This is a genomic window from Weizmannia sp. CD-2023, from assembly GCF_036225245.1.
Lineage (GTDB): Bacteria > Bacillota > Bacilli > Bacillales > Bacillaceae_C > Weizmannia > Weizmannia faecalis.
This window is the reverse complement of record NZ_JARTJQ010000104.1, coordinates 1-44303: the sequence shown is the minus strand read 5'-3', so window position 1 is coordinate 44303 and position 44303 is coordinate 1. Positions and strand designations below refer to the sequence as shown.

General features: G+C 48.8%; 45 protein-coding genes, 1 other RNA gene, 1 pseudogene and 2 riboswitches. Of the genes and pseudogenes, 41 read left to right on the top strand and 6 right to left on the bottom strand.

From position 1 onward, the window contains the following. The 13 genes from P9687_RS15405 to P9687_RS15345 form a co-directional block, all read left to right on the top strand. Positions 1-299: aminotransferase class I/II-fold pyridoxal phosphate-dependent enzyme (locus P9687_RS15405; RefSeq protein ID WP_328228918.1), on the top strand; the 299-nt coding region annotated here is incomplete at its 5' end. A 63-nt stretch (positions 300-362) separates the two neighbouring features. Next, on the top strand, positions 363-1463 hold the full coding sequence (locus P9687_RS15400; RefSeq protein WP_014098166.1) for a prephenate dehydrogenase: 1101 nt from the start codon (positions 363-365) through the stop codon (positions 1461-1463). Between the two features lie 15 nt (positions 1464-1478). Further along, positions 1479-2762 carry a 3-phosphoshikimate 1-carboxyvinyltransferase gene (aroA, locus tag P9687_RS15395; protein WP_035188072.1) on the top strand — a complete coding sequence of 428 codons (1284 nt, stop codon included), beginning with the start codon at positions 1479-1481 and terminating at the stop codon, positions 2760-2762. Positions 2763-3220: 458 nt separating this feature from the next. Continuing rightward, positions 3221-4486, top strand: a complete 1266-nt coding sequence (locus tag P9687_RS15390) for a tetratricopeptide repeat protein (protein WP_035188073.1) — start codon at positions 3221-3223, stop codon at positions 4484-4486. Positions 4487-4621: 135 nt separating this feature from the next. Next, positions 4622-5167 carry a ReoY family proteolytic degradation factor gene (locus P9687_RS15385; RefSeq protein ID WP_014098169.1) on the top strand — a complete coding sequence of 182 codons (546 nt, stop codon included), beginning with the start codon at positions 4622-4624 and terminating at the stop codon, positions 5165-5167. Between the two features lie 45 nt (positions 5168-5212). Next, positions 5213-5674 carry a YpiF family protein gene (locus tag P9687_RS15380; RefSeq protein WP_328228582.1) on the top strand — a complete coding sequence of 154 codons (462 nt, stop codon included), beginning with the start codon at positions 5213-5215 and terminating at the stop codon, positions 5672-5674. A gap of 162 nt (positions 5675-5836) precedes the next feature. Then, entirely contained in the window at positions 5837-6349 is a 513-nt protein-coding gene (locus P9687_RS15375) for a QcrA and Rieske domain-containing protein (protein WP_013859496.1), read from the top strand. A 10-nt stretch (positions 6350-6359) separates the two neighbouring features. Continuing rightward, entirely contained in the window at positions 6360-7034 is a 675-nt protein-coding gene (qcrB, locus tag P9687_RS15370) for a menaquinol-cytochrome c reductase cytochrome b subunit (protein WP_013859495.1), read from the top strand. A 38-nt stretch (positions 7035-7072) separates the two neighbouring features. Continuing rightward, the gene (locus P9687_RS15365) at positions 7073-7837 is read left to right on the top strand and encodes a menaquinol-cytochrome c reductase cytochrome b/c subunit (protein WP_014098171.1); all 765 of its coding nucleotides are present in this window, start codon (positions 7073-7075) and stop codon (positions 7835-7837) included. 87 nt (positions 7838-7924) lie between these two features. Further along, the gene (locus P9687_RS15360) at positions 7925-8521 is read left to right on the top strand and encodes a DUF1405 domain-containing protein (RefSeq protein WP_035188074.1); all 597 of its coding nucleotides are present in this window, start codon (positions 7925-7927) and stop codon (positions 8519-8521) included. A 115-nt stretch (positions 8522-8636) separates the two neighbouring features. Then, on the top strand, positions 8637-9428 hold the full coding sequence (gene ypjB, locus P9687_RS15355; RefSeq protein ID WP_014098173.1) for a sporulation protein YpjB: 792 nt from the start codon (positions 8637-8639) through the stop codon (positions 9426-9428). Between the two features lie 63 nt (positions 9429-9491). Continuing rightward, entirely contained in the window at positions 9492-10178 is a 687-nt protein-coding gene (locus P9687_RS15350; RefSeq protein ID WP_013859491.1) for a zinc metallopeptidase, read from the top strand. A gap of 101 nt (positions 10179-10279) precedes the next feature. After that, positions 10280-10324: riboswitch (PreQ1 riboswitch) on the top strand. Between the two features lie 6 nt (positions 10325-10330). Then, positions 10331-10813 carry a QueT transporter family protein gene (locus tag P9687_RS15345; protein ID WP_017550459.1) on the top strand — a complete coding sequence of 161 codons (483 nt, stop codon included), beginning with the start codon at positions 10331-10333 and terminating at the stop codon, positions 10811-10813. A 26-nt stretch (positions 10814-10839) separates the two neighbouring features. On the opposite strand, the gene P9687_RS15340 is transcribed toward P9687_RS15345, so the two are convergent. Next, on the bottom strand, positions 10840-11703 hold the full coding sequence (locus P9687_RS15340) for a YitT family protein (RefSeq protein ID WP_014098176.1): 864 nt from the start codon (positions 11701-11703) through the stop codon (positions 10840-10842). A gap of 151 nt (positions 11704-11854) precedes the next feature. Here P9687_RS15340 and P9687_RS15335 point away from each other — a divergent pair, with 151 nt between their 5' ends. The 15 genes from P9687_RS15335 to nth all read left to right on the top strand — a co-directional run bounded on the left by P9687_RS15335 (position 11855) and on the right by nth (position 27075). After that, positions 11855-12199, top strand: a complete 345-nt coding sequence (locus P9687_RS15335; RefSeq protein WP_014098177.1) for a nucleotide pyrophosphohydrolase — start codon at positions 11855-11857, stop codon at positions 12197-12199. A gap of 6 nt (positions 12200-12205) precedes the next feature. After that, positions 12206-13006 carry a 4-hydroxy-tetrahydrodipicolinate reductase gene (dapB, locus tag P9687_RS15330; RefSeq protein WP_013859487.1) on the top strand — a complete coding sequence of 267 codons (801 nt, stop codon included), beginning with the start codon at positions 12206-12208 and terminating at the stop codon, positions 13004-13006. An 18-nt stretch (positions 13007-13024) separates the two neighbouring features. Continuing rightward, positions 13025-13732: a bacillithiol biosynthesis deacetylase BshB1 gene (bshB1, locus tag P9687_RS15325; RefSeq protein ID WP_014098178.1), complete on the top strand. Its 708-nt coding sequence runs from the start codon at positions 13025-13027 to the stop codon at positions 13730-13732. Next, positions 13729-14913: an N-acetyl-alpha-D-glucosaminyl L-malate synthase BshA gene (bshA, locus tag P9687_RS15320; RefSeq protein ID WP_035188077.1), complete on the top strand. Its 1185-nt coding sequence runs from the start codon at positions 13729-13731 to the stop codon at positions 14911-14913. The genes bshB1 and bshA overlap by 4 nt, the downstream gene beginning before the upstream one ends. Next, positions 14867-16069: a CCA tRNA nucleotidyltransferase gene (locus P9687_RS15315; RefSeq protein WP_061577310.1), complete on the top strand. Its 1203-nt coding sequence runs from the start codon at positions 14867-14869 to the stop codon at positions 16067-16069. Before bshA ends, P9687_RS15315 begins: the two co-directional genes overlap by 47 nt. Next, on the top strand, positions 16042-17019 hold the full coding sequence (locus tag P9687_RS15310) for a biotin--[acetyl-CoA-carboxylase] ligase (protein WP_014098181.1): 978 nt from the start codon (positions 16042-16044) through the stop codon (positions 17017-17019). Before P9687_RS15315 ends, P9687_RS15310 begins: the two co-directional genes overlap by 28 nt. A gap of 265 nt (positions 17020-17284) precedes the next feature. Continuing rightward, positions 17285-18124, top strand: coding sequence for a 3-methyl-2-oxobutanoate hydroxymethyltransferase (gene panB, locus P9687_RS15305; protein WP_035188082.1), 840 nt, complete (start codon positions 17285-17287; stop codon positions 18122-18124). A 14-nt stretch (positions 18125-18138) separates the two neighbouring features. Beyond that, a complete protein-coding gene (panC, locus tag P9687_RS15300) occupies positions 18139-18984 on the top strand; it encodes a pantoate--beta-alanine ligase (protein WP_026104511.1) in 846 nt (281 codons plus the stop codon). 26 nt (positions 18985-19010) lie between these two features. After that, positions 19011-19394, top strand: coding sequence for an aspartate 1-decarboxylase (gene panD, locus P9687_RS15295; protein ID WP_014098184.1), 384 nt, complete (start codon positions 19011-19013; stop codon positions 19392-19394). 135 nt (positions 19395-19529) lie between these two features. Beyond that, on the top strand, positions 19530-22322 hold the full coding sequence (dinG, locus tag P9687_RS15290; protein WP_035188085.1) for an ATP-dependent DNA helicase DinG: 2793 nt from the start codon (positions 19530-19532) through the stop codon (positions 22320-22322). 192 nt (positions 22323-22514) lie between these two features. Then, positions 22515-22967: a cell wall elongation regulator TseB-like domain-containing protein gene (locus P9687_RS15285; protein WP_014098186.1), complete on the top strand. Its 453-nt coding sequence runs from the start codon at positions 22515-22517 to the stop codon at positions 22965-22967. A gap of 22 nt (positions 22968-22989) precedes the next feature. Continuing rightward, the gene (locus P9687_RS15280; protein WP_017550453.1) at positions 22990-24177 is read left to right on the top strand and encodes a pyridoxal phosphate-dependent aminotransferase; all 1188 of its coding nucleotides are present in this window, start codon (positions 22990-22992) and stop codon (positions 24175-24177) included. 95 nt (positions 24178-24272) lie between these two features. Then, positions 24273-25565 carry an asparagine--tRNA ligase gene (asnS, locus tag P9687_RS15275; RefSeq protein ID WP_026683352.1) on the top strand — a complete coding sequence of 431 codons (1293 nt, stop codon included), beginning with the start codon at positions 24273-24275 and terminating at the stop codon, positions 25563-25565. 107 nt (positions 25566-25672) lie between these two features. Further along, positions 25673-26368 (top strand): DnaD domain-containing protein, encoded by a 696-nt coding sequence (locus tag P9687_RS15270; RefSeq protein WP_035188089.1) that lies wholly within the window; start codon positions 25673-25675, stop codon positions 26366-26368. Between the two features lie 47 nt (positions 26369-26415). Continuing rightward, entirely contained in the window at positions 26416-27075 is a 660-nt protein-coding gene (nth, locus tag P9687_RS15265) for an endonuclease III (protein WP_014098191.1), read from the top strand. 87 nt (positions 27076-27162) lie between these two features. On the opposite strand, the gene P9687_RS15260 is transcribed toward nth, so the two are convergent. The 3 genes from P9687_RS15260 to P9687_RS15250 form a co-directional block, all read right to left on the bottom strand. Beyond that, the gene (locus P9687_RS15260) at positions 27163-29898 is read right to left on the bottom strand and encodes a PBP1A family penicillin-binding protein (protein ID WP_061577312.1); all 2736 of its coding nucleotides are present in this window, start codon (positions 29896-29898) and stop codon (positions 27163-27165) included. 92 nt (positions 29899-29990) lie between these two features. Next, positions 29991-30596 carry a Holliday junction resolvase RecU gene (recU, locus tag P9687_RS15255; RefSeq protein WP_014098194.1) on the bottom strand — a complete coding sequence of 202 codons (606 nt, stop codon included), beginning with the start codon at positions 30594-30596 and terminating at the stop codon, positions 29991-29993. Positions 30597-30778: 182 nt separating this feature from the next. After that, complete coding sequence (locus P9687_RS15250; RefSeq protein ID WP_014098195.1) at positions 30779-30889, bottom strand: hypothetical protein; 111 nt, start codon at positions 30887-30889, stop codon at positions 30779-30781. Positions 30890-31152: 263 nt separating this feature from the next. On the opposite strand from P9687_RS15250, the gene P9687_RS15245 reads away from it, so the two are divergent. The 3 genes from P9687_RS15245 (at position 31153) to P9687_RS15235 (ending at position 32388) form a co-directional block, all read left to right on the top strand. Beyond that, on the top strand, positions 31153-31392 hold the full coding sequence (locus tag P9687_RS15245) for a hypothetical protein (RefSeq protein ID WP_014098196.1): 240 nt from the start codon (positions 31153-31155) through the stop codon (positions 31390-31392). Between the two features lie 67 nt (positions 31393-31459). Next, on the top strand, positions 31460-31822 hold the full coding sequence (locus P9687_RS15240) for a YppE family protein (protein WP_014098197.1): 363 nt from the start codon (positions 31460-31462) through the stop codon (positions 31820-31822). Between the two features lie 71 nt (positions 31823-31893). Beyond that, positions 31894-32388, top strand: coding sequence for a YppG family protein (locus tag P9687_RS15235; protein ID WP_014098198.1), 495 nt, complete (start codon positions 31894-31896; stop codon positions 32386-32388). A gap of 65 nt (positions 32389-32453) precedes the next feature. Here P9687_RS15235 and P9687_RS15230 read toward each other — a convergent pair whose 3' ends face one another. Further along, complete coding sequence (locus tag P9687_RS15230; RefSeq protein WP_014098199.1) at positions 32454-32897, bottom strand: Hsp20/alpha crystallin family protein; 444 nt, start codon at positions 32895-32897, stop codon at positions 32454-32456. Positions 32898-33046: 149 nt separating this feature from the next. Between P9687_RS15230 and P9687_RS15225 the strand changes: the two genes are divergently transcribed. From P9687_RS15225 to P9687_RS15180, 10 genes are all read left to right on the top strand, one after another. Then, on the top strand, positions 33047-35347 hold the full coding sequence (locus P9687_RS15225; RefSeq protein WP_035188098.1) for a DEAD/DEAH box helicase: 2301 nt from the start codon (positions 33047-33049) through the stop codon (positions 35345-35347). Further along, positions 35328-36626, top strand: a complete 1299-nt coding sequence (locus P9687_RS15220; protein ID WP_035188100.1) for a ribonuclease H-like domain-containing protein — start codon at positions 35328-35330, stop codon at positions 36624-36626. The genes P9687_RS15225 and P9687_RS15220 overlap by 20 nt, the downstream gene beginning before the upstream one ends. A 343-nt stretch (positions 36627-36969) precedes the next feature. After that, positions 36970-37221, top strand: coding sequence for a CotD family spore coat protein (locus tag P9687_RS15215; protein ID WP_014098202.1), 252 nt, complete (start codon positions 36970-36972; stop codon positions 37219-37221). Between the two features lie 69 nt (positions 37222-37290). After that, entirely contained in the window at positions 37291-37842 is a 552-nt protein-coding gene (locus P9687_RS15210) for a DUF1273 domain-containing protein (protein WP_014098203.1), read from the top strand. 80 nt (positions 37843-37922) lie between these two features. Further along, positions 37923-38225, top strand: coding sequence for a cell division regulator GpsB (gene gpsB / locus P9687_RS15205; protein WP_013859462.1), 303 nt, complete (start codon positions 37923-37925; stop codon positions 38223-38225). 184 nt (positions 38226-38409) lie between these two features. Then, positions 38410-38801: RNase P RNA component class B (gene rnpB, locus P9687_RS15200), an RNA gene on the top strand. A 154-nt stretch (positions 38802-38955) separates the two neighbouring features. Next, a complete protein-coding gene (locus P9687_RS15195) occupies positions 38956-40101 on the top strand; it encodes a THUMP domain-containing class I SAM-dependent RNA methyltransferase (protein WP_328228917.1) in 1146 nt (381 codons plus the stop codon). Between the two features lie 81 nt (positions 40102-40182). Beyond that, entirely contained in the window at positions 40183-41703 is a 1521-nt protein-coding gene (locus P9687_RS15190) for a carboxypeptidase M32 (protein ID WP_035188106.1), read from the top strand. A 292-nt stretch (positions 41704-41995) separates the two neighbouring features. Beyond that, positions 41996-42097: riboswitch (purine riboswitch) on the top strand. A gap of 152 nt (positions 42098-42249) precedes the next feature. Next, positions 42250-42837 (top strand): xanthine phosphoribosyltransferase, encoded by a 588-nt coding sequence (locus P9687_RS15185; RefSeq protein WP_035188158.1) that lies wholly within the window; start codon positions 42250-42252, stop codon positions 42835-42837. Next, the gene (locus P9687_RS15180; RefSeq protein WP_061565595.1) at positions 42834-44147 is read left to right on the top strand and encodes a nucleobase:cation symporter-2 family protein; all 1314 of its coding nucleotides are present in this window, start codon (positions 42834-42836) and stop codon (positions 44145-44147) included. The genes P9687_RS15185 and P9687_RS15180 overlap by 4 nt, the downstream gene beginning before the upstream one ends. Positions 44148-44193: 46 nt before the next feature. Here P9687_RS15180 and P9687_RS15175 read toward each other — a convergent pair. Continuing rightward, a pseudogene (locus P9687_RS15175) lies at positions 44194-44303 on the bottom strand (SPFH domain-containing protein); the annotation flags it as partial.

The window sequence follows — 44303 nt, the reverse complement described above, 5'->3', positions numbered from 1 at the left end:
TGGAGGACCCGGCGTTTATCCAGAGCTGCCGCGACAAAAACCGGCAGGGGCTCGCACACTTTTATGCGTTTTGCCGCCGCAACAGCCTTGCATTTTACCCGTCGCAGGCAAATTTTATTGTAATCGATTTTCAATGCGATAGTGAGGAAGTTTGCCGGTTTTTGCTTGGCAGGGGATATATCGTCCGCTCCGGGGAAGCGCTCGGGATGCCGGGGACGGTCCGGGTTACCATCGGGTCGGAAGAACAGAACCGGGGCGTACTCGGGGCGATCGGGGCTTTTCTGGAAAGCCGCAAATGAACTTGACAACGGCGGGCCTTTTGACAGCAAAAGGCCGCCTTTTTACAAAAAGAGGTGGCACCTTTGAAAGGAAATGTGTTTGTGATCGGGCTCGGGTTAATCGGGGGATCCATTGCACTGGCGATTAAAAAGGAACATCCGGAAGCCAAGGTCACAGGGTATGATGCCAAATTGGAAGAAATGAAAATGGCAAAAGCCCTGATGGTCGTGGACGATTACGTGGAAACGATCCAAGACGGCGTGCGTGGCGCGGATTTAATTATATTGGCCACGCCGGTGCTTGTAACGGAAAAATTGATCGGGCAGCTCGGGCAAATGGAATTGAAGGAAAATGTGATCATCACCGATACGGGCAGCACGAAAGAAAGCATCATGGCAAAGGCGCAGCGGCTCGCCGGCAACAACACCGTTTTTATCGGCGGGCATCCGATGGCCGGTTCCCATAAAAGCGGCGTTACGGCCGCCAGCCTGTCCTTGTTTGAAAATGCCTTTTATTTGCTTACGCCTTTCCATGAACAAGATCAGCGGACGGAAGAATTGAAACAGTGGCTGAAAGGAACAAAGGCAAATTTCATCACCGTTTCTCCGGAAATGCATGATGAAATGGTTGCGGTCATCAGCCATTTTCCGCATGTTATCGCAGCGTCACTTGTCCATCTTGTGAAAGACGCTGATGCGGAATATCCCCTTTTAAAAAGGCTTGCTGCCGGAGGTTTCCGTGATATTACACGGATTGCCTCCTCAAGCCCGCAAATGTGGGCGGACATCTCTTGCGGTAACAGGGAAAACCTGATCAGGCTTTTGGATAGATGGGCGAAAAATCTTCAGGAAGTGAAAAAGGCGCTTGCAGACAACAAGTATGAGCTTCTGCACCGCTTTTATGCGGAAGCGAAACAATACCGCGACTGCCTTCCAATCAGCGGATCGGGCGCAATCCCGTCTTTTTACGATTTATTTGTCGATATTCCGGATGTCCCGGGGGTTGTTTCTCAAATTACCAATAAACTGGCGGAAAAAGGAATCTCCATTACGAATATCCGCATCCTTGAGGCGCGGGAAGATATATACGGCGTGCTCCGGATCAGTTTTCGCTCGGAAAATGACCGTGATCTAGCCATGAATCTTTTAAAAAAAGAAACCCCGCATGAAGTCTATATCCAATAGAAGGTGGTGGCTGCAATGGAAAAATTGGCACCCGCGCAAACAGGGTTAAAAGGTACGATTAAAGTTCCGGGGGATAAATCGATTTCCCATCGGTCGGTTATGTTTGCCGCTGTCGCCAGGGGAAAAACGATGGTAGAAAATTTTCTCCCCGGCGCCGACTGTTTGAGCACCATTCATTGTTTTCAGCAAATGGGCGTGCCGATCGAACGGGATGGCACCCGGGTGGTGATTGATGGAAAAGGATGGGACGGTTTGTCGGAGCCGGAAACGGTGCTCGATACCGGAAACTCCGGCACGACGACTCGCCTGATGCTCGGCCTTCTTGCTGGCCGGCCCTTCCATTCGGTCATTGCCGGCGACGAATCGATTGCAAAGCGCCCGATGCAACGCGTCACAAAACCGCTTTGCGAAATGGGCGCGCACATTGACGGAAGAAGGGGCGGCAATTTCACCCCTCTTTCTATAAGGGGCGGGGCGCTTCAGGGAATCGAATACCGGCTGCCTGTTGCAAGCGCGCAAGTAAAATCCGCGCTTCTTTTAGCCGGTCTTCAGGCAGACGGCACTACAATCGTGTATGAGCCGCAGCCCACCCGCGACCATACTGAACGAATGATCCGGGCATTTGGCGGCGAGGTCAGGACGGAAGGGAGAACAATTTCCGTCCGGGGCGGCACGGTTTTCCATGGCACGGAGATCGTTGTGCCCGGCGATATCTCATCCGCCGCCTTTTTTATGGCTGCTGCTTCGCTCGTGCCTGGGAGTGAAATCGTCTTGCCGGATGTCGGGCTCAATCCGACCCGTGCCGGGATCATTGACGTTTTAAAGCAAATGGGCGCGGATATGGAAGTGGTCGAAACACATGCCCCATCTGACGGCGAGCAAACAGGCACGTTGGTGATCCGTCCGGCTGCTTTACAAGGCGTTGAAATCGGCGGCGGGCTGATTCCGCGCCTCATTGATGAAATTCCAATCATTGCCCTTCTTGCTACACAGGCGGAAGGCAGGACAGTCATAAAAGATGCCGCAGAACTGAAAGTGAAAGAGACAAACCGGATTGACACGGTTGTCCGGGAATTAAAGAAACTGGGCGCCCATATTGAAGCGACAGCGGATGGCATGATCATTGAAGGCCCTTGCCGGCTTTCAGGCGGGACGGTGGAAAGCCACGGGGATCATAGAATCGGGATGATGCTTGCCGTTGCATCACTTGTGGCAAAGGATGCTGTCTGCCTGAAAGGGGCGGAAGCAATCGCCGTATCATACCCGCAGTTTTTTGATGATCTGAAATCCGTTCTGTAACGGCTTTAGACGCCTATTGAAAACAGGCACCAGCAAAAGAATGAAAATCAGCCGGTGCCTGTTTTCAGGATAACAGAGAACAGCCTGATCATGATGCCCGTGGAAAAGCGGGGTGCGGAAATTCAAAATCCCGTGCCCCGCTTTATTTTTGCTGTGAAAAAAAGGGATTTTCATGCACGGCGGAGAAATACTTAAACAGGGAACCCGGAAAGGCAAATGATTTGCCCTGGCCTTCAAAATTCATTATGATTTAGCCAAAGGCCACCCGCGGTTTTTCCTGCAGGCAAGTGGGCTCCGGGAAAAGGGCGATTGCCATTTCACCAGGGGACCGGGGGAGCACTTTTAGCGGCAACCGGGGATTTTGGCTTTGCAAGATTCTGGCTTTGCAAAAATCCCGCGGCTAACGTTGCAAAAGGTTCAGCAAAAGGAAACACATCAAAGATTAAAGGAAGATTTTCATGAGCTTAATGGAACAATTGTTGGATCATTTGGAAGAAGGCCGGCTCGAGGAGGCGAAAAAAACATTTGAAGATTTTCTCGCGCTCGGCACGGACGAAGAGAAATATGCGCTTGCCGGGCAGCTTGAGGGCCTCGGTTTTCTGAATGAAGCACAGCAATTATATAAAGATTTGCTTGCGTCTTATCCGGATGACGGCGAGCTTGTGATCTTAATGGCGGAAACGCTTATTGATATGGACAAGGAAGAAGAAGCCATATTATACCTCGACCGCATTCCGGAGACGGACCCCGATTACCCGCGTGCACTGCTTTTGCTTGCGGATTTGTATCAAATGCAGGGCCTGTATGAGGTCAGCGAAAACAAACTGATGGAAGCTGCATCGCTTTTGCCGGAAGAACCTGTCATCCATTTTGCGCTTGCCGAGTTCTACGCTTCCTGTGCCCGATATGCGGAAGCTTCCCGTGAATATGAGTGGCTTTTGGGCAAAGGGATCGATACATTTGCGGATACAAACATCCACGGGCGCCTTGCAGAAGTGCTGAGCGCAGCGGGCGCGTTTGAAGAGGCCTTGCACCAATATGAGCATGCGATGGAAGGCCGCTTTGAGGCGAACACATTATTTGGATATGCCTTAACCGCGTACCAGGCAGGATTTTATGAAAAAGCGATAGAGCTGTTTGAAGAATTGCGGGAAACGGATCCCGGCTACCATCCGCTTTACCTGTATCTTGGCCGTGCATATGAGCACGAACAAATGCCGGAAGAAGCGCTTGCTGCTGCTGAAAAGGGCATAAAAGAAGACGAGTATGATAAAGAACTTTATCATTTTGCTGGAAAAATGGCTACAAAAGCAGGCGATGAGGAAAAAGCGGAAAATTATTTTAAAAAAGCGCTGGAACTGGATCCCGGCTATTTGGATGCGGCCCTTTCCTACAACGAGCTGCTGCTTCAAAAGGAGCGGTACGAAGAAGTCCGTGACCGGGCCCTCAGCATGGAAAAAGAAGGGGATACCGACCCTCGGCTTTACTGGGATCTGGCCATATCGCTTAAGCATTTGGAAGAATATTCTCAGGCATTAAAGTATTATGGATATGCATATAATGATTTACAAAACGACACGGTGTTTCTGGAGGATTACGGTTATTTCCTGATTGAAGAAGGGAGAAGGAAAGAGGCTTACGGCATTTTCCAAAAGCTTTTGCGCGAAGATCCGGCAAATGATGAATGGATTGCACTTCTTGAAAGGCTTGAAGACGGAAATTAATTGCGGCCATCGTTGCCGGACTTTTTCGTAGGCGGTTTAGACGGGAAAAGGTATAATGAAGGTGTAAACCAATGTTTTATCAAAAAAGCTGCCCGCTGTAAACACGGCCATTCAATTTGCAGAGGAGGGATTACGATGGCTCTCACCCCTGTTTCAATCAACGAGAAAAAGGAGTTTATCCGTTGGTTTTTAAATCATTACCAATTAAAAAGACGGGAGTCAGTCTGGATTTTGAATTATTTAATGAGCCACGACCAGCTGATGGAAAAAGTCCATTTCGTCGAGGAAGCGCATCTTTGCCCGCGCGGCATTATCATGTCGACGCATTGCGTGGACAATGTGCCGTTCCGCTTTTATAAAGATAATATTATGACAACGGATGCGGAAAAGTCTTTCCATGATATCCGGCTGAACCGTGAGGAAGACATTTATATCCAGCTCAATTTCAAAAAATCCCATTTATCGTACCAGTATGCGGCTGTGCTTGAAGAAAACCCGTATATGCCGAAAGATCTCCATATAAACGAGACAGACCGGCAAATGGCGGAAAAATTATTGGAAAAAAGCATGAAAGACTTTAAACGGAATAAACTGCGGGAAGAAATCGACAAAGCGCTCGATGAGAAAGATTACGGCCGTTTTGTCGAATTAAGCGGGGAGATGAAAAAACTGGATGATTAATCTTTCCGGTTTTTGCCCGCGGGGAAAATGAAAGGGGTATCATCTGTGCGCTGGCGTGCAAAAGACATGGAATTGTATCAACAGGAACGTTACTTTATTGACACGGCAGTCCTGCCGCTTGTCCCGGTTTCATTCGGAGACCATATCCGACAGCTCGCTTCCGGATATGAATGGATCCAGATGATCGCAGGCTGCCTCGAGTCGCAATTTAAAGGCCGGATTGTTTTGCTGCCCGCTTTCCCTTATTTGCAGCAGACGATCCCGGACAGTGCGGGGCCTGCCATCAAGTCATGGGAAGCCGAATTGACTGAAAGCGGGTTCCGGCATATTTTTTATTTGACCAGCGATCCCGGCTGGCAAAGGCTTCAGGCCGAACTGAACGGAAATGTGGTCTGGCTACCGGCTGTCCCATTTGAACATATGGAACAAAAACAGCAGGATGCCATTGTAGATGAACAGGTAAAACAGCTTATCTCCATTATTGTCCGGTCATGGGGAGAAAACTGAAAAAGTTATATTAAAATATCAGTTTATTTCGAGTAGAAAGATACTTGACATAAAATAGACAATATTCATTGACCGGCAAATATCTTTGTTTTATCATAAGAGTGTATTTGCTACATCTTGAAAATATTAGGAAACCAACAGTTCTGTAAGGGGGGGAACAGGTTGAGCAAAAAAGATCCGGTGTCAAGGAGGCAGTTTTTAAATTACACGCTGATGGGCGTAGGCGGATTTATGGCTGCGGGTGCGCTGATGCCGATGCTCCGTTTTGCCGTCGACCCGGTGCTCGAGGCGGAAGCAGCCGGCGACTTTCATCCAACCAAATTGAAAGTTTCTGATATTAAGAGCGAACCGGTGCGTGTCGATTTTAAATACGAACAGACGGACGGCTGGTATAAGTCGGATGTCACCCAGACGGCCTGGGTGTATAAAGACAGTAAAGGCGATATTGTGGCGCTTTCACCGGTTTGCAAACATCTTGGCTGTACCGTGAACTGGAATACGAACAAAGCGCATCCGAATCAGTTTTTTTGCCCCTGCCACGGCGGACGGTATGAGAAAAACGGGAAAAACATACCGGGAACACCACCTTCCGCGCCTTTGGATGCATACCCTGTCAAAACAAAGGGCGGCTATCTGTACCTGGGCAAACCGCAGAAAAATCCATATGTGAAGTGAGGGGGAAGAGATGCTTAGCAAATTGTATGACTGGGTCGACGAGCGCCTTGATATTACGCCGCTTTGGCGGGATATTGCTGACCATGAAGTGCCGGAGCATGTCAACCCGGCGCACCATTTTTCCGCTTTTGTCTATTGTTTTGGGGGGCTCACTTTTTTTATAACAGCCATCCAGATTCTGTCGGGTATGTTTTTAACGATGTACTATGTTCCGGATATTAAAAATGCCTGGCACTCTGTCTATTATTTGCAGCATGATGTGGCATACGGCCAGATTGTGAGAGGAATGCACCACTGGGGGGCAAGCCTCGTCATCGTCATGATGTTTTTACATACGCTGCGGGTGTTTTTCCAGGGCGCATACAAGAAGCCGCGCGAGCTGAACTGGATTGTCGGCGTGCTCATCTTTTTCGTCATGCTCGGGCTCGGCCTCACCGGTTATTTGCTTCCGTGGGATATGAAAGCGCTTTTTGCGACAAAAGTCAGCCTGCAGATTGCGGATTCGGTGCCGTTTATCGGGCCGTATATTAAAACGCTTTTGGCCGGCCATCCGGATATTGTCGGTGCCCAGACGCTGACGAGATTTTTTGCCATCCATGTCTTTTTCCTGCCAGCGGTGCTGATGCTGCTTTTGGCAGCCCATTTTTTGATGATCCGCAAGCAGGGAATTTCCGGACCGCTGTAATGAATAAGTATCCATAACGGGCAAAAGGAGGGGGAAGGATGCATCGCGGAAAAGGAATGAGATTTGTTGGTGATTCCAGAATTAATGCGGACCGCAAACCGAATATTCCTAAGGATTACTCGGAGTATCCCGGTAAAACGGAAGCTTTTTGGCCGAACTTTTTGCTGAAAGAGTGGCTCGTCGGCGCTGTTTTTCTCGTCGGCTTTTTATGTCTCACTGCCGCACACCCGTCGCCGCTTGAACGAATTGCGGACCCGACGGATACGAGTTATATTCCGATGCCGGACTGGTATTTTCTATTCCTGTATGAACTATTAAAGTATACTTATTCTTCCGGCCCGTACCAGGTGATCGGGCTCGCGATCCCGGGCGTTGCTTTTCTTGCACTGCTGTTGGCACCGTTTATTGACCGCGGCCCTAAGCGGCGGCCGCTTGATAGGCCCCTTGCAACCGGGTTTATGCTGCTCGCGGTTTGTGCAATATTCTACCTGACATGGGAAGCGGCGGCCCACCACGATTGGAAAAAAGCGAAAGAGCAGGGGAAAATCGTGAAACAGGTTGCCATTGACAAAAACGCAGAAGGCTATAAAATATTTGCCAAGCAGACGTGTGTGACGTGCCACGGAGAAAATCTCCAGGGCAGTGCGGCAGCCCCTTCTTTAGTCGGCACAGGCTTAAGTGCGGATGAAATCGCAAAAATCGCCAAAAAAGGCAAGGGGAAAATGCCGCCTAACCAATTTAAAGGCTCGGATCAGGATTTGAAAAAACTGGCGGATTATATCGCCGGGCTAAAATCGAAATAAAAGCAAAAAAAGCCGGCAGAAGCCGGCTTTTTTCGTGCTTTCTGTTTTGTTAAAATGAATCTATCTTTTTTGAAATGGGGGAAGACGATGAATGTACCGGCATTGTATGCGGCGCTGGCAGACAGGCGTGTCCTTTGGATGCTTTTTTTAGCCAATGCTGCAGGGACCATTTATGGTTACATTTGGTACGGGTGGCAGCTTCGCGATACGCCGCCTGCGTTTTGGCTGTTTGTCCCGGACAGCCCGACCGCAAGCCTGTTCTTTCTGTTTGTGCTGCTTGCCTTTTTATGGCGGAAACACTGGCCGTATGTGGAGGCACTTGCAATGGTGACGCTTTTTAAATACGGGATTTGGGCGGTTGCGATGAACCTTCTCGTACTGATCGTAAACGGCTCATTGCCATGGCAGGGATATATGCTGATGGCTTCCCATTTGGCAATGGCGATAGAGGGAATATTGTATGCGCCGTTTTACCAATTCAAATGGAAGCATCTTTTGGTTGCGGCGGTATGGACTTTGCACAATGATATTATTGACTACGTTTTTATGCAGTTTCCCCGGTACGAAGATGTATACCGGTATATCCGTGAAATCGGCTATTTTACCTTTTGGCTGAGCATCCTTTCTCTTTTGCTTGCATACCGGTTTGCCGTGCACAAAAGGCGGCTCCGCCTCGAACTTTAAATCGCTTTTTCCGTCGGCAGAAAGCAGGAATCCCCGAAATGGACGCCGGGCTGTTTTTATGGTCTACTCTTGTCCCTCCCTTCATAAGTTAGTAACAGTATGAGGGGGGACAAGGATGAGGAGAAAAGTAGTGATCCTTCTTTGTGTGTTCATGTTAAGTTTTGCCGGAAAAAGTTTTGCAAAAGGTTCGGATGATGCTTTGGCACATTTAAATGACCTAAGCGACGAGGCATTGCAGCTGGCGAAAAACGGGCAATATGCAGAAGCAAAAAATGTGCTGAATGAATTTTCGAAAACATTTTCCAGGCAATCGTTTAAAAATAAACGTTTAACGATGGATGAATTGAGAGTTTTGACCGTCACCCATGATGAAGCGGTAAAGGCGTTGACGAAAGTAAGCGCAGAGCCTGAGGAGAAAGTGGATGCCTGCACGTCATTCCGGCTCGTGGTGGATGCGATCCAATCGAAGTATCAGCCGCTCTGGACGCAGATGGAAGGGCCGGTGATGTCTTCATTTACAGAGGTGCAAAAAGCAGCCGCAACAGGGAAGCGCGAAACGTACAACGAAAAATTAAACCTGTTCCTCAAACAATATGCAGTGATCGAGCCGAGTTTAAGAGTGGATCTGCCGGTTGAAAAAATACAGCGGCTCGATTCGAAAATCGCTTATATTGATCGTTATCGGGACAAGGTGGCAGGCAGCGGGTCCGGAAAAAAGGAACTGGAGGCGCTCCGGACAGATTTGAAGCAGCTGTTTGAAGCCATGAAGGAAGATGAAGCCGACCCCTCCCTCTGGTGGATTATGATTTCCACCGGCAGCATCATCATTCTTACTTTATCGTATGTCGGATGGAGAAAATACAAAGGGCAAAAAGAAGAGCGTCACGAGACCGATCATATGGATTGACCTTTTGACCTTATTCGGATACAATAAAGGTAAGATTACCATGGAGGGTATGGAGGGTGGCAAATGTCGTTTTTGATTTACTATCTCATTTTGGCAATCATTCCGATCTGGGCCCAGCTGAAGGTAAAAAACACATACAGCAAGTATGAAAAGGTCGCAAATGCATCCGGCATGACAGGCGCCGAGGTGGCAAGGATGATCTTGGACGAAAATGGCTTATACCATGTGAAAGTGCTGGAACACAGCGGCTTTCTAAGCGACCATTACAATCCGATTAACAAAACGGTCAATTTGTCGACTGCCAACTACCACGGGCGTTCGATTGCGGGGGCTGCTGTTGCGGCGCACGAATGCGGACACGCCATTCAGGATAAAGTCAATTACGGGCCGCTCCGTTTCCGTCACCGCCTCGTGCCTGTGGCGAATATCGGCAGCAATGCCTCTTGGATTTTTATTTTGATCGGGATGTTCACGCATGCGACAGGCATGTTCCTGCTCGGGATCATTCTCATGGGGCTTGCCGTGTTGTTTCAGCTTGTGACATTGCCGGTTGAATTCAATGCATCGTCCCGTGCGCTTGCACAAGTCACATCGCTCGGCATTGTCCGCGGCGGGGAAGAAAGGGAAGCGCGCAAAGTGTTATCGGCTGCCGCGCTCACATATGTGGCTGCCGCGGCTGTTGCGGTCATTGAACTGCTGCGTTTAATCCTCATCTTTACCAACTTAAACGGCAATAACAACAATAATTAACAGTACGAAAAGCTTTCCGGGGTGAATCGGCAACCCGGAAAGCTTTTTTTGTCTTGCTGCATGTTCTAGTTTGCATTATAATGAAGAAGTTTGGTTGTTTCCAACCCGTGGTTCGAAACCATCCCACGTAAAAAAACTAAGGAGAGATGCATATGAAACTGAAAACACTCGTCGTCAACGGGATTGTCGCGGCGCTGTATATTGCGGTGACATTTTTTATTCAGCCGCTTGCGTTTATGAACATCCAGTTCCGTGTTTCTGAAATTTTTAACCATCTCGTTGTGTTTAACAAGAAGTATATGATTGGCATTGTATTAGGCGTTTTTCTCTCAAACTTGTTTTTCTCGCCGATCAAGTATGATATGTTCATCGGCACGGGTCAGTCCGTCCTTGCGCTTGCGATTACCATTTTATCCGCACGGTTTATAAAGGGCGTCTGGGGGCAGATGATCCTTAATTCCATTGCTTTTACGGCCTCCATGTTTATTATCGCATGGGAAATGCAATGGTTTAACGGCGTGCCTTTCTTTTTCGGCTGGCTGACGGCAGGGATCGGTGAACTTGCTGTGATGCTGATTGGTATGCCGGTCATCTACCTGATCAACAAACGCCTGCATTTTGAAAAACAGATTTAAAAAAGAGCTGCCGCGGCAGCTCTTTTTTAATCTTCAATCGGCTGTTTGTTCTCATCGAGTGTAAAGCCTTCCCCGAGCACATCATGGACCTCCATCATCGACACAAAGGCATGGGGGTCAACGGAATGGATAATGCCTTTTAAACGGGACACCTCATGTTTTCCGACGACACAGTACAGCACATCCCGGTCCTGTTTCGTGAACATACCGTGCCCGCGAAAAACCGTAACGCCGCGGTCCATCTGCTTCATAATTTTCTCGGCAATTTCATCATGCTTGTCCGAAATGATAAAAGCGCCTCTTGCCGTATAGGCCCCTTCCTGCAGAAAATCGACAACACGCGAGCCGACAAAAACGGCAACGAGCGTGTACATCGCTTCACGGTAATGCAGATAGGTGATAAGCGACAGCGTAATCACGCATGCGTCGAACATGAACATGGTCCTGCCCATCGCCACGCCTTTATATTTAAACACGAGCCTGGCAATGATATCGACGCCTCCAGATGTCCCCCCGTAGCGGAAGATAATGCCGAGACCGACGCCGATAAATACCCCGGCAAACAGCGCCGCAAGAAACATATCATCGCGAAGCGGAATATGGAAATGTTTCTTCTCAAAAATCCATAAAAAAAGAGAGGAGCCGACCGTCCCGACCAGTGTATAGTAAAACGATTTTTTTCCAAGTAGCTTCCATCCCACAAAAAATACGGGAATATTCAAAATCAGATTGGAGTAAGAGGGGTTGATATGAAATAAATAGTAAAGCAGCAGCGTAATTCCGGTAAAACCGCCTTCCGCCAGATGGTTCTGAATATTAAAATGGACAATGCCAAAGGCAAAGATGCAAGAGCCGAGCAGGATAAAAAAGATGTTTTTCATTTTCAGCATAATCCGTATCCTCCTTCCCCGGTATATATCCGGCGTTCCCATTATAGCGAAAGCGGTACAAAAGGGCAATCAGGCAGAGAGAAAAGCAAATATATGATTTGTAAAATCTGCCGTTTTTGGCTAACATGGAAGAGGATTACAGGATTGGGGGATGAAAATGGCAGAAAACAAATCGATCCGGCAAATGCAAAAAGAAGTCGATGATTATATCAGCCAGTTTGAAGAAGGGTACTTCAGTCCGCTTGCGCTTACAGCAAGGCTGACGGAAGAACTTGGGGAGCTGGCGCGCGAAATCAATCATTATTACGGGGAAAAACCGAAAAAACCGGATGAGAAGCCGAAAACCGTAGCAGAAGAGCTCGGCGATTTGCTGTTTGTCGTCATTTGCATGGCAAATGCTTTACATATTGATTTACAGGAAGCCCATACAATGGTTTTGCAGAAATTTAACACGCGTGATAAAGACAGATGGACGCGAAAAGAGCAGGAGGAGTAATGAAACATGGATGATATTCGGATTATTGTTGCCGGGGCCCGCGGGAAAATGGGGAGCGAGGCGGTCCGGCTGATCGAGCGGACGGAACATTTTAAACTCGTTGGCGTAGTGGACAGGACTTTTGATGGCAAACTGTTCAATGATGTATCCGATTATAACGGCGAACCGGTCCGGGTGTATACCGACCCGGAAGCATGCCTTGAAAATTGCCCGGCGGATGTATGGATTGATTTGACGGTGCCGAAAGCAGGGTTCCTCCATGCGAAAACGGCCCTTGCACATGGTGTCCGCCCGGTTGTCGGGACGACCGGGTTTACCGATGCGGAACTGGAAGAACTAAAGGCCGTTTCCGCACAAAAAGGAATCGGCTGTATCATTGCACCAAATTTTGCAATCGGGGCAGTGCTGATGATGAAATTTGCGCAAATGGCGGCGAAATATTTCCCGGATGTGGAAATCATCGAGCTACACCATGACCGGAAAAAAGATGCCCCGTCCGGCACGAGCGTAAAAACGGCGCAAATGATCTCGGAAGCAAGAAGAAAAAAAACACAGGGGCATCCGGATGAAAAAGAAACATTACAAGGTGCAAGAGGCGCGGATTTTGAAGGCATGCATATCCACAGCGTCCGCCTGCCCGGCCTTGTCGCCCACCAGGAAGTGCTGTTCGGCGGGGACGGCCAGCTGCTTACGATCCGCCATGACTCGATGGATCGCGCCTCTTTCATGTCAGGGGTGAAAGTAGCCGTTGAAACGGTGATGAACCTCAATACATTTGTTTATGGGCTCGAAAATATTTTGGATTAACCGGAAGGAGGAAAGGAAATGGCCGGCAAGGTGGATATTCTCGCTTTCGGGGCCCATGCCGACGATGTCGAAATCGGCATGGCGGCATCTATTGCCAAATGGGCATCAATGGGGAAAAAAATTGCGATATGCGATTTGACAGAAGCGGAGCTGTCTTCGAACGGGACGGTTGAAAACCGCAAAAAAGAGGCGCAAAAATCGGCAGCCTGCCTCGGGGTTAGAGAAAGAGTAACGCTGAAATTGCCGGACCGCGGCCTTTTTATGCAAGCGGACGCTATCCGCGCCGTTACCGGTGTCATCCGGAAGTTTCAGCCGGATGTCGTGTTTGCGCCTTTTCATGAAGACCGCCATCCCGATCACGGTAACTGCGGCAGGCTTACAGAGGAAGCCTTTTTTTCGGCCGGCATCGGGAAATACCGTTCTGAACCGGATCTTCCTTCCCATAAACCGAAACATCTTTATTTTTATATGGTAAACGGTTTTCATCCGCCCGATTTTGTCGTCGATGTCACCAATTTTATGGACAAAAAACTTGAGAGCCTCCATGCCTATGAAAGCCAGTTTTCGATACGGGAAAGAAGTGTCCATACACCGCTTACGGATGGCTATATTGAAGCGGTCACCGCGCGTGAGAGGATGTTCGGGAAAGAGCTCGGGGTGAAATATGCAGAAGGGTTTTTAAGCAAAAAACCGGTTCTTGTGAATTTGGATGTGCTCGACTTATGAAAAAGTTAAAAATCGGGATTACGTGCTATCCGACCGTAGGCGGATCCGGCGTCATTGCAACGGAACTCGGCCAGCTGCTTGCCGAAAACGGCCACGAGATCCATTTTATTACCTCGAGTGTCCCGTTTCGGCTCAATAAAATGTACCCGAATATTTATACCCATCAGGTGGAAGTGAACCAGTACGCCGTCTTTCAATATCCGCCTTATGATATTGCGCTTGCCTCTAAGATCGCAGAAGTGGCGGAAAGGGAAAAGCTGGATGTGCTCCATGTCCATTATGCAATTCCACACGCCATCTGCGCCATTCTCGGCAAAATGATGGCCGGCACCCGGATGAAAATCGTGACCACCCTGCATGGCACGGACATCACTGTGCTCGGGTATGACCCGTCGCTTGTTTCCGCCATCCGGTTCGGGATTGAACAGTCGGATGCAGTAACGGCCGTTTCTGAAGCGCTCGTCCGGCAAACGTACGATTTGATCTGGCCGCAGAAAAACATTTCGACGGTTTATAATTTTGTCGATGAACGCGTATACCGGAAAAGGGAGGCAGGCCATTTAAAACAGGATTACGGCATTTCGGAAAAGGAAAAAGTGCTGATTCACGTTTCCAATTTCCGGGCGGTAAAGCGCGTGCCCGATGTCGTCAAGGCTTTTGCGAAAGTGCGGGCACAAATGCCGGCGAAACTGCTTCTTGTCGGCGACGGGCCGGAAATGACCGTCGTCTCCCGGCTCGTTGCCCAATTCGGTATAGAAAAAGATGTCTTGTTTTTAGGAAAGCAGGACCGGCTCGAGGAGCTGTACGCAATCAGCGACCTGATGCTGCTTTTATCGGAAAAGGAAAGTTTCGGCCTTGTTGCGCTTGAAGCGATGGCGTGCGGTGTCCCGTGCATTGGCACCCGGGTTGGCGGCATTCCGGAAGTCATCACAGACGGGGTGAACGGCTATTTGTGCGCGTTGGGTGATGTGAGCGACGTTGCCCGAAAAGCCGTCCGGCTGCTTGAGGATCCAGGCCTTTATGCTGCATTTTCGAAAGCGTGCGAAAAGACGGTAAAAGAGAAATTTTATTCCCGCAACATTTTGAAACAATACGAACAAATATATGAACAAACGGTAAATGAGGTTGATGGACATGCTCCCGCCATTTCAGACGGCGCTTCCCATTATCCGGACGCTTGAAGACGCAGGGTTCCAAGCTTTTTTTGTCGGGGGCTCGATCCGCGATAGCCTGCTCGGGCGGCCGGTGCACGATGTCGATATTGCCACCTCGGCAAAACCGGAAGAGGTAAAGGCGCTTTTTAAACATACTGTTGACATCGGCATTGAACATGGAACAGTGCTTGTATTATATAAAGGAAACCAGTACGAGATCACGACGTTCCGGACCGAGTCGGCCTATAAAGATTACCGGCGCCCGGAATCGGTTGAATATGTAGACTCATTGCTTGAAGATTTAAAACGGCGCGACTTCACGATGAATGCGATGGCGATGGATAAAAACGGGAAACTGATTGATCCGTTTAGAGGCAGTGAAGCCATCCGGATGAAGCGGATTGAAACGGTCGGATCCCCTGAAGAAAGATTCCGGGAAGACGCGCTCCGGATGATGCGGGCCGCCCGGTTTACAAGTCAGCTCGGTTTTGGTATTGAACCCGGGACGAAGCAGGCCATCCGGCGCCATGCACCGCTTATCCGGCATATTGCTGTTGAGCGGATAACCCAGGAATTTATCAAATTGCTGGAAGGAGAGCATCCGTATGAAGCGCTTCAACTGCTTGAGGAAACCGGGCTGCTCGGGTTTCTCCCCGGTCTTTGCGGCAGGGAAGCGCAACTTTTTTCCGCCCTGCACCCGGTGTTAAACGAATTGTCAGAACAGCAGCTTTGGGTGTACCTTGTTGCCGCCGCGAACCCGGAAGATGCCAACGCTTTTTTGCGAAAATGGAAACTGCCGAATGAAAAACGGAAAGCCATCGTGCGTACGCTCAGCTTTTTCAGGATGCGCGCCGGGCGAAAGTGGGATCCGCTTATGCTCTACGATGCCGGCGAACAAACGGCATTGGATGCTGAAGCGGTTTTCTGTGCTTTTCGCCGCGAAAACCCGGCGCCCCGCATTTCCGCTCTCCGGCAGGCTTTCCAGAAATTGCCGGTGAAAAACCGCAGCGAGCTGGCAATCGACGGGAAAAAGCTGATGGCGCTTTTTTCGAAAAAAGGCGGCCCGTGGCTGAAAGAAATGCTCCGTGAGATTGAAAAAGCGCTGATAAACGGCGAAATCGAAAACCAATATGAGGCAATCCGGAGGTGGGTTTTGTGCAAATATCCACAAGAGAAAAAATAATAGAATTGCTGACGGAAGCTGGGGACGGCTTTGTATCGGGAGAAACGCTGGCGAAAAAGCTGAACTGCTCGCGGGCGGCGGTTTGGAAGCATATGGAAGAGCTGCGCAAAGAAGGTTTTGAATTGGAAGCGGTTCGGAAAAAAGGCTACCGGATTAAAGGAACGGGCGACAAAGTGACGGAAAATGAAATCCGGTACGGGCTCGGGACAAAACGGCTTGCAAGAAACATTCATTACCGGGAAACGATCGATTCTACCCAGCGGCTTGCGCACCAGCTCGTACAGGAAGGCTGTCCTGATGGCACGCTTGTGATTGCAGAGCAGCAGACGGGAGGAAGGGGCAGGCTCAGGCGGTCCTGGTATTCCCCTAAATATACCGGTATCTGGATGAGTATTGTCCTGCGGCCGGATCTTCCGCCGCAAATGGCGCCCCCGTTTACGCTCATTGCCGCCGTTGCGGTCGCACAGGCAATCGAAGAAACAGCGGGGATTGTGCCGGAGATCAAATGGCCGAATGACCTGTTAATCGGCGGAAAAAAATGCGCAGGGATCCTGACAGAGCTTGAAGCGGACACGGATCGGATCCAGGCGGTGATCACAGGGATCGGGATCAATGTAAACGAAACCGATTTCCCGGACCCCTTAAAATCGATCGCAACATCCCTTTCCCTTGCTTCTGGTAAAAAAGTAAAACGCGCGCTGCTCATTCAGCGCATCCTTGAGAAATTGGAAAAATACGAGGAAATTTATCTCCAAAACGGTTTTGCGCCGCTTAAAATTTTATGGGAAAGCTATGCCAATGTGGCAGGGAAAAAAATCACGGCGCATACGTTAAAAGGGGATATTTCAGGGCGTGCGGTCGGCATCACGGATGACGGCGTGCTCCAGCTTGAAGGGGAAGACGGACAGATGCATGCCATTTACTCCGCAGATATTGAAATCGAACGTTAAAAAATTGACAAATTTTTTGGCCGGATATAGCGCAATCTGGCCATTCCTGCTATAATCAACTTGGGTAGTATCTATTTCGGAACTATACCAATTCAGCTTTTTATACAAAATAGATTCTGCCTTGATCCTTAAACGGACGGGGACAGAGGGCCAAAATGAACAATTGAAACAACAGGGAGCCCGTCTGTCCAGTGACGGGCTCCTTTTTCCAATTGTTTGTTTCCTCTGCACCGGTCAATCCATGACAGGTGAGGAGTGTTGGAAAATGAAACAAACGACGGATTTTGTGAAGATGAAGGCGCAAGAAGAAAAAATTGCAATGGTGACCGCTTATGATTATCCTTCTGCAAAGCTTGCGGAAGAAGCGGGCGTTGACATGATTCTTGTCGGCGATTCACTCGGCATGGTCGTGCTCGGCTATGATTCGACCATTCCGGTGACCGTGGCGGACATGGTCCACCATACGAAAGCGGTCAAACGCGGGGCGAAAAACACTTTTATCGTCACCGATATGCCGTTTATGTCGTACCATTTGAGCCGCGAAGAAACATTAAAAAACGGCGCCCGCATCATTCAGGACGGCGGTGCCCATGCCGTAAAACTGGAGGGCGGGAAAGAAGTCGCGGCTCAAATTGAAGCGCTTACGGAATCAGGCATCCCGGTGATGGCTCATATCGGGCTGACGCCGCAAAAGGTCGGGATTTTCGGCGGCTATAAAGTCCAAGGGAAAACAGCGGAAGCCGCCAAAAAGCTGCTGGAAGATGCGAAAGCGTGCGAGGAGGCCGGTGCTTTTGCCGTCGTCTTGGAATGCGTCCCGCGGCAGCTTTCGGAAGAAGTGACAGCCGCACTTTCCATTCCAACCATTGGAATCGGGGCCGGCCTTGGCGTAGACGGGCAGGTGCTTGTATTCCACGACCTGGTAAAATACGGAAGCGAAAAAGTGGCAAAATTTGTGAAACAATTTGCCGATGCGGATGCCGTGATGCGCGCGGGGCTCCGCCAATACGTACAGGAAGTAAAAAACCGGACGTTCCCCGAAGAAAAGCATACGTACACGATGAAAGAAGAAGAACTGGCAACACTGTACGGGGGGCATGCAAAATGAAAACCGCACAGGCGATGAGCGTTACAGAAACGAAGCAGGAAATCCGGGCGCTAGTATCCCGGTATAAAAAGGAAGGCAAGTCGATCGGGTTTGTCCCGACGATGGGCTACTTGCATGAAGGCCATCTCGCCCTGGCAAAGCAGGCAAGAAAAGAAAACGATATTGTCATCATGAGTATTTTTGTAAACCCGCTCCAATTCGGTCCGAATGAAGATTTCGACCGGTACCCGCGCGATGCCGAAGGGGACCGGCATAAAGCGGAAGCAGCCGGCGTTGATGTATTGTTTATCCCTTCTGTTAAAGAAATGTATCCGCGCGCTTTATCGGTTCAAATGACAGTGACAAAAGGGACGGATGTCCTTTGCGGAAGAAAGCGGCCGGGCCATTTTGACGGCGTGGCGACGGTTCTTTCGAAATTGTTTCACCTCGTTCAGCCGGACCGCGCTTATTTCGGATTGAAAGATGCCCAGCAGGTGGCCGTTGTCGAAAATTTGGTTCGCGATTTGGATTTTCCCATTGACATTGTCCCGTGCCCGATCGTGCGCGAACCGGACGGCCTTGCAAAAAGTTCGAGAAACGTCTATTTATCGGAGGCGGAGCGGAAAGAAGCACCCGAAATATACAAAAGTTTGCAATTGGCAAACAAAGCGGTTGAACAGGGAGAGAGAAACCCGGAAAAAGTGATTTCCCTTGTGAAAGCGCATCTTTCCGCGCATCTGTCCGGGAAAATCGATTACGTAGAATTGTATTCATATCCTGACCTCGAACCGGTCCATGCCATACATGGGCGCTGTATCCTCGCAGTCGCCGTCCAATTTGAAAAAGCACGGCTCATCGACAATATCATTTTTGCAGAATAAACAACATGAGAATAGGAGAGATTGCTTTGCTGCGGACTGTGATGAACGGAAAAATCCACCGGGCAACCGTGACGGAAGCGAATTTAAACTATGTCGGAAGCATCACGATTGATGCGGATTTGCTGGATGCTGCGGGAATGGCGCCCAATGAGAAAGTGCAAATAGTGAACAATTACAACGGGGCGCGATTTGAAACGTACATTATCCCGGGTGAAAGGGGATCCGGTGTCATCTGCCTGAACGGCGCGGCCGCCCGGCTTGCACAACCCGGTGATATTGTGATTATCATTTCGTACGCCCTTTTGACGGAAGAAGAAATGAAAAACCACCATCCGAAAATTGTCCTGCTTGATGCAAAAAACCGGATTGAAAAAATGTTATCGGAAGAACCGGCTTCCACGATTTTGTAAGGGTAAAACCGCACCTGCTTTTTCCGGCAGGGCGGTTTTTTAATTTCTGCATCTGCTTGTGGCGAATGATCGATTTTATGTTAAAATAGTACAATATGGAAGAAACGGGGCAATTATTTTTAGTCAGGTGATGTTATGCAGCGCTATGTAGTCGTAGATCTTGAAACAACAGGAAATTCAGCAAAAAAAGGCGATCGCATCATCCAGTTTTCCGCTGTTGTGGTTGAAGGCCGGGAGATAAAAACGCAATTTACAAGCTTCGTTAATCCCGAAAAGCCGGTACCGCCGTTTATTTCGGAATTGACCGGGATCGATAACGGCATGCTTGAAGAAGCGCCGGTATTTTCGGAGATCGCCCCGCGCATTATGGAAATTTTGGAAGACAGCATATTTGTCGCCCACAATGTGCTGTTTGACCTGCCGTTTTTGCAGCAGGAATTAAAGGCTGCGGGGTTTCCGCCGTTTCGCGGGCCGAGCCTTGACACCGTTGAATTTTCGAGAATTGCATTTCCAACTTTGAACAGTTATAAACTGGGGGATCTGGCCGATTCTTTGTCTCTTTATCATGAACGGCCGCACCGGGCGGACAGTGATGCTTTTGTGACGGCAAAGCTGCTTCTTGCCTGCATGGAAAAGTGTGCGTCCCTTCCTGTCGTCACACTTGAACAACTCGTGCCGCTTTCTTATTCCTTGAAAAACGACCTTGCCGGCATTTTTGAGGATATACTGGAAGAGAAACGGCGGCATATCGAGCATTTGCCGCCGGATATGGAAGTATACCGTGGTATTGCATTAAAGCGGAAAATCCTCCCGCCGGATAACGGACCGCGTGAGATTGGCCGTTACCCGCAGGATGCAGTTGAAAAAGAATCCTGGTTTGCGGCTTCAGGTACCGGGATGGAAGCGCGCCCCGCCCAATTTGAAATGATGGACCATGTCCGGGAAGCTTTTTCTGCTGAGGAGCATGTCGCATTAGAAGCAGGCACGGGCATCGGCAAATCCCTTGCCTATCTTGTGCCGGCCGCTTTCCAAGCGATTTCGGAACAGAAACCGGTGTTAATCAGCACGTATACTGTTGCGCTTGAGCACCAGCTTTTAAATAAGGAAATCAAAAGGCTTGAACAGATGCTGAAAACCCCGGTCAGGACCGTGTTGCTAAAGGGGAGGAGCCATTACCTGCATTTGTTTAAGTTTGAACAGTCGTTAAAAGAACCGGACCGGCAGTACGACGCCGTATTTGCCAAAATGCAAATCCTGGTCTGGCTTACCGAAACAGAAAGCGGCGATCTTGACGAGCTTCATTTATCTGGCGGCGGAAAACATTTTTGGCAGCGGATTAAACAGGACGGCTGGCATACGGATAAAAAAGATCCGTGGAAATCGCGGGATTTTTATCTTTACGCCAAAGCCTGCGCAGCCTCTGCTGACATCGCCGTCACGAACCATGCGATGCTGTGCGCGGAACTTGAAAGGGACCAGTCGGTGTTTGACGGATTTCAATACGTCATCATTGATGAAGCCCACCGCCTTGAACAAGCGGCCCGGGAAACGATCGGGAAACGCGCAAGTTACAACCAAATGAAATATATGATGGCAAGGCTTGGTCTGTATGAGCAAAAACAACTGTTTTACAAATTGGAAAAAATGATGGAAAAATATGGGCTAAAAGCCAGACTGCACGCGTTTGAATGCGATGCAATCCTGCAGGGCCTTGAGGCTGAGCTCGATGATTTATTCGGTATGCTTGCCCAAAAAGTAATGCGCGTGAACCGGGAAACAAATGGTTACCAGAAAATCAAATTAAGAATTAAAAAAGAAAATTGGAAACAAAAAGCATGGCAGGCAGTTCTGCTCTGTACGGAACGGATCAGGGCGTCCATGAAAGAGATTTCACAGGCTTTGGAAGAAAGACTTTCGCAGTTGCTTTCCGAAAAACAGATGAAAGAACAGGCACTCGCTTTTATCGAAGAAATGTACAGCTTTTTGGAAGATTGGCGCCTTTTGCGCGACAACCTGGCCATTTTCGCCGGCCAAAACGGCGGGGATGAAAATGTCGTCTGGGTGGAAGGGGATTTGCGCGCCCTCCCGAACAGCCTTGTCATCTATTGCCAGCCGGTGCATGCCGGAGAAACATTGCAAAAAGCTTTTTTTTCGCGAAAAAAGAGCGTTGTGCTTACTTCCGCGACATTGACCGTTGGCGGAAGCTTCCGCTATTTTCTGGACGAGACGGGGCTAGCGCACACCACAAAAACGGTCCGCATTCCGTCGCCTTTCCGGTTCGACAGGCAGGTGCAGTTTATTATCCCGAACGACCTTCCCGATATCGGATCCGTCAGTATAGAAGACTTTGCGGAAAAAATGGCAGGTTATCTGCTTGCCGTTGCGGAGGCCACAAAAGGCAGGATGATGATTTTATTTACATCCTTTGATTTGCTGAAAAACGTGTACCACCTGATGAAAGAAAGCGGAATGCTTGAAGATTATATGTTTATCGCCCAGGGAATATCAAGCGGCAGCCGGTCGAGGTTAACGAAAAGCTTTCAAAAATTTGACAAAGCCATTCTTTTCGGTTTAAGCAGCTTTTGGGAAGGGGTCGACATCCCTGGCGATGACCTTTCCTGCCTTGTGATGGCCCGCCTTCCGTTTTTGCCCCCGGATGAACCGGTTACTGAAGCAAAGTCCGATTATTTCAGGGCAAAGGGGAAAAACCCGTTTTCCGCCTATGCCTTGCCTGAAGCCGTGCTCAGGTTCAAACAAGGGTTTGGCAGGCTTATCCGGACGCGTCATGACCGCGGCATTTTTCTTGTCCTGGACCGGAGGATTGAAACGGCCACATACGGGCCGGCGTTCACAAAGTCTCTGCCGCCGGTCCGCATCAGGCACCTGGATCTGAACGAGACGCTTGAGGTCATTGAAAGCTGGCTGTAAAAAAAGTGCTGCGACAATGCAGCACAAAACAGGGTAGACCGGAAAAATGATCAAATGCATCATTTTTTCATTCATTTTTGCTGTATAATGATGAAGGAAATGATTCTAAGCTTAGGATGGCCTGCATGGGAACTGATATGAATGACAATTTCTGCTTAAAAGGATTTACGCCATGGAAAATGAGGGTTCGGAATGAAAAAAGCACTGATCTCGATTTGCATTTTGGTCATCGTGATAGCCGGATTTGCGGCAGAGACTTATTGGAAAGCACGGAAACCGTATCATGAAGCCTACAACAAAGCGGTCGCTGTTGCCAAAAGCGAAGCCGGCATCCGGGCTGCCGATGCATTTTATCTTTACAATGGCAAAAGCACCTATTATGTTGTCGTGGGGAAAGGAAAAGGCGGGAAGAAAAAAGCGGTTTGGATCCCTGAAAAGAAACCGAAACGTGTGACCGTCCTAGACTTGAATACCGGCATCTCAAAACAGGATGCAGTGAAACAAGTGGTGCAGAAAAGGCAGCCGGATAAAATTTTATCTGTGCGGCTCGGCATGGAAAGCCAGGTTCCCATTTGGGAAGTTGCTTATATAAAAGGAAACAGCCTCGGCTATGATGAGGTTCCTTTTTTAAAAAAATCCAATTGATCCGTTTGGAGAGGTGAATCGTATGAAACTAGCATCAAGGGTAAGTGCATTAACGCCGTCATCCACGTTGGCGATTACGGCAAAGGCAAAAGCAATGAAGGCGCAAGGCATCGATGTGATCGGCCTTGGCGCAGGTGAACCCGATTTTAATACACCGAGGGAGATTATCGAAGCCGCGTACCAGTCGATGCTGGACGGCCAGACGAAGTATACCCCGGCCGGCGGAATGGCATCGCTGAAAGAGGCCGTCATTGAAAAATTCCAAAAAGACCAGGGGCTTGGCTTTAAAGCAAATGAAATCATCATTACCAACGGGGCAAAACACGCCTTGTATACATTGTTTCAGGTGCTGCTCGACCAGGGCGATGAAGTGATCATCCCGTCTCCTTACTGGGTAAGCTATCCCGAGCAGGTAAAGCTTGCAGAAGGCGTCCCGGTCTTTGTAGAAGGCAAAGAAGAAAACCAGTATAAAATAACGCCGGAGCAGCTGGAAAAAGCCATATCGCCGCGGACAAAAGCGTTTGTACTCAACTCTCCCGGCAATCCGACCGGCATGATGTATACAAGGGAAGAACTTGAAAAACTCGGTGAAGTCTGCCTGAAACACGATATTTTGATCGTGTCGGACGAAATTTACGAAAAATTGGTGTACGGCGGCAGCCGGCATGTCTCGATCGCCACCATTTCACCGGAACTGAAAGCACAGACGGTGATCATTAACGGCGTCTCAAAATCCCATTCCATGACCGGCTGGCGGATCGGCTATGCGGCCGGAAACGGGGATATCATCAAAGCGATGACAAATCTTGCCAGCCATTCGACTTCCAATCCGGCAACGCCTTCCCAGTTCGCGGCACTCGCCGCATATAGCGGGGATGAACGCACCGTGGAAGAGATGCGCCAGGCTTTCGAGGCACGGCTCAATGCTGTTTTTAACCAGCTGATTGAAATTGACGGGATTACCTGCATCAAACCGCAAGGCGCTTTTTATTTATTCCCGAATGTGAAAGAAGCCGCAAAGCTGACTGGGTTTCAAACGGTTGACGCATTTGTGGAGGCTTTGCTCGAGGAAGCGCGCGTTGCCGTCGTCCCGGGTTCCGGTTTCGGCGCGGAAAACAATATCCGGCTTTCTTATGCCACTTCTTTGGAAAATCTCGAAGAAGCGCTCAAGCGGATCAAACAGTTCGTGGAAACACGGAAAAAAGCGTGAAACTTTGGCTTGTTTCCTTTTTCCGCCTTTGTTTAGTATAATGGATTTCGGTACATATGGGAGACAAGCCGGAAATTGTTTTGGAGGGAAATACCGTGAAAATCACCATTTCAGAAGTACACCAGCATATCGGGGAGGAAGTGACGATCGGGGTCTGGCTGAACAACAAACGTTCAAGCGGCAAAATTGCTTTTCTCGAGCTGCGTGACGGGACAGGCTTTATCCAGGGGGTCGTCGTAAAAAACGAAGCCGGGGAAGAGGTCTTTCAAACGGCGAAATCGATGAGCCAGGAAACTTCTTTTTACGTTACCGGGACAGTCCGGGAAGATGCCCGCTCCCCGTTCGGCTACGAGCTCCAGGTGACCGGCATTCAGATCATTCATGAAGCCGTAGATTACCCGATCACACCAAAAGCGCACGGGACCGAATTTTTAATGGACCACAGGCATCTATGGCTCCGTTCCCGCCGCCAGCACGCCGTCATGAAAATCCGGAACGAGATCATCCGGGCGACGTATGAGTTTTTCAATACGCACGGGTTTACGAAAATCGACCCGCCGATTTTAACCGGCAGTGCGCCGGAAGGAACGACCGAGCTGTTCCATACGAAGTACTTTGACGAAGAGGCCTATCTATCACAAAGTGGGCAGCTTTACATGGAAGCGGCAGCAATGGCATTCGGGAAAGTATTTTCTTTCGGCCCGACGTTCCGCGCCGAAAAATCGAAAACGCGCCGCCATTTGATCGAGTTTTGGATGATCGAGCCGGAAATGGCTTTTTATGAACATGAAGACAGCCTGAAAGTACAGGAACAGTATGTCTCTTATATCGTCCGGTCCGTTTTGGAAAACTGCAAACTCGACCTGCACCGGCTTGGCCGCGATACTTCAAAGCTTGAACAAGTGTCGGCGCCGTTTCCGCGGATTACGTATGATGATGCAATTGAATTGCTCCATGAAAAAGGATTTGATGATATCAAGTGGGGCGAAGATTTTGGTGCGCCGCATGAAACCGCGATTGCCGAAAGTTTCGACAAGCCGGTGTTCATTACGCATTATCCGGCTGCAATCAAACCGTTTTACATGCAGCCGGATGCTAAGCGCCCGGAAGTCGTGCTGTGCGCCGATTTGATTGCGCCGGAAGGGTACGGGGAAATCATCGGCGGCAGCGAGCGGATCAATGACTATGATTTGTTGCTGAAACGGATCAAGGATTTCAATCTGTCGGAAGAAGCTTACAAATGGTATCTTGATTTACGAAAATACGGTTCTGTTCCGCATTCCGGCTTCGGGCTGGGCCTTGAGCGGACGGTTGCCTGGATTTCGGGCGTTGAGCATGTGCGCGAAACGATTCCGTTCCCGAGGCTTTTAAACCGGATCTATCCGTAATTGAAAAAACGGCTGCATTGACGGTGTGCAGCCGTTTTTCTTTTCAGATGTTTTTTTCAATTCCCTTGCCGTTTTTAAACTGCTATACTTACATTGAGGTGTCCGACATGGATAAAGATCTTTTGCTTGCCTGGTGGGAAGAAGGGATATTGACCGTCCCCCAGCTCTTATTGAAAAAATACAAACAGCTTGGCCTGAATGAAACGGAACTTGTGCTTTTGCTGCAAGTTTATTCTTTTTTAAAAGAGGGAAATGCGTTTCCGACGCCTGAAGATCTGGCAGGCAGGCTTACCATTTCGGAAAGTATGTGCGTTTCGATTTTGCGGCGTCTAATCCAGCATCAGTTTTTGTCCATTGAAGAAGGGGAAGGGGAAGGTGGCATCCTGTATGAAAAATATTCGATCATGCCGCTGTGGGCGAAACTCGCCGATGAATTTATCTATGAGAAAAAACAGGACGAGCTTGAAAAAAGCGTAAACGAAGAAACCGATTTATACACCACGTTTGAACAGGAGTTTGGCAGGCCGCTGTCGCCGCTCGAATGCGAAACATTGGCGATGTGGATTGACCAGGACGGGCAATCCCCTGATCTGATCAAAGCCGCCCTGCGCGAAGCCGTCATCTCCGGCAAACTGAATTTCCGCTACATAGACCGCATTTTGTTTGAATGGAAAAAGAACGGCATCCGGACGGTGGATGAAGCACGTGAATATGGAAGGAATTTCCGTAAATCGTCAAAACCGCAAACAGAAAAACCGAAAACGACCAATCCGGTGCCGTTTTATAACTGGCTCGAACAATAAAGGTGACAATAATAATTTTATGTAAACTAGTTACAGGAGTTTAAGAAATGCTGACAAAAAAACAAATCCGGCATTGCCTTGAGACAATGGGGGAAATGTTTCCGGATGCCCGCTGTGAATTGAATCATTCAAATCCTTTTGAGCTGCTGATCGCGGTAACATTATCCGCCCAGTGCACCGATGCGCTCGTCAATAAAGTGACAAAAAATCTGTTTCAAAAGTATAAAACGCCGGATGATTATATTGCCGTGCCGCTTGAAGAACTGCAGCAGGACATCCGGTCGATCGGCCTATACCGCAACAAAGCAAAAAACATCCAAAAACTTTGTCGGATGCTCATCGAGGAATACGGGCGGGAAGTGCCGCAAACACGTGAAGAACTAATGAAACTGCCCGGCGTCGGCAGAAAAACGGCAAACGTTGTCCTGTCGGTTGCTTTTGGCATTCCGGCCATTGCTGTCGATACCCATGTGGAGAGAGTAAGCAAACGGCTCGGTTTTTGCCGCTACAAAGACAGTGTATTGGAAGTGGAACAAACCTTAATGAAAAAAGTGCCGAAAGAAGAATGGTCGATCACGCACCACCGGATGATCTTCTTCGGCCGCTACCATTGTAAGGCCCAGCGCCCGCAATGTGAAATCTGCCCGCTTCTTGACCTGTGCAGGGAAGGGAAGAAACGGATGAAGCAGAAAGAGAACAAGAAATAACAATACAAAAAGCATGGAGAACTGATTCTCCATGCTTTTTTGGTGCGAACCGGCGGGAGCACAGGAAGCCATCAATCACGTGCTTTTTTATTCAGAACCGGTATTGTTATTTGCGGACGTGTTGCCCGAACTGTTTTCGCCTTTATTGGAACTGTTCCCGCCGTTCGTATTGGTCCCTTGGTTTCCGTTTGAACCGCTGTTTCCCTTGCCATGAGTGCCTGCTCCATTGTTTGCCGGTCTGTCATTTCCGCTTGAAGGGCCAGTGCCTGAACTGTTTCCTGGACCGTTGTTGTTATCTTTGTTGCTGTTGCCGTTTCCGCTGTTTTCCGAGCCGGTGCCGTTTGAATTGCCGCTGTTTGTTCCCTTGTCTGAGCCGGTGTTGTCTTTGTTTTCGCCGGACTGATTGGTGTCAGTGCCGGTATTGCTATTCGTATTTGAATTGTTTGCATCCGGTTGTTTTTGGGTATTGTCTTCCGGTTGCTTGTTTTGGTTATCATCCGCCTTCGTGTCCGTGCTATCCCCCGGAACCGTTACACTGGCGGATGCCGCTTTGCTTTTCACGCCATTTACCGTGGCGGTGACATTGAAGACATACGTTGCGCCCGCTTTCGGATTGGCAACGGTGATCGATTTTCCTGAAGTCGAACCGAATGACGCCGCGCTGCCGTTTATTGTGCCGGAGACGTTAAAGGTTGCACCTGATCCTTCATAATCCCAGGTAACCGTAATTTTTTTGCTGTTTGCATCATACGCTGCGTGAACATTTGCCGGCGCATCCTGGGTAACGGATTTTTTATCAATCGCTGTATCGATATGGCCGCGGATATACAATTCGCTTCCCATTCTGACGACACTTTTCGGCATCGTAAAGTCAGGCGTTTCTTTGCCTTCCGATACATAGCGCATCAAGTGGCGGTAAATTTGCTGCGCGACCGTTTGATACGGCCTTGTGACGCCATATTTTTTGCCTTTCTCGCTTTCGTATCCGGTCCATACAGCTAACGAATATCTTGTCGTGTAGCCCGCAAACCAGGAATCCCGCACAGAAGAACTCAAAATCCCGTATTTTGCCAGCTCATCTTTATCAAAATTCGTTGTGCCCGTTTTACCGGCGGCAGGCAATCCTGGAATATGGGCGGTTGTCCCGGTGCCTTTTGTCAGCACATCTTTCAGCACGTCCGTAATCATATAAGCCGTAAAATCACTCATGGCGATTTTGGACTGGACATGCGGTTTGATTTCCGTGACCCCGTCACGCAGGACAATTTTCCGGATGGCATGCGGCTTGTTGTATATGCCTTCATTGCCGAATGCGGCGTAAGCGGAAGCCATCTGCAGCGGTGAAACTTGCACCCCTCCGCCGATGGATGAAGATTCAACGATTTCTTTGCTGTTTAAATCAAGGCCGAGTTTTTTTGCAAAACGGATGGCCCTTTCCTTGCCGACTTCTTTATACGTTTCATAGGCAGGAATATTCCGTGATAAATACAGTGCCTTGCGCATGCTCATCTTGCCAAGGAACCGGTTATCCCAGTCATTAATCGGCGTTCCGTCCGAATAAGTGGTTGCCACATCGTTCAATTGGTGCCCGGTTGACCAGTGCAAGTACTCAATCGCCGGCCCGTAGTCAAGAATCGGTTTGATCGTTGATCCCGGCGAACGCTTCGTATCAACGGCATAGTTGAAGCCACGGTCAAGTTTCATATTGCGCCCGCCGCCGAGCGCACGGATTTCGCCTGTTTTCGTATCGATCAGGGCAATGCCGGCCTGCATTTTTTTATCCGGATAATTGATGATCGAATTGGTGTTTAAGATTTTTTCCGTATATTGCTGTGCGGAAGAATCCAGGGTTGTATAAATGGTTAAACCATCGGCATACACATTATAGTTCCCGAGTTTCTGCACTTCCTTAATGACTTCATTGACAAAGGCAGGATATTTGTTCGCGTTTGTATTCCGCTCTTTTTCTTTGACCAGTCCGGCCGAAACCGGGGTGGCCTGCGCTTTTTCCATTTCTGCCTTTGTAATTTTATTGTTTTTGTACATCATCGAAAGGACAATGTCCCTTCTTTTCTTCGTCAGATCCGGATGGTCAAACGGATTATAATTATTCGGGCTTTGTGGCATGCCGGCCAGTACGGCAATTTCCGGCAGTGATAATTTGCTTAAAGATTTGCCATAATAATGTTCAGCGGCTGTCTCAAAGCCGAAGACACCGTCTGACATATAGACTTTATTGACATACATTTCAAGGATTTCATGCTTTGTATATTTCCGCTCAAGCTGGATCGCCAGCCACGCTTCCTGGGCCTTCCGCTTTAATGTTTTTTCGTTTTTATTATTTAACGCCATGGAAACGACCTGCTGGGTGAGGGTGCTCGCCCCCTCGGATCCGAACCCTTTGGTAAAGTTTGCGACCACCGCACCCCCAAGCCGAATCGGGTCGATCCCGTGGTGCTGATAGAACCGTGCATCTTCTGTCGAAAGAATCGCGTTTTCCATCTGTTTTGGAAGCTCTTCATAATCAATATATTTCCGGTTCTGTGCCCCGAGCGTTGCGACTGTTTTGTTGCTTTTATCCTTAATCACCGATGGAATCGGGTCGGATAACTGCTTCTTCGTCAGTTTCGGGGAGCTGCTTGCGTAATACGCAAAAGTGCTGATTCCCGCAATGACTCCGGCCAGCCCGACAAGAAAGCAGACAAGAATGAGCCGCTTTATAAATGTTAAAAATTTGTTTTTCGGTTTTTTCCTTTTCTTTTTATGTTGATTTGCCTGCATTTGTTTCCGGCGTTCTTCGCGGGATTGGTATTTTTCTGCCATGCTCAGCATTCCTTTCTTCTAAATCTGAAAAAGCCGATTTAGATTCAAAACATATTGTTGCCGGATCCGTCAATCATCCGGCCGGGCAACAACTATAAAGCATACAATTGTTTTAAAACGGCGATGTAATCAATTCTCGGCCGGTATCCAACCGGTATAGGGTGCCCGTTTTCTTCAATTTCTTCTTTTTTTATCGATTTTCTCCCTCCGGCAAGCATTCTATCCCAATAAAAAAATAAATGGCGGGATTCCAGCAAAAAAATTTCTTCTTCCTTCGCAAAACGGAGAATGACAAAGCAAATTCCGCCTTGCGCCACCACCTGTTTCATATGGCTGATTTGATGCTCATGGAAGTTATGAAGCGGAAAAGAAGTATGGTTTTGCGTTTCCTTTGCTTCAAAGTCTATATATTTACCGTTCATCACCCCGTTGTAATCGGTTGTGGACGGCTGTTTAAAATAGGCTTCTTTAATGACGGCTGTGCTCCGTGACTGATAATCGACCTGAACAATCTGGATCGGGGTCGGTTTTTTATGGATAACGGCAATGCCTTCCTGCAAATAATAAGCATTGGTTTCATTCAGATCCTCTTCCAGTGTCATCCCGCGGTTGCCGTATAAAATTTGGTTCGCATTTTTCCGTCCGGCTTTGTTTTTTTTCCCTTTATACTTTTTTCCGTTTGGATAACGCAATTCCATGTTCCCTCACCTCATAAGCTAAATTATATCATAGCAGAACAGACAAAGAATATGTAATAAAAAAAACAGTCTTTCGGCCCCTTTTGCGCCGGCGGGGGACAAGGAACCGGCCTGCCCGGTTTTTTTCGCTAAAAACAGGCAAAACAAAAAGCAAGGAAACATTTCCTTGCTTTTTGCTTTCATTAGGTGGAAGGGCGGTCAGGGCCGTTCAGCTTCTTATCTCCTTTTGCCAAAGACCCTTTCTGTTCCCGTGCTTTTTTCTGTTGTTGTGCTTTGTTGTCATTCGTTTTCATGGAAACCCACCTCCTGAAATTGGTGTCACCGGATTTTCCGGCATATTTATTGTTTGCAGTTCCGCCTTTTGCATACATGCCGGCACGAAAGTTGGCGCAGCCGGGAAAAATGCGCCCAAAATGGAGGCACGCTGTCGAAAGAAAACGCAAAATGAAGAAACCCGTTTTCTTTGCCGAATTGCTTCTAGTTTTGTCAGGCATGAAGGGACCGGGCCGCCTGGCAGAGAATGAATAGGCATGATGAAATTCAAGGGGGAAAACAAATGATACCGAAAGCCGCATTTTTAAACGGGCTGGAAAAAATGGAAGAGGCACTCGAAAATATTGGGACAGAGATCCGGCATAAGGCGGAGAAGGAAGCAAGAAAGCAGTCGATAAAGCAGTGGTACCATTTGAAAAAAGCAGAAATGAAGCTGGATCATTTGGAAAAAAGGGCGGAAGCATTCAGAAAAACATACAGGGCGGAAAGCTTGCGGATTGATGAAAACAAAAAAACTTCCTAAAATGAAAGAAGTCTCCCGTAAAAAAACCCGGCGAAGGGAGAATATCCGGTTAGAAGGGTGAACAGAAATGGAAGAAGGGCAATTACAAGCGTTAAACGAGCAGCTGATTGCGTACACGCTTGAGCTTTACGACCTGTACCAGGAAGTAAAGGAAACAGGGGTGGAAAAGGATTTTTTCAGCGAAGTCAAGCCTTTTTGCGATACGTTGCAGGATGCCATTGACAGGTGGCTCCCGGCCGCAAAAGCATGGGTGGAAGCCCGGAGGCCGGCGCATCTTTTTCCGTCCCAGCTTGAACATACGGCCGAAAATTTGCAAATGGTTGCGGTGCGTGCTTTTTACCCGTCATCGAGCCGCAAAATGATGCTCGACCATTTTCAGTCGGTGAAATATATTCTCCAATGCTTGCAGGAAGCATTGGAGAAATCGTAAAGGATATGGACACATCACCAATTGCCAGATGCCACATACATTATTGGTGAAGCAGGCAGGAGGCGATGGCAATGCGCGTTTTTCAAGATCCTTACAGCAGCCGGCGCACAAGAAACATAGGACGGTATCCTGTAATGCCGGGGGCCGGTCCGTATTACCCGCAATTTCCATATCCCGGGCAGCATTCCCCGCATGTTTATGGATACCCCCCAGCGCCGTATCCGTACGGCCAGCATCCGGGCGGGTACGGTCAGGCCTGGCATATGCACGGACAAAGCGGCCAGCATGCCGGGGAAGAAGCTGCCATGCATTTGTTCGGAAACCCGCTCGAGGCAGCTGAAAAGCCAAACACCCAGCACGGTGCGGCAGGGTTCGGCCATCCGTACCCGCATCAGCCTGTTCCGCCAAAGCCGCCGCAAATGGGGGGATCTTTTTTGAATTCCTTCAAATCCCAGGATGGCTCCATTGATTTTAATAAAATGGTCAATACTGCCGGACAGATGATCAATGCGATTAATCAAGTATCATCGATGGTCAAAGGGCTCGGGGGCCTGTTTACAAAATAGGCTTCCGGGCCGTTTTGCTTAAAAAAGGGACAAAAAACGGAAAAAACCGGGACGCTCCCGGCCTCTTATTCAATCCTCAGCTTTTTTTTCTTTCCTTTCGGCATCAAAATCACAAGCAGCCCGTTTTCAAATTTTGCCTGAATCTGATCCCCGTCCACCAGTGGCGGCAGGGGCACCGTCCGGCTTATCCGGCGGAATGCGCTTTTCTTTTCGTAAGCTTTTTTCGTTTCATCCAAACTTGAAACGGCTTCCTCATGCCTGGCGCTAATGGTGAGATATTGATCATAAACTTCAATCTCAATCTGGCCTTTTTCATACCCGGGCAGTTTGGCTGTCAGTACATAAGCTTCATCTTTTTCTTCAAGGCGGACCGGGATCGTATCAAAAGAAAAAAATTCATCGAGATTCTCAAAAAAATGTTTGACCGGTTTTTCCTGAAAAAATTGGTCCATCGCTTGCATCAGCCCGTAAAAAGGATGCTTTTCATCCGGGCCGGATAAATTGGACATCGGCAGGCTCCTTTCTTATTGATGATAAAGAAAATGAATGGTTGCACAGCACTCTTTCGCTGTATAATATGAAAACCAAGCGGAAAATGTGAAAGAATGCTTTTAAAACGAACGTCTATTCGATATAATAGATAGCGGGGTGAGGAAAGATGTTCAGAAAAAAGAATTTGCAGGAAATATTGGAGCAGTTGCAGATGGACCGTTCTTTCCAGGAACGGATCGTCCATTGGCATACGATTGAAGGGAAGCCGGCTGTAACGGTGCCTTTTCCTGGCAGCATCACACCGGCTGTGCTTTCGGCACTCGAAAAAAGAGGAATTTCGTCATTGTATACCCACCAGGCAGAGGCATATCGGCTTGCCATGGCAGGAAAAGATTTTACGGCCGTTACCCCGACTGCATCAGGCAAAACGCTTTGTTATAATCTGCCTGTGCTCGAGACCATCCTTCAAAACCCAGATGCACGCGCGCTCTATATGTTTCCGACAAAAGCGCTCGCGCAGGACCAGAAAAGTGAAATAAACGAAATCATTGAAGAAGCCGGCGTGCCGGTAAACAGTTATACATATGACGGGGACACGCCTTCAAATATCCGGCAGCGCGTTCGCAAAGCCGGCCATATCGTCATTACCAATCCGGATATGCTGCATTCCGCCATTTTGCCCCACCATACAAAATGGGTGTCGTTTTTTGAAAATCTAAGATTTGTGGTGATCGACGAACTGCATATATACCGCGGTGTGTTCGGCAGCCATGTCGCCAATGTGTTGCGCAGATTAAAGCGGATTTGCCGTTATTACGGGAGCGATCCGGTTTTTATTTGCACGTCCGCGACGATCCAAAACCCGAAAGAGCTGGCGGAAAAGCTAACCGGAAAAAAAATGGAACTGATTGACCAAAACGGCGCGCCAAGTGGAACGAAGCATTTTCTTTTTTACAACCCGCCGCTTGTGAATAAGCCGTTGAACATCCGGAGAAGCGCCACGCTTGAAGTCCGGAAAATTGCAGGGGAACTTTTGAAAAACAAAATCCAGACGATTGTTTTTGCAAGAAGTCGTGTGCGCGTCGAAATCATCTTAAAATACTTGCAGGAACTCGTAAAAGATGAACTCGGGGAAAAGTCGATCATGGGCTACAGGGGAGGATATCTTCCAACGGAGCGGCGGAAAATCGAGCAGGGATTAAGAAATGGGGACATATACGGGATTGTCAGCACGAACGCCCTCGAGCTCGGTGTCGATATCGGCCAGCTCCAGGTCTGTATTATGACCGGCTATCCGGGCACAATTGCGAGCGCCTGGCAGCAGGCCGGGCGCGCAGGAAGAAGGCAGGGGGAATCACTTGTCATCCTTGTTGCCGGCTCAAGCCCGCTTGACCAGTACATCATCCGCAATCCGGGCTTCTTTTTCAACCGGTCCCCGGAGACAGCGCGCATCAACCCTGATAATCTTGTCATTTTAGTCGACCATGTCAAATGCGCTGCATACGAACTACCGTTTAAAAAAGGGGAAACGTTTGGCGGCGTTGAAATCGAGGACGTGCTCGAGTTTTTAGCGGATGAACGGATTCTCCACCGGCGCGGGGATGCCTGGTACTGGATGAATGATGCTTTTCCGGCCCACAATATCAGCCTTCGTTCCGCGTCGCAGGAAAATGTCGTCATTATCGATATGACCCATGCGCCGGATGTGCGCGTGATCGGTGAAATGGACCAGTTCAGCGCGATGACATTGCTCCATGAAGAAGCGATTTATTTGCATCAGGCGGTGCAGTATCAGGTTGAAAAGCTGGACTGGGAAGAGAAAAAAGCCTTTGTCCGTGAAGTCGCTGTTGATTATTACACGGATGCCAATCTGGCGGTGGAGCTGAAAGTGCTGGAACAGGACCGAGAGACCGTTTTGCAGGATGCCATTATCGGCTATGGGGATGTGATGGTCCGGGCGATGCCGACGATTTTCAAAAAAATTAAATTTAACACGCATGAAAACATTGGCTCGGGGCCGATCCACCTTCCGGAAATGGAACTGCACACGAATGCCGTTTGGTTTTCCATGGGGGAAGACGCGGTACCCAAACATTTGCTGGAAGGCGCGCTTACCGGCGCTGCGCACGCACTCCAGTCGATTGCGCCGCTTTTTGCCATGTGTGACGCCCATGATATCCAGGCCGTGCCCCAAGTGAAAGCGATCCATGACGAAAAGCCAACAATCTTTTTGTATGACCGGTATCCGGGCGGCATCGGCCTGAGCGAAAAAATCTATGGCGGGGCAAGGGAAATTTTGGAATCTGCAAGAGCGATGGTTGTAAACTGCCCTTGCGAAGACGGGTGCCCTTCCTGTACGGGCGCAGAAACGGCTGCCGCGGGCGCAAAGCAGGCCGCCGTCCGGCTGTTTGATTTCTGGCTCGGGGCGATCAAAGGAGGGGCGCAACATGCCGGGATTAAAAGATAAATTAAACCGGATGAAAAACCATATCGTGAGAGACCAGCCTGAGCCTGCCGAACGGGTGGAAGCATCCCGGACCGATTCTGTTCCTTTCTTTGAAATGTGGGAAAAGGCGGGCGCTTCGCTGTATGATTTGGATGGCGAGTACTGCCTCATCCGTGAAGTCCGTTACCCGCTTGAAACAAAGCACGGCAAATATGCTTTTCGCGACTATTTTGATGCCGTCAAATTGTGGCAGCAAAAACCGGTCCGGCACCCTTTATCCGCCAAAGGCTACAGCCCGTTTGATTTGTTTTTTTTCGATACCGAAACGACCGGCCTCGGGGGAGGGGCGGGCAACACGATTTTTTTGCTCGGATATGCTTCCTTTACCGAAGAAAATGTCATTTTAAAACAGCATATTCTTCTGGAACCGGGGCTTGAAGTGCCGCTTTACTACAGTTTCCTGGAAAATATCGATTACACTGCGCTCGTTACATATAACGGGAAGGCGTTTGACTGGCCCCAGGTAAAGACGCGCCATACGCTTATCCGCGACCACGTCCCGCGTCTGCCTGAATTTGGCCATTTTGACTTGTACCACGCGGCAAAAAGGCTGTGGAAAGATGAACTCGGGTCCGTGAAATTAGCGAATGTAGAGCGTGAAATTCTAGGAGTGGAACGCGAAGAGGATATTCCGGGATATTTGGCGCCAATGATTTATTTTGATTTCGTTGAGCGCAAAAATCCGGAAGGCCTGCTTGGTGTCATCCACCATAACGAAGAGGACATTTTATCGCTCATTACTTTGTATACCCACCTTACGTTTCAAATTCTGGAGACCGATCCAAACCAGACGGCAAAGGAAAAACGGCTTGTTGGAAAATGGTTTGAATATATCGGCGAAGATGATGCCGCCGTGAAAAGTTTTGAAGCGGCCGCGGGCGAAAATGATCTGGCTGCCAAACACCGTCTGGCCTTCCAGTATAAAAAACAAAAAGCATATAGGAAAGCCGGAATGCTTTGGGCGGAATTAGCCGAAAATGCGCCGGATACGATCAGAGCCGAAGCGTGCATTGAGCTTTCCAAACTGTATGAACACAAGAAAAAAGACCTTTTGCAAGCCGTCCGCTATGCCGAAAAGGGACTGGAAATTTATCAAAAGTACGGCAAGTTCGGTTCAGGGAAATGGAAAAAATGCTGTTTGGAAACGGAAAAACGCCTTTTACGGTTGTACCGGAAAGCCCAAATCCCGGCGAGATCCTCTGTCAGCAAGGAAATGTCCGGGAAAAGAACCGGTTTTTAACCGCTATTTCCTGGGCAAGCGCATGATTCGACGGGGAATCCGGGATTTTGAAACGCCCCTTGTTGGGATTTGTCGGTTTCTTTTGGATCAGAGAAAAATGCGCGCTCTTTGTCGATTTCCGCCATTTTTATTGCAGCCCGCCAAAAGTCCCGTTAAAATGGTTTTTGATCAAAACGAATTGTTAAAGAGGTCGAAAAACGATGCACCGGGCTACATGGGGGGATGGGGGCAAGGATTGGAAGAAACGGCAAATTGGGTTTTTTCCTTAGTACATGTTCCCTTTCCAAGTCATAGGTTAGTAGTGTAAGAAAAAAGACGTCTGATGATGAAAGGAGATCGGAACATGTTTCACCACCATTGCCCGCCGCGGATCATGCCGGCTGTTGTGCATCCGACAAAATGCTGCGTTACGCACACCGTCCAGGATGTCATCGTGCCGCATGTTTTCCCGACGCATACAACCCATGTGAATCACCATGTATTTCATCAGCAAAACTACTTCCCGCACACGGAATCGTACGTCAATCAAACCGACCCGGGAACGGTCAGCAACTTTTTTGATCCAGTCAAACCGCACGGGCCGAAGTGCTGCTGACAAATGGACGGCAAGGGTAATCCTTGCCGTCCTGCTTTTAGGAAAACAAAAAACGAGGAGCGTAATGCATTGGGAAAAGTTGTCGCTATTACAGGTTATAAACCGTATGAACTGGGGATATTCGGGACGGACCACCCGGGTATTCGCTATATTCAAACGGCCATCAGAAGGCGGTTAGTGGAATTGCTCGATGAAGGGTACGAATGGGTACTCATTTCCGGGCAGCAGGGCACCGAACTTTGGGCTGCTGAAACCGTTTTTGATCTACAAGCGGAATACCCGGAACTTAAACTCGCTGTGTTAATGCCGTTTGAAGGGCAGGAAGAAAAGTGGAAAGACGAACAAAAAGCATACTACGAGATGGTGCTTTCCCAGGCCGATTTTGTTGCCGCCATCTCGAAAAGGCCGTACGAAAGCCCGCAGCAGTTCCGCAATAAAAACCGGATTTTCTTACATAAAAGCGACTGCCTGATGATTGTGTATGACGAAGAACGCGAAGGGTCTCCGAAATACTTGTTCGAAGCTGCAAAAAAGTTCAGCGAATCGCACCCGTATGACATCCGCATCATTGACTTTTACGATTTACAGGCAATAATAGAAGAAGAACAGACAGATTTTTAGGCAAGCTGTGGTACAATTGACAAATAAAAAGGTTTTTGAAAAAATGAAATTATGTCTGGGAGATGTAAGGTGGTGCAAACATGTTATCGGATCAAATTAAATTGACGGCGAAAGACATTTTGGAAAAAGAGTTTAAAACGGCTGTCAGAGGCTACCGGCAGGAAGAAGTAGACAAATTTCTGGATCTGATCATAAAAGATTATGAAACGTTTAATCAGACGATTGAGGAGCTCCAGCAGGAAAACCTCCGGCTCAAAAAGCAGGCGGAAGAACTAGCAAAACGGCAGCCTGTACAGCAAATGACCGGGACAACGAATTTCGATATTTTAAAACGGCTGTCCAATCTTGAAAAACATGTTTTCGGCAACAAATTAAATGAATAGCCGGCTAAAAAATGTGTGAAATTTTTCTGTAGAAAAGGGCACGGGGAAGCGGCATAAAAAAAACAGACAATCGCTTGCCCGAACCCGGTATGGCAATGCAGGGGGAAGAAATTGACACATCCGTTAAAAATTACAGCTTGCAAGTCCCGGTTTCTTTTTATATAATAGATAAGCGTTGTGAATAACGTTCGGGTAATCGCTGCAGCCTGAAAACGGCTGTTGAGGAAAGTCCATGCTCGCACGGTGCTGAGATGCCCGTAGTGTTTGTGCCTGGCGAATTCATAAGCCAGGGCAGCCTTGATTCAAGGCTGACGGCAGGGAAAACGCCTAAACCTTTAACGGCATGGCGGAGTACCCTTGAAAGTGCCACAGTGACGAAGCTTTACGGGAAACCGTAAAGGTGGAACGAGGTAAACCCCGCAAGTGAGCAACTCAAATCATGGTAGAGGCACTCTTTCTGAGGAAATGAACGAGGAAAGAGACAAGCGTATTGCTTGTAGATAGATGATTACCGCCTTCGTACGAGATGACGCCACATCGTTTGCAGTACAAAGGCACAGAACATGGCTTACAGAACGTTATTCTGGCTGAATCGGAAGAATCGGGCCGGCGCTGCGGTATTTTGATATACAGCAGGCGCCCGGCCTTTTTTATACATAATTTTTTAAAACGTGTTATTTGGTACGGCATGCCATACAATAAGAAATATTAGACGAGAGATGGTGGGAAAATGTCTGACTTTCAATTGATCGCGACAAGCGCAATGGGGATCGAGGCGCTTGTAGCAAAAGAAGTGCGCGCACTCGGCTACGACTGTACGGTGGAAAACGGGAAAATCGAATTTGCCGGGGATGAATCGGCGATTGCCCGTGCCAATCTTTGGCTGAGGTGCGCGGACCGCGTCAAAATCAAAGCCGCTGAATTTAAGGCGGAAACTTTCGATGAACTGTTTGAAGGGACAAAAGCGGTTCCCTGGGAGGATTTTCTGCCGCGCGATGCCGAGTTCCCCGTCACCGGAAAATCGGTCAAGTCAAAGCTATTCAGTGTCCCGGACTGCCAGGGGATCGTCAAAAAAGCAATCGTTGAACGGCTAAAGTCCCGCTATAAAGGAACGAGCTGGTTTGAAGAAAACGGCCCGCTTTTTAAAATTGAAGTGGCGTTATTGAAAGACGTGGCCACGATTACGATCGATACAAGCGGGGCCGGGCTGCATAAACGCGGCTCCCGCGCGGCGCAAGGGCCGGCGCCGATCAAAGAAACGCTTGCCGCCGCGCTGATCCGGCTGACAAACTGGCACCCGGACCGGCCGTTTCGCGATCCGTTTTCCGGCTCCGGCACGATTCCGATCGAAGCTGCGCTCATCGGGCAAAATATTGCACCGGGTTTTAACCGCGATTTTTTATGCGAAACATGGCCGTGGATGAGTGAGACCGTCTTTGAAAAAGCGCGCGAAGAAGCGGAAGATCTCGCCCGGTACGACCAGCCGCTTGATATATCCGGTTCAGATATCGACCCTGGGATGGTTGAAATCGCACGGCAAAATGCCAATGAGGCAGGACTTGGCGGCATCGTCACGTTTAAACAGATGCAGGTGGCCGATTTTACGGCGCAGGAAGCATACGGCACGATTGTGGGCAATCCGCCGTACGGTGAGAGAATCGGTGAACGGACGGAAGTGGAAAACATGTACCGGGAGATGGGCCGGGCATTTGCCAAGCTTGACACATGGTCAGTTTATATTTTGACGTCGGACGAACAGTTTGAACGCGCATACGGCAAAAAAGCGACGAAAAAGAGAAAGCTTTATAACGGGTCGATCAAAACCGATCTGTACCAGTTTTGGGGACCGCGCCCGCCGCGGAAAACAGAAAACTAAGCAAGCCGAATGGTTATCGTTTGTGCGCCGCGTGAAACATGATAAGATGGACGTGCAAGTGATTTGACGGGAGGCATGATGATGGGAACAGAGTCGATTGAAAAACTGGAGCAGGACTTTTTGACATATGTCAAAAAAATCAAAGCTTATGAAGAAGCGCTCGCCCTCATATACTGGGATTTGCGGACCGGCGCGCCGAAAAAAGGCGTCGGGCAGCGCGCGGAAGTGATCGGCATTTTATCGGGTGAAGTCTTTGACATGCAAACTTCAAAAGAAATGGCCGAATTTTTGGAGAAGCTTTTGCCGCACAAGCAGCAATTGCCGGAACGGACAGCCGGTACATTGGAAGAATGCCGGAAAACATACGAACGCAGCAAAAAAATCCCGCCTGACGAATACCAGGCTTATACGGTGCTCGTCTCGAAAGCGGAAAATGTTTGGGAAGAAGCAAAGGAAAAAGCAGACTTCTCCTTGTTCAAGCCTTATCTCGAACAAATCGTGGCATTCAAAAAGAAATTTGTCCGCTACTGGGGGTATGAAGGCCATCCGTATAATCCCCTGCTCGATCTGTATGAACCGGGCATGACGGTCGATGTACTCGACCGTGTATTCGAACAAGTGAAAGATGCGATTGTGCCGCTTGTCCAGAAAATCAGTATGTCGGAAGAAAAACCGGATACGGCATTTCTTTTTCACCCATTCCCGAAAGAAAAGCAAAAAGCGTTTACGCTTGAAATACTAAAGCAAATGGGCTTTGACTTTGAGGCGGGACGGCTGGATGAAACGGTGCATCCGTTTGCAACCGGCATCAACCAGGGGGATGTGCGGATTACGACACGTTATAATGAAAACGACTGGCGCGTCGATGTGTTCGGCGTCATGCATGAAGGCGGGCACGCTTTGTATGAGCAGCATATTTCAAAAGACTTGTCGGGTACGCCGCTTGCAGAAGGCGCGTCAATGGGGATACACGAATCACAATCCCTGTTTTTTGAAAACATCATCGGCCGTTCTTTTCCGTTCTGGAAGAAAAATTATCCGCTTTTGAAACAGTTTGCATCCGGCCAGTTTGATGACGTGCCGCTTGAAGCATTTTACCGTGCAGTGAACGAGGCGAAACCATCCCTGATCCGGATTGAAGCCGATATGTTGACGTATCCGCTTCATATTATGGTGCGGTATGAAATTGAAAAAGCGCTCCTCAATGATGAAATCGAAGTCGGGGAACTCCCGGAAATCTGGAATGCGAAATATGTGGACTATCTTGGCATCCGGCCGGCACATGACGGAGAAGGCGTACTCCAGGATGTGCATTGGGCCGGCGGGGATTTCGGCTATTTTCCGTCTTATGCGCTCGGCCTGATGTACGCCGCCCAGTTCAAACATGCGATGTTAAAATCGCTGCCGGATTTTGACAAGCTTGTGGAATCGGGCAATCTGGAGCCGGTGCGGAAATGGCTCACGGCGCATGTTCACCGGTTCGGCAAATTGAAAAAACCTGCCGATATTTTGCGCGATGCCACCGGTGAAGCGCTTAACCCGAAATACTTGATTGATTACTTAACCGAAAAATATACCGATGTATACCGGATCAAAGATTAAGATCGAACTTTCGGCTAACAAACAGTGCGGCAGCCGCCGGTTTCAGAAAGAAAACCGGAAACCTGCGTATGCTGCAGATCCGGTGTGCGTACCCTAACACAGGCAATTGTAACGATGGAAAAAACGGTGGATATTTCGGTTTTTCTATCCATGTTGCCCGCCGACTTTTCTGTAAAATTTTCGGCGGATGTTGCCTGCATTTTGCCAAACGCGAACAAAAAGAAAGACGGAAAATCCGCCGTTCGGAAATTTCGTCTTTACATACCGGAAAGATACCCTTATACTTTTATTATAAAAACTGAACGCATTCACTCATATAATCGCGGGAATATGGCCCGCAAGTTTCTACCAGGCTGCCGTAAACGGCCTGACTATGGGTGGGCAATGGGAACGTTGTGGATGTTCCTTTTCCTTTTTGCACATGAAAAAGCTCAAAGGCGTTGCTTACTCCATTTTTTGTGGGTGCAGCGGCCTTTGGGCTTTTTTTCTGAAGGCCGCATGTTTCAATCAAGATCAATGCAGCGAAGGCAAAGAGGAGGAAAAACATTGAAAGCTTTACAAGAAAAAATTAGAAAAGATGGCATCGTGCTTTCGGACGAGGTGCTGAAAGTGGACGCTTTTTTAAATCATCAGGTCGATCCTGTCCTTATGAAACAGATCGGGGAAACATTTGCCGGGCTGTTTAAGCAGGATGGTGTAACCAAAATTTTGACGCTCGAATCTTCTGGCATTTCGCCCGCATTAATGACAGCACTTGAATTAAACGTTCCGATGGTTTTTGCCCGGAAAAGAAAACCGTTCACGCAGGACGCGGACGTATATGAAGCTTCCGTCCATTCATTTACAAAACAAACAAACCATATCATTTCCGTTTCGCGCGCTTTTTTAAATCAAGCTGACCGGGTGCTTATCGTAGATGATTTTCTCGCAAACGGCCAGGCAGCAGAAGGGCTGATCGATATAATAGACCAGGCGGGGGCTGAACTTTGCGGCATCGGCATTGTGATTGAAAAAGCATTCCAGCCGGGCGGAAAAAGGCTGCGCGACCGGGGCATCCGCGTGGAGTCGCTCGCATCCATTCGGTCGCTTGAAAACGGTACGGTCACATTTCAAGAGGAGGTGCATGCCAAATGAAACCGGAAAAAACGAAAATGACCGTACTGGCGCTCCAGCACGTTTTGGCGATGTATGCGGGCGCAGTCATTGTACCGATTATTACCGGCAGTTCCCTAGGAATGAATAGCAGGCAGCTGACGTATCTTGTTTCCGTTGATATTTTCATGTCCGGCCTTGCGACACTGCTGCAAATCTGGAAAAACCGGTTTTTCGGCATCGGGCTTCCGATTGTGCTCGGCTGCACCTTTACCGCCGTCGGGCCGATGATCGCAATCGGCAAGCAGTACGGCGTTTCAGCTGTGTACGGCGCTATTCTCGTATCAGGGCTGTTTGTCATTTTGATCAGCAAATTTTTCAGCAAGCTGGCCCGCTTTTTCCCACCAGTTGTAACCGGGTCGGTTGTGACGATTATCGGCGTGACACTTATTCCGGTTGCCATGAAAGATATGGCGGGCGGAGACGGTAGCAAAGATTTCGGCTCCCTGGCCAATATTGCCCTTTCATTCGGCACTTTGCTCATCATCGTCCTTTTGCAGCGGTTTGCAAAAGGGTTTATCCGTTCGATCTCGATTTTAATCGGGCTGGCAATCGGCACCGTCGCGGCTGCATTGTTCGGAAAGGTCAGCTTTGCCCCGGTTGCGGAAGCCTCGTGGGTGCATATCGTGCAGCCGTTTTATTTCGGCATGCCGACTTTTGAGTGGAGCGCTTGTATCACGATGATCCTTGTGGCGCTCGTCAGTCTTGTGGAGTCTTCCGGTGTTTACTTCGCTTTAAGCGGGATCACCAAACAGCCGCTCCATGAAGATGACCTTGCGAGGGGTTATCGGGCTGAAGGTCTTGCCGTCATGCTTGGCGGATTATTTAATGCTTTCCCGTACACCGCTTTTTCTCAAAACGTCGGCCTCATCCAGCTTTCGGGCGTGAAATCGAAAAACGTGATGGTACTTGTCGGCTCCTTTTTGCTCCTTTTTGGGCTGATTCCGAAATTAGGCGCCCTAACGACGATTATTCCATCTTCCGTACTCGGCGGGGCGATGATTGCGATGTTCGGGATGGTCATTGCGTCAGGCATCAAAATGCTAAGCAAAGTCGATTTCGCCAATAACGAAAACTTGTTTATCATTGCCTGTTCAATCGGGATTGGCCTTGGCGTCACGGTGGTACCTGATATTTTCAAAGGTTTGCCGTCGAATATCCAGCTCCTTACGCAAAGTGGCATTGTCGCAGGTAGTGTGACGGCGATTGTGCTGAATCTTTTTTTTCATATCCTTCCGAATAAACAAGAGGCAAAAGCAAAGGTGAAAAAAGTCGGGACACAGGCATCCTGACAGCATGAAAAAAGCTGAACCGGAATCCGGTTCAGCTTTTTTCGGGTTAATTTAAATTGCCGGTATTGATGACCGGCTGTGCGGCCCGGTCGGATACAATCGAAACCATCAGATTGTTGATCATCACCATTTTCCGCTCTTCGTCCAGTTCAAAGC

Bases quoted from the DNA above. Each gene is read 5' to 3' on its own strand.
- recU (WP_014098194.1), bottom strand. From the start codon at position 30,596: ATGGAATTGCGTTATCCAAACGGAAAAAAGTATAAAGGGAAAAAAAAC.
- nth (WP_014098191.1), top strand. From the start codon at position 26,416: ATGCTGACAAAAAAACAAATCCGGCATTGCCTTGAGACAATGGGGGAA.
- P9687_RS15220 (WP_035188100.1), top strand. From the start codon at position 35,328: ATGCCGGGATTAAAAGATAAATTAAACCGGATGAAAAACCATATCGTG.
- P9687_RS15240 (WP_014098197.1), top strand. From the start codon at position 31,460: ATGGAAGAAGGGCAATTACAAGCGTTAAACGAGCAGCTGATTGCGTAC.
- P9687_RS15195 (WP_328228917.1), top strand. From the start codon at position 38,956: ATGTCTGACTTTCAATTGATCGCGACAAGCGCAATGGGGATCGAGGCG.
- P9687_RS15390 (WP_035188073.1), top strand. From the start codon at position 3,221: ATGAGCTTAATGGAACAATTGTTGGATCATTTGGAAGAAGGCCGGCTC.
- panB (WP_035188082.1), top strand. From the start codon at position 17,285: ATGAAACAAACGACGGATTTTGTGAAGATGAAGGCGCAAGAAGAAAAA.
- P9687_RS15365 (WP_014098171.1), top strand. From the start codon at position 7,073: ATGCATCGCGGAAAAGGAATGAGATTTGTTGGTGATTCCAGAATTAAT.
- P9687_RS15285 (WP_014098186.1), top strand. From the start codon at position 22,515: ATGAAAAAAGCACTGATCTCGATTTGCATTTTGGTCATCGTGATAGCC.
- P9687_RS15335 (WP_014098177.1), top strand. From the start codon at position 11,855: ATGAAAATGGCAGAAAACAAATCGATCCGGCAAATGCAAAAAGAAGTC.
- P9687_RS15340 (WP_014098176.1), bottom strand. From the start codon at position 11,703: ATGCTGAAAATGAAAAACATCTTTTTTATCCTGCTCGGCTCTTGCATC.
- P9687_RS15350 (WP_013859491.1), top strand. From the start codon at position 9,492: ATGTCGTTTTTGATTTACTATCTCATTTTGGCAATCATTCCGATCTGG.
- P9687_RS15360 (WP_035188074.1), top strand. From the start codon at position 7,925: ATGAATGTACCGGCATTGTATGCGGCGCTGGCAGACAGGCGTGTCCTT.
- P9687_RS15190 (WP_035188106.1), top strand. From the start codon at position 40,183: ATGGGAACAGAGTCGATTGAAAAACTGGAGCAGGACTTTTTGACATAT.
- P9687_RS15225 (WP_035188098.1), top strand. From the start codon at position 33,047: ATGTTCAGAAAAAAGAATTTGCAGGAAATATTGGAGCAGTTGCAGATG.
- aroA (WP_035188072.1), top strand. From the start codon at position 1,479: ATGGAAAAATTGGCACCCGCGCAAACAGGGTTAAAAGGTACGATTAAA.
- bshA (WP_035188077.1), top strand. From the start codon at position 13,729: ATGAAAAAGTTAAAAATCGGGATTACGTGCTATCCGACCGTAGGCGGA.
- qcrB (WP_013859495.1), top strand. From the start codon at position 6,360: ATGCTTAGCAAATTGTATGACTGGGTCGACGAGCGCCTTGATATTACG.
- gpsB (WP_013859462.1), top strand. From the start codon at position 37,923: ATGTTATCGGATCAAATTAAATTGACGGCGAAAGACATTTTGGAAAAA.
- P9687_RS15250 (WP_014098195.1), bottom strand. From the start codon at position 30,889: ATGAAAACGAATGACAACAAAGCACAACAACAGAAAAAAGCACGGGAA.
- P9687_RS15245 (WP_014098196.1), top strand. From the start codon at position 31,153: ATGATACCGAAAGCCGCATTTTTAAACGGGCTGGAAAAAATGGAAGAG.
- P9687_RS15280 (WP_017550453.1), top strand. From the start codon at position 22,990: ATGAAACTAGCATCAAGGGTAAGTGCATTAACGCCGTCATCCACGTTG.
- ypjB (WP_014098173.1), top strand. From the start codon at position 8,637: ATGAGGAGAAAAGTAGTGATCCTTCTTTGTGTGTTCATGTTAAGTTTT.
- P9687_RS15315 (WP_061577310.1), top strand. From the start codon at position 14,867: ATGCTCCCGCCATTTCAGACGGCGCTTCCCATTATCCGGACGCTTGAA.
- dapB (WP_013859487.1), top strand. From the start codon at position 12,206: ATGGATGATATTCGGATTATTGTTGCCGGGGCCCGCGGGAAAATGGGG.
- bshB1 (WP_014098178.1), top strand. From the start codon at position 13,025: ATGGCCGGCAAGGTGGATATTCTCGCTTTCGGGGCCCATGCCGACGAT.
- P9687_RS15215 (WP_014098202.1), top strand. From the start codon at position 36,970: ATGTTTCACCACCATTGCCCGCCGCGGATCATGCCGGCTGTTGTGCAT.
- dinG (WP_035188085.1), top strand. From the start codon at position 19,530: ATGCAGCGCTATGTAGTCGTAGATCTTGAAACAACAGGAAATTCAGCA.
- P9687_RS15270 (WP_035188089.1), top strand. From the start codon at position 25,673: ATGGATAAAGATCTTTTGCTTGCCTGGTGGGAAGAAGGGATATTGACC.
- panC (WP_026104511.1), top strand. From the start codon at position 18,139: ATGAGCGTTACAGAAACGAAGCAGGAAATCCGGGCGCTAGTATCCCGG.
- P9687_RS15230 (WP_014098199.1), bottom strand. From the start codon at position 32,897: ATGTCCAATTTATCCGGCCCGGATGAAAAGCATCCTTTTTACGGGCTG.
- P9687_RS15235 (WP_014098198.1), top strand. From the start codon at position 31,894: ATGCGCGTTTTTCAAGATCCTTACAGCAGCCGGCGCACAAGAAACATA.
- P9687_RS15180 (WP_061565595.1), top strand. From the start codon at position 42,834: ATGAAACCGGAAAAAACGAAAATGACCGTACTGGCGCTCCAGCACGTT.
- P9687_RS15385 (WP_014098169.1), top strand. From the start codon at position 4,622: ATGGCTCTCACCCCTGTTTCAATCAACGAGAAAAAGGAGTTTATCCGT.
- P9687_RS15260 (WP_061577312.1), bottom strand. From the start codon at position 29,898: ATGGCAGAAAAATACCAATCCCGCGAAGAACGCCGGAAACAAATGCAG.
- P9687_RS15345 (WP_017550459.1), top strand. From the start codon at position 10,331: ATGAAACTGAAAACACTCGTCGTCAACGGGATTGTCGCGGCGCTGTAT.